The sequence below is a fragment of the Shewanella donghaensis genome (assembly GCF_007567505.1).
GTDB lineage: Bacteria > Pseudomonadota > Gammaproteobacteria > Enterobacterales > Shewanellaceae > Shewanella > Shewanella donghaensis.
The window spans coordinates 4,210,015-4,267,685 of record NZ_CP041783.1 but is presented as its reverse complement, the minus strand read 5'-3'; the positions used below and the strand labels follow the sequence as shown (position 1 = coordinate 4,267,685).

Annotated in this window: 44 protein-coding genes and 1 pseudogene (2 of these 45 only partly in view); 20 read left to right on the top strand and 25 right to left on the bottom strand. The window is 39.4% G+C overall.

What is annotated here, in order from left to right; translation table 11 throughout:
• Positions 1 to 459, bottom strand: the 5' portion of a protein-coding gene (locus FPK91_RS18165) for a carbon starvation CstA family protein (protein WP_144213073.1). 1,011 nt of this gene lie to the left of the window's left edge; the window shows 459 of its 1,470 coding nt (coding positions 1–459); its start codon is at positions 457 to 459; its stop codon lies off the left edge, out of view.
• Positions 460 to 942: 483 nt separating this feature from the next.
• Positions 943 to 1,899, bottom strand: a complete 957-nt coding sequence (locus tag FPK91_RS18160; RefSeq protein ID WP_158638098.1) for a hypothetical protein — start codon at positions 1,897 to 1,899, stop codon at positions 943 to 945.
• Positions 1,900 to 2,321: 422 nt separating this feature from the next.
• Here FPK91_RS18160 and pdxY point away from each other — a divergent pair, with 422 nt between their 5' ends.
• The gene (pdxY, locus tag FPK91_RS18155; RefSeq protein WP_144213069.1) at positions 2,322 to 3,176 is read left to right on the top strand and encodes a pyridoxal kinase PdxY; all 855 of its coding nucleotides are present in this window, start codon (positions 2,322 to 2,324) and stop codon (positions 3,174 to 3,176) included.
• A gap of 126 nt (positions 3,177 to 3,302) precedes the next feature.
• Here the strand turns inward: pdxY and FPK91_RS18150 are convergent, their stop codons facing one another.
• Together FPK91_RS18150 and FPK91_RS18145 are read right to left on the bottom strand one after the other, a co-directional pair.
• Positions 3,303 to 4,493: an alginate export family protein gene (locus FPK91_RS18150; RefSeq protein WP_144214561.1), complete on the bottom strand. Its 1,191-nt coding sequence runs from the start codon at positions 4,491 to 4,493 to the stop codon at positions 3,303 to 3,305.
• Positions 4,494 to 4,684: 191 nt separating this feature from the next.
• Positions 4,685 to 5,218 (bottom strand): NUDIX hydrolase, encoded by a 534-nt coding sequence (locus FPK91_RS18145; protein ID WP_144213067.1) that lies wholly within the window; start codon positions 5,216 to 5,218, stop codon positions 4,685 to 4,687.
• Positions 5,219 to 5,534: 316 nt separating this feature from the next.
• On the opposite strand from FPK91_RS18145, the gene FPK91_RS18140 reads away from it, so the two are divergent.
• Positions 5,535 to 6,530 (top strand): YHYH protein, encoded by a 996-nt coding sequence (locus tag FPK91_RS18140; RefSeq protein ID WP_144213065.1) that lies wholly within the window; start codon positions 5,535 to 5,537, stop codon positions 6,528 to 6,530.
• Positions 6,531 to 6,657: 127 nt separating this feature from the next.
• Positions 6,658 to 7,200, top strand: a complete 543-nt coding sequence (locus tag FPK91_RS18135; RefSeq protein WP_144213063.1) for a hypothetical protein — start codon at positions 6,658 to 6,660, stop codon at positions 7,198 to 7,200.
• Positions 7,201 to 7,295: 95 nt separating this feature from the next.
• Here the strand turns inward: FPK91_RS18135 and FPK91_RS18130 are convergent, their stop codons facing one another.
• Complete coding sequence (locus FPK91_RS18130; RefSeq protein WP_144213062.1) at positions 7,296 to 7,616, bottom strand: hypothetical protein; 321 nt, start codon at positions 7,614 to 7,616, stop codon at positions 7,296 to 7,298.
• 346 nt (positions 7,617 to 7,962) lie between these two features.
• Between FPK91_RS18130 and FPK91_RS18125 the strand changes: the two genes are divergently transcribed.
• Together FPK91_RS18125 and yghU are read left to right on the top strand one after the other, a co-directional pair.
• Positions 7,963 to 9,975 carry a M13 family metallopeptidase gene (locus tag FPK91_RS18125; protein WP_405127372.1) on the top strand — a complete coding sequence of 671 codons (2,013 nt, stop codon included), beginning with the start codon at positions 7,963 to 7,965 and terminating at the stop codon, positions 9,973 to 9,975.
• A 290-nt stretch (positions 9,976 to 10,265) separates the two neighbouring features.
• On the top strand, positions 10,266 to 11,126 hold the full coding sequence (gene yghU / locus FPK91_RS18120) for a glutathione-dependent disulfide-bond oxidoreductase (protein ID WP_144214559.1): 861 nt from the start codon (positions 10,266 to 10,268) through the stop codon (positions 11,124 to 11,126).
• Positions 11,127 to 11,317: 191 nt separating this feature from the next.
• Here the strand turns inward: yghU and FPK91_RS18115 are convergent, their stop codons facing one another.
• The 3 genes from FPK91_RS18115 to aspT all read right to left on the bottom strand — a co-directional run bounded on the left by FPK91_RS18115 (position 11,318) and on the right by aspT (position 15,365).
• Positions 11,318 to 11,674, bottom strand: a complete 357-nt coding sequence (locus FPK91_RS18115) for a YgiW/YdeI family stress tolerance OB fold protein (RefSeq protein ID WP_144213058.1) — start codon at positions 11,672 to 11,674, stop codon at positions 11,318 to 11,320.
• A 268-nt stretch (positions 11,675 to 11,942) separates the two neighbouring features.
• Complete coding sequence (locus FPK91_RS18110) at positions 11,943 to 13,562, bottom strand: bifunctional aspartate transaminase/aspartate 4-decarboxylase (protein WP_144213056.1); 1,620 nt, start codon at positions 13,560 to 13,562, stop codon at positions 11,943 to 11,945.
• Between the two features lie 99 nt (positions 13,563 to 13,661).
• Positions 13,662 to 15,365, bottom strand: a complete 1,704-nt coding sequence (aspT, locus tag FPK91_RS18105; protein ID WP_144213054.1) for an aspartate-alanine antiporter — start codon at positions 15,363 to 15,365, stop codon at positions 13,662 to 13,664.
• 662 nt (positions 15,366 to 16,027) lie between these two features.
• Here aspT and FPK91_RS18100 point away from each other — a divergent pair.
• The gene (locus FPK91_RS18100; RefSeq protein WP_144213052.1) at positions 16,028 to 16,933 is read left to right on the top strand and encodes a LysR family transcriptional regulator; all 906 of its coding nucleotides are present in this window, start codon (positions 16,028 to 16,030) and stop codon (positions 16,931 to 16,933) included.
• A gap of 145 nt (positions 16,934 to 17,078) precedes the next feature.
• Here the strand turns inward: FPK91_RS18100 and FPK91_RS18095 are convergent, their stop codons facing one another.
• Positions 17,079 to 18,032: a radical SAM protein gene (locus FPK91_RS18095; protein WP_227006616.1), complete on the bottom strand. Its 954-nt coding sequence runs from the start codon at positions 18,030 to 18,032 to the stop codon at positions 17,079 to 17,081.
• A gap of 434 nt (positions 18,033 to 18,466) precedes the next feature.
• Positions 18,467 to 19,288 carry an SDR family NAD(P)-dependent oxidoreductase gene (locus tag FPK91_RS18090; RefSeq protein WP_144213050.1) on the bottom strand — a complete coding sequence of 274 codons (822 nt, stop codon included), beginning with the start codon at positions 19,286 to 19,288 and terminating at the stop codon, positions 18,467 to 18,469.
• Positions 19,289 to 19,636: 348 nt separating this feature from the next.
• Between FPK91_RS18090 and FPK91_RS18085 the strand changes: the two genes are divergently transcribed.
• Entirely contained in the window at positions 19,637 to 20,620 is a 984-nt protein-coding gene (locus FPK91_RS18085; protein WP_144213048.1) for a family 16 glycosylhydrolase, read from the top strand.
• A gap of 150 nt (positions 20,621 to 20,770) precedes the next feature.
• Here FPK91_RS18085 and FPK91_RS18080 read toward each other — a convergent pair whose 3' ends face one another.
• Both FPK91_RS18080 and FPK91_RS18075 read right to left on the bottom strand, forming a co-directional pair.
• On the bottom strand, positions 20,771 to 22,240 hold the full coding sequence (locus tag FPK91_RS18080) for a phospholipase D family protein (protein ID WP_227006615.1): 1,470 nt from the start codon (positions 22,238 to 22,240) through the stop codon (positions 20,771 to 20,773).
• A 184-nt stretch (positions 22,241 to 22,424) separates the two neighbouring features.
• Positions 22,425 to 24,530, bottom strand: a complete 2,106-nt coding sequence (locus FPK91_RS18075) for a carboxylesterase family protein (RefSeq protein WP_144213046.1) — start codon at positions 24,528 to 24,530, stop codon at positions 22,425 to 22,427.
• 407 nt (positions 24,531 to 24,937) lie between these two features.
• Here FPK91_RS18075 and FPK91_RS18070 point away from each other — a divergent pair, with 407 nt between their 5' ends.
• Complete coding sequence (locus FPK91_RS18070; protein WP_144213044.1) at positions 24,938 to 26,122, top strand: patatin-like phospholipase family protein; 1,185 nt, start codon at positions 24,938 to 24,940, stop codon at positions 26,120 to 26,122.
• A 253-nt stretch (positions 26,123 to 26,375) separates the two neighbouring features.
• Here the strand turns inward: FPK91_RS18070 and FPK91_RS18065 are convergent, their stop codons facing one another.
• Positions 26,376 to 27,035: a nitroreductase family protein gene (locus FPK91_RS18065; RefSeq protein ID WP_144213042.1), complete on the bottom strand. Its 660-nt coding sequence runs from the start codon at positions 27,033 to 27,035 to the stop codon at positions 26,376 to 26,378.
• Between the two features lie 393 nt (positions 27,036 to 27,428).
• On the opposite strand from FPK91_RS18065, the gene FPK91_RS18060 reads away from it, so the two are divergent.
• Positions 27,429 to 28,082, top strand: a complete 654-nt coding sequence (locus FPK91_RS18060; protein ID WP_144213040.1) for a DUF1707 SHOCT-like domain-containing protein — start codon at positions 27,429 to 27,431, stop codon at positions 28,080 to 28,082.
• Positions 28,083 to 28,189: 107 nt separating this feature from the next.
• Here the strand turns inward: FPK91_RS18060 and FPK91_RS18055 are convergent, their stop codons facing one another.
• Positions 28,190 to 28,939, bottom strand: a complete 750-nt coding sequence (locus FPK91_RS18055; RefSeq protein ID WP_144213038.1) for a sterol desaturase family protein — start codon at positions 28,937 to 28,939, stop codon at positions 28,190 to 28,192.
• Between the two features lie 219 nt (positions 28,940 to 29,158).
• On the opposite strand from FPK91_RS18055, the gene FPK91_RS18050 reads away from it, so the two are divergent.
• Positions 29,159 to 31,087: a winged helix-turn-helix domain-containing protein gene (locus tag FPK91_RS18050; protein WP_144213036.1), complete on the top strand. Its 1,929-nt coding sequence runs from the start codon at positions 29,159 to 29,161 to the stop codon at positions 31,085 to 31,087.
• Between the two features lie 24 nt (positions 31,088 to 31,111).
• On the opposite strand, the gene FPK91_RS18045 is transcribed toward FPK91_RS18050, so the two are convergent.
• Positions 31,112 to 31,858, bottom strand: coding sequence for a phosphatase PAP2 family protein (locus tag FPK91_RS18045; RefSeq protein WP_144213034.1), 747 nt, complete (start codon positions 31,856 to 31,858; stop codon positions 31,112 to 31,114).
• Positions 31,859 to 32,158: 300 nt separating this feature from the next.
• On the opposite strand from FPK91_RS18045, the gene FPK91_RS18040 reads away from it, so the two are divergent.
• Entirely contained in the window at positions 32,159 to 34,747 is a 2,589-nt protein-coding gene (locus FPK91_RS18040; RefSeq protein WP_144214553.1) for a M1 family metallopeptidase, read from the top strand.
• A gap of 88 nt (positions 34,748 to 34,835) precedes the next feature.
• On the opposite strand, the gene FPK91_RS18035 is transcribed toward FPK91_RS18040, so the two are convergent.
• The 3 genes from FPK91_RS18035 to gloA form a co-directional block, all read right to left on the bottom strand.
• Positions 34,836 to 35,699, bottom strand: coding sequence for a DMT family transporter (locus tag FPK91_RS18035; RefSeq protein WP_144213032.1), 864 nt, complete (start codon positions 35,697 to 35,699; stop codon positions 34,836 to 34,838).
• 227 nt (positions 35,700 to 35,926) lie between these two features.
• Positions 35,927 to 37,027 carry an alkene reductase gene (locus FPK91_RS18030; protein WP_144213030.1) on the bottom strand — a complete coding sequence of 367 codons (1,101 nt, stop codon included), beginning with the start codon at positions 37,025 to 37,027 and terminating at the stop codon, positions 35,927 to 35,929.
• 88 nt (positions 37,028 to 37,115) lie between these two features.
• The gene (gene gloA / locus FPK91_RS18025) at positions 37,116 to 37,499 is read right to left on the bottom strand and encodes a lactoylglutathione lyase (protein ID WP_144213028.1); all 384 of its coding nucleotides are present in this window, start codon (positions 37,497 to 37,499) and stop codon (positions 37,116 to 37,118) included.
• An 854-nt stretch (positions 37,500 to 38,353) separates the two neighbouring features.
• Here gloA and FPK91_RS18020 point away from each other — a divergent pair.
• A complete protein-coding gene (locus FPK91_RS18020) occupies positions 38,354 to 40,420 on the top strand; it encodes an HD domain-containing phosphohydrolase (protein WP_144213026.1) in 2,067 nt (688 codons plus the stop codon).
• 86 nt (positions 40,421 to 40,506) lie between these two features.
• Here the strand turns inward: FPK91_RS18020 and FPK91_RS18015 are convergent, their stop codons facing one another.
• Together FPK91_RS18015 and FPK91_RS18010 are read right to left on the bottom strand one after the other, a co-directional pair.
• Positions 40,507 to 41,475, bottom strand: coding sequence for a sodium-dependent bicarbonate transport family permease (locus FPK91_RS18015; RefSeq protein ID WP_144213024.1), 969 nt, complete (start codon positions 41,473 to 41,475; stop codon positions 40,507 to 40,509).
• On the bottom strand, positions 41,466 to 41,711 hold the full coding sequence (locus FPK91_RS18010) for a hypothetical protein (RefSeq protein ID WP_144213022.1): 246 nt from the start codon (positions 41,709 to 41,711) through the stop codon (positions 41,466 to 41,468). The genes FPK91_RS18015 and FPK91_RS18010 overlap by 10 nt, the downstream gene beginning before the upstream one ends.
• 118 nt (positions 41,712 to 41,829) lie before the next feature.
• On the opposite strand from FPK91_RS18010, the gene FPK91_RS18005 reads away from it, so the two are divergent.
• Positions 41,830 to 42,735, top strand: a complete 906-nt coding sequence (locus tag FPK91_RS18005; RefSeq protein ID WP_144213020.1) for a LysR family transcriptional regulator — start codon at positions 41,830 to 41,832, stop codon at positions 42,733 to 42,735.
• Positions 42,736 to 42,846: 111 nt separating this feature from the next.
• On the top strand, positions 42,847 to 43,938 hold the full coding sequence (locus tag FPK91_RS18000; RefSeq protein ID WP_144213018.1) for a GGDEF domain-containing protein: 1,092 nt from the start codon (positions 42,847 to 42,849) through the stop codon (positions 43,936 to 43,938).
• A gap of 69 nt (positions 43,939 to 44,007) precedes the next feature.
• On the opposite strand, the gene FPK91_RS17995 is transcribed toward FPK91_RS18000, so the two are convergent.
• Positions 44,008 to 44,247, bottom strand: coding sequence for a hypothetical protein (locus FPK91_RS17995; RefSeq protein WP_144213016.1), 240 nt, complete (start codon positions 44,245 to 44,247; stop codon positions 44,008 to 44,010).
• A 259-nt stretch (positions 44,248 to 44,506) separates the two neighbouring features.
• Between FPK91_RS17995 and FPK91_RS17990 the strand changes: the two genes are divergently transcribed.
• Together FPK91_RS17990 and FPK91_RS17985 are read left to right on the top strand one after the other, a co-directional pair.
• On the top strand, positions 44,507 to 47,335 hold the full coding sequence (locus FPK91_RS17990) for a xanthine dehydrogenase family protein molybdopterin-binding subunit (protein WP_144213014.1): 2,829 nt from the start codon (positions 44,507 to 44,509) through the stop codon (positions 47,333 to 47,335).
• Positions 47,335 to 47,868 (top strand): (2Fe-2S)-binding protein, encoded by a 534-nt coding sequence (locus tag FPK91_RS17985; RefSeq protein WP_144213012.1) that lies wholly within the window; start codon positions 47,335 to 47,337, stop codon positions 47,866 to 47,868. Before FPK91_RS17990 ends, FPK91_RS17985 begins: the two co-directional genes overlap by 1 nt.
• Before the next feature lie 107 nt (positions 47,869 to 47,975).
• Here FPK91_RS17985 and FPK91_RS17980 read toward each other — a convergent pair whose 3' ends face one another.
• Both FPK91_RS17980 and cspE read right to left on the bottom strand, forming a co-directional pair.
• Positions 47,976 to 48,374: a hypothetical protein gene (locus FPK91_RS17980; RefSeq protein WP_144213010.1), complete on the bottom strand. Its 399-nt coding sequence runs from the start codon at positions 48,372 to 48,374 to the stop codon at positions 47,976 to 47,978.
• Between the two features lie 504 nt (positions 48,375 to 48,878).
• Positions 48,879 to 49,088: a transcription antiterminator/RNA stability regulator CspE gene (cspE, locus tag FPK91_RS17975; RefSeq protein WP_144213007.1), complete on the bottom strand. Its 210-nt coding sequence runs from the start codon at positions 49,086 to 49,088 to the stop codon at positions 48,879 to 48,881.
• Between the two features lie 577 nt (positions 49,089 to 49,665).
• Here cspE and FPK91_RS17970 point away from each other — a divergent pair.
• From FPK91_RS17970 to FPK91_RS17960, 3 genes are read left to right on the top strand one after another with little or no spacing between them, the layout of a single operon-like run.
• A complete protein-coding gene (locus FPK91_RS17970; protein ID WP_144213005.1) occupies positions 49,666 to 51,042 on the top strand; it encodes an efflux RND transporter periplasmic adaptor subunit in 1,377 nt (458 codons plus the stop codon).
• A complete protein-coding gene (locus tag FPK91_RS17965) occupies positions 51,039 to 51,749 on the top strand; it encodes an ABC transporter ATP-binding protein (RefSeq protein ID WP_144213003.1) in 711 nt (236 codons plus the stop codon). Before FPK91_RS17970 ends, FPK91_RS17965 begins: the two co-directional genes overlap by 4 nt.
• Complete coding sequence (locus tag FPK91_RS17960) at positions 51,749 to 52,975, top strand: ABC transporter permease (RefSeq protein ID WP_144213001.1); 1,227 nt, start codon at positions 51,749 to 51,751, stop codon at positions 52,973 to 52,975. Before FPK91_RS17965 ends, FPK91_RS17960 begins: the two co-directional genes overlap by 1 nt.
• 109 nt (positions 52,976 to 53,084) lie before the next feature.
• Here FPK91_RS17960 and FPK91_RS17955 read toward each other — a convergent pair.
• Positions 53,085 to 53,825 (bottom strand): annotated as a pseudogene (locus FPK91_RS17955) (siderophore-interacting protein).
• 100 nt (positions 53,826 to 53,925) lie between these two features.
• Between FPK91_RS17955 and FPK91_RS17950 the strand changes: the two are divergent.
• On the top strand, positions 53,926 to 54,366 hold the full coding sequence (locus tag FPK91_RS17950) for a MarR family winged helix-turn-helix transcriptional regulator (protein WP_144212999.1): 441 nt from the start codon (positions 53,926 to 53,928) through the stop codon (positions 54,364 to 54,366).
• Positions 54,367 to 54,552: 186 nt separating this feature from the next.
• Here the strand turns inward: FPK91_RS17950 and FPK91_RS17945 are convergent, their stop codons facing one another.
• A protein-coding gene (locus FPK91_RS17945; RefSeq protein WP_144212997.1) for an EAL domain-containing protein crosses the window boundary here: on the bottom strand, positions 54,553 to 57,671 show its 3' portion. It continues 136 nt past the right edge of the window; only the last 3,119 of its 3,255 coding nucleotides appear in the window; its start codon lies beyond the right edge, outside the window; the stop codon is at positions 54,553 to 54,555.

Here is a 57,671-nt window from a genome sequence, read left to right as displayed (position 1 = left end):
TAAGTTACTTAATAAACCCGCTGGGCTCATGATGAAGACGACACCAACGAAGAACAATAACATCGCGGTGAAAACCAGCATCACACCTTTAAAGTAAACATTAAAATAGTGGCCAGCGATTTCAGGTAAGCTTTTACCGTCTTCTTTAATGCTCATGACACCTGAGAAGTAATCGTGAACAGCGCCACCAATGATGTTACCCAATACAATCCACACTAATGCGATTGGACCGTATAAAGCACCGAGGATAGGACCAAATATTGGACCGACACCAGCAACGTTTAGAAATTGAATAAGGTACGCTTTAACAGGATGGACTTTGACATAATCAACCCCATCATCAAAACGTGCTTGAGGTGTTTTTGCATTAGGGTCAATGCCCGCTTGACGCTCTACGAAAGGACTGTAGAACTTGTAAGCGAGGATTAACATTGCAATACAAATTAAGAAAATTAGCATTTTTTAGTTATCCATACTTTATAGGGTATTTGGTTAGCATTGAGTGTCATGTAGTTACAGACATTGGTCAAGCCATCCGCCCTTATACCAAAGTAGGGGTTGCTTCTATCAAATCGTTGAAATGTTACTATATTACTAATTCAGCGAAAAAATGATTCTGACAATATATCAAACTCAGTATTCCAAGAACCTAAAATCCTATAAATGGGCAGTTCTTGGTCTTATTGTGATTAGCGCTGAAATTATGCTTCAAAGTTGTAGATTAATTACTAATAGCCAAGCTCGCCGTTAAAACTCATTTTTGTGAACCACATCCAAAATGTTTTCTTCAAAAAGCTCACACATCAAAGAATCTCGACATAAAGACAGTCCAATCTATATCTGTGCCTCAGCTTTATTGTGGCGTAAATAAGATTTTGCCTACAGGACGGTCCTCACTTAGCACTAACTGGTTATCAGCTACATGCCACTCTTATTGATGAGTTAACAAAAAAACAAGGCACCAGAACCTGCAAAAGTTTTAACAGTCAACATGCTTTTGTTATGGATAAATGCACAGAGTTTATTGACACGTTTATCTGTACTTTCTAATAATTTCAATTTAATTTTGTGAATATCAAACTCTTTAAGATTTAAAGATTTTTGAAGTTTTACATTATAGATAATGAACAATCTTCTTGGCGTCAGTTTGCCTTCAGCAACTTTATAAAAGTTTCTAAAATAGTAAGATAAATTGTGACGCTTCCTGCAATCCACAAAAAACCTCTGTGCATTGATGCCGCCCTGACGAAATTCAAGAACTACATTTTTTAGCATGCCCATATCCTGTAAAGCTCTGGCTATTCGGTGACCGACACCTGGAATAACAAATGCTTCAACACATGACAAGAAACGTTGCTTATGACGTCTGTCTGCAAAATGCAGCGGATCGTATATGATTGTTAGCGGGGTTTTACAAACCGTCGCATCCAACGAGATTATTCTGCGGCTTTTGGGCTCACCTTGCTTGAGTTTAGGATCCCATACTGCTATGCCAGAATTATAAGTACTTACAGGCATCAATAACAATGCGCGACTTAATTGCAACCTATCAGCAAATAGCGCTGTAGCAAATCCACCACGACTCACACCATAACCAATAGCTTCAGGGAAAACTTCCAGCTCTTTACTTAATTTTTGGATAAATATGGCCAAAGCTGGTGAATCAAAATAGTTTTCTTCGCCAATATGATTGAAAGCAATAACATTCATTTTTTGCTTTGCAAAAAATTTAAAAGCCCAAGCGGGCTTAGATTCTGTTAGTTGAGCCTTGGATAAGAATTCAGTTCCTGGCGGAAATGTCACCATTACGGGGCTATTTGTATCAAATATTTGATACTGCACCAATACATCATCGATAACGATACGAGTCACTTTATTAGTATTTAACAACATATCCATAGGCACCCAATAATATCTTTTAGCCACGTAAAATCTAAATGGCATACGCTTATGCGAGATTGTCGCTGAAGGGTTCTTATTCACAAAATTTATCTGCTATTAAGTAAACAGCACTATTGAGATGTAAATACCGCCAAAAACAATCGATATAAAATTGTTTAAAAAGTAACATTCTCCTCCAACATGAATATTAATAGTGTGAATTATGAAAATTTTAAATGTTTAGCCTTATCCACTCATCACGACACAAGATCGCAGACTATAATTAACGGTATTGATTTAATATCGATGAGCCTTTATAACCTCTGGTTAATTATCTCATTGCCAATATTGAGTTCGTATCTTAAGTTCATATCTAAAGTGCAAATATTAATGAGATGCCAGTAAAGCACTCACCACAAAAAGAAAAGGTAGGTCTGTAGATGAAAGGGATTATTTCAATCCAATCACATGTTGTTTTTGGTCATGCGGGTAATAGCTCTGCAGTTTTTCCTCTTCAAAGAATGGGCTTAGAAGTTTGGCCGATACATACGGTGCAGTTTTCTAATCATACCCAGTATCAACAAGGCTGGACGGGTCAAGCATTCTCAGCAAATGATATTAATGATCTAGTGAGTGGGATTGAAAACATTGGCAAACTGCAGGACTGTGATGCGGTGTTATCTGGCTATCAAGGCAGTGCAGAACAATGCCAAGCAATTATTGCTACCGTAACGAAAGTTAAAGCACAAAATAGCAAAGCTATCTATGTATGCGACCCTGTTATGGGCGATCCTGAAAAAGGCTGTATTCTGGCTGATGGAATAACCGAGCAACTAATTAATGATGTTATGCCAATTGCAGACGTCATCGTGCCCAACCAGTTTGAATTAAGCCAATTTACACACATGGCGATTAGCAATTTAGAGGAAGCAAAACTCGCTTGCCAAAAAGCGCTCTCTCTTGGGCCTAAAATCGTTTTAGTAAAACATCTACACAGTATCGCCGATGACACGTTTACGATGATGTTAGCCACTCAGTCAGGTTGCTATATCACTCAGCGACCACAACTTGAATTTGATAAGCAACCTGTAGGTGTGGGTGATTTAATCTCTGCGCTATTTACTGGAGGCTTATTAACTGGAATGAATGAAGTAGAAGCATTTGAGCATGCCACTAATGCTTGCTTTGGCGTGTTAATGACGACGAAAGCATGTCAACAATGGGAATTACAAACTATTGCTGCACAGGCTGAATTAATTAACCCAACAAGCAATTATAAAGCAATTAAGGTTTAGCTAGGAAGTGATAAAAATATAGATTCTTAAAGATAAAAAAGCAGGAATAGCGAACTATTCCTGCAAAATTGCTTTGGGAGCATCAAACATTAGCCCGGAAATATGTCTTTGTCGGGCTAAAAGTTTTTAGTATTTAGCTTCGACGGTTAACCAAAGCTTATCGGTATCATTTGAAAAGTCGTAGCCTTCATCTGCACCACTAAAGCTGGCATATTTAACGCCTACACTATAATGCTTAGCAAATGGATAAGTTGCCGCAACACCCCATTCTGTACCCATATCGATATCACCGTAGTCAGACTCAAACTGATGATATTTAGCCAGTAATTTAAGACCGGCTATTTTGCCAGTAAGCACAATATGCGTATCAACTAAACCATTATCCCAGTTACCTTTACCACCAAATAAGAACTTATCAGTCCAACCATTAAACGCATGTAACGTTGCTAATGGGGTAATAAAGCCTGCAGTACCATTATCTGAACCGAGTACTTCATAGCCAATTTTGGCGCCAAAGCCTTCAAAGTTAATCCCTGCACCTAATTTGTAATAATCTGCGCTGTAACTAACTGGATTATCTCCACCTTCAGACTGTTGTGCGTATTCAGCTTCATAGTTAAATTTCAATGCATCTAACTTGATATCACCAGTTGCACGAATACCAAATGTATCAGTAGAGAAAGAAGCCACATCAAGGTTATCAATCAAGTAGCCATAACCGGTTAGATTAACGAAATCTAAGCCTTTATAGTTAATGTTGATTAAGCTTGATTCATTTTCATGCTGCTCTTTACCAGAACCTTCAGGGAAAATACGGTTCACTTCCGCAACATAAGCATAATACGCAGTCAGACCTTCAACTACGGTATTGGATACTGATACAGCATCGTATGTTTGTTCATTTTGTCTAAAGCCAACACCACCAACAAAACGCTGGTTATCTAATAAAATACGTTGGCGACCTAACTTGGCAAGTGTTTCAGCAGGACCTCTATAACCAATAAAACCTTGGTTAATTTGGGTATATTTATAATCGCCAATTAATGCTTCATTATCAGTAGAGCGAACATCATCTATTTCAGCGACACCGAATAAGTTATATATATCACCAGTTTGATAATTTAGGCGAGTGCGCAATGTGGTTTGATTTTGTTGATCCACATTTGTAACATCGACATCTTCATAGCGAAGTCTAAATTGTACTTTTACTGATGAGTCATCAATAAATGCTTTTTTTAATGGGTCTACGGTTTCTGCGTAAACTGCTGTAGAGGCTAAACTTGCGAGTATTGCTATTGTAAGGGCTTGGACTTTCATCAATTGTAATCCTTTTATGTCATCATCTTGTGTGATGTTATAAGTCTGAAATACAATTGAAATATTGATCTAGAACAATGTTACAAAAAGATTGCCATAAGGTATCAATAACTGTGACAAGGATCATTAATGAATACTAAATTAGCATACCTCGAAATAGGTATTTTTAGATAAGGCTTGATTAGCCCATCCTAAATGAGCAGCTCAGATTTAATTAATTTTAAAAGAAATGTCTCTCGTTCTATGGATAAACCCTTTTTAGCACTGTTAGCTATCGTCTCCAGGTTATGTTGTATCGCATCATCAATATCAATCCACACAGGTTTCATACCGTTGTTTATTTCATGTGCTTCAAAATTGGTATCACCTAACTCACTATCAATCTCGCAGCTAAAGCAATAAGAGAGCATATTCATCACATTAAAGCCGTCTCGAGGCCATGGACGGAATTCCTCATAAAGACCAAACTCAATAATATTACCTATACACTTAGCGCCTGTTTCCTCTTGTAACTCACGGATCAGGCCTTGCTCTATATCTTCATGAGCATCAACACCACCGCCAGGCAAAGTATAATCATGGTAACGATCGGTATATAACATCAAGATATTATTACCTTTTAATACAATTGCTCTTGCAGCAACACGCGTGAGCATTTGTTGTTGATTAGCTTCGACAAACTCAATGGGCGTATCTGGATGGTGACTGGTTTTTAAGTGGCGCATAATAATCAATATGATGAAAAAAGCGCATGATACTTGGCAAGCTCAAGGATTTCAATCAAGTGAAATAGTAAACCCTATCAGCATCTTTACGCTCACAATTGTCACAACCAAAACCTCAAGTTAACAAATATTCAACTTATCCACATTTACTGCACACTTACTGCACTTTTGATCGTTAGGATTGACTCATATTAAGTGAGCCTTTGTTAATAAGCCTTTGTTAATAAGCCTTTGTTAATAAGCCTTTGTTAATAAGCCTTTGTTAATAAGCATTGTTCACTTTCCCAAATTATAAAAACGATAGGACATCATCACGATGAAATTACCGACTATGTCGTCAGCACAAATGTCTGCCTTGCTGCTCAGTTTATTATTAGCTGGCTCTCTCACTGCATGTGGTGGAAGTGACTCATCAACGATTGAAGAAACACCCGCTGACGATACAAGTTCGCCCGATGACTCCGATGACACGGTAATTGCTGAAGGCTCAACCGACGGTGTCCTATGTGACTATATAAACAGTACTTACAATGAATCAGCCTCTGTTTATAACACCAGCAACTCAGAATGGTCCTGTGAGGATGGCATTCGAGATTTAGTCGCTAATGGCATTCCAGATCATGCTGTCGGCCAGTTTCCTAACGCCAATAACCCAAACTATATCTATGAACAGGATATCAGTGCCAATTTCACTTTAATGCCAACTCAAACCGATACCGCAACAACATTAGGTGGGCCAAGAGGTACTTTAGGCTACGTGCTTAATGGCGTAAAGATTGATGCCAGTACCGCAGGTACTTGTGATGATTCAGGCGATGATTGCAGCATGATTGGAAATGAAGGGAACTGGAATATTGAAGCCTTAGGCCAAAGTAGTTTTAACTTTGGTACTGACGATAACAACGCTCATGTTCAGCCAACTGGTGAATACCACTACCACGGTATGCCTGAAGGTTTTGTCACTTTAAAAGGCGGTAGCAACTCTTCAATGACGCTTATTGCATGGGCTGCTGATGGGTTCCCTATTTATGCCCGTTACGGATACAGCAGTGCGGATGATTCAAGTTCTGCACTAAAATCGATTGCCGGCAGCTACCAGTTAGTGACCACCGTCAGTAGTTCAAGACCATCAACAGACATTTATCCATTAGGCACCTTTTCCCAAGATTGGGAATACGTAGCAGGTTCAGGTGACTTAGATGAATGTAATGGCCGAGTTGGTGTGACACCAGAATTCCCCGAGGGTATTTACCATTATTACGCCACAGATAGTTACCCTTTCTTTCAACGCTGTGTGAAAGGTGAAATTTAAGCCACTGACGATATAAGTAACAGAAGGCTTACCACCACAGCAACTGGTTTAATTAAAAATGGCTTAGTACAAAAAACAATTAGGCTACTGAAGATTAGGAAGTATTAGGAATTATTAGGAGTTAACAATGATAAAGCTTACCCAAAAGGTGTTTATTGTCACCACGGTATTCATTATAAGTTTGAGCTATAGCCTCAGCAGCTATGCGCATATGATGGTGGCTCAGCATGGCACGATTAACATAGTGGATGATGGCGCTTTTATGGTGCTTTCGCTGCCGGTATCTGCTTTTGGTGATATCGACGATAATAAAGATGGTGGCTTATCTCAAGAGGAATTTAGCCGTCATAAAGCCAACATCATTGAACAAGTCTCAAAAAAAGCAGTATTGACCAGCGAACATGGCAAGCAATTATTAGAAGGGATTATCGTTTCTCGGGTTAAAGAGCATGGCTCCTTGAAGCAACCTTCAACACAATTGATTGTAATGGGAAGGTATCAACTTTCTGCAACCAATGAGCCACTCAGTTTTTCATTACAACTATTCGGTAGCCAATTTATCGAACAACAAATAGAAATCACCGCGACCAAAAAGGGGAAACTAAAACATATTTTTGAGCTAAATCCTCAAACTGTAATACAGCCATTGTTCCTTCAAATGCCCCAATAACAGCCTTAGACTCACTTAAGAGTATTTAACAAGATTGAAAATACGGCCAACAGCGCCGCATTTTTATATTCTATTTCAGTTAAAAGCCTTCAGCATCAATCGTTAACCATCGACTCACACTCAAACCCTTGTCTCATAGAATCAAAACGACATTTAGAACCACACTGCCAAGGCGCACTGTTATAAGTGTCAGACATATCTTGGGAATACACTTTGCAAGAAGCATAGTCATCAAAACCATCTTGTCTAAGGTAACTTGCCGATTCATAGCCATTTTTATACACGAATGAGGTCCACGTTTCTGGCGTATGGCTTTCGTTAGCTTTATTAATATAAGCAACCGCTGAAACCGTTGCTAATACCAGACTTAGAATAATCATAATTGATTGTTTATTATTAGATTGTGCTTTTGACATTGCCAGCCTACATCGCTTGATTAATTAACTGATATTGTGATTTTTAATAGCCCTTGAATCGGCTCTCGTAAGTCGACTTTGTGGGTCAACTTAGCGAAATGAAAGGCTATAAATGAGTTTTCTAACCTATTTATACACAAAATACCCGTTAGTATACATAAAAGTTATTCGCTAAAACTTGCTAACAATTACAGACTTGACATTTTTTCACAGTCTACGAATATGGAGTGGTATTTTGACAAGCAAATAAATCTTAGCAAGGAAGAACATAATAATGAAAAAGTCCTTAATAGCCATTGCCCTCGCCAGCACATTTTTAAGTGCTTGCGGTACATCAGATGTGAAAATGAGCAATGACAAACCCGCAACAGTACAAGCCGAAGCCCAAACCAGTAAAGGCGCAGCCGAACTCGGTAGCTTTGGCGTTGATTTAAGCGCCCGCAATGAAGCAGTTAAACCAGGTGATGACTTCTTTATGTATGCCAGCGGAACTTGGTATGACAACTTTGACATGCCAGCTGATAAGACCCGTTTTGGCGCATTTACCGCATTAGCTGAGCGCAGTGAAGCCCAAGTAAAAGAAATTATTGATGATATCGCCAGTCGTAGTGATTTAAATGCAGATGAGCAACTCATCGCTGATTTTTATACTGCTTATATGGACACGGATACCATTAATAAATTAGGTGTTAGTCCAATTCAAAACACCCTAGATACCATCACAAGTATTAGTAACACCGATGATTTAACCAAAGTCTTCGGCCAAGCATGGTTAACCGATGCTGAGTCACCTATTTCGGGCGGGATGTGGTTTAACCGTTTAAATCCTGACCAATACGAAATGTCTATTGGCGCAGGAGGATTAGGTTTACCTGATCGTTCTTACTATCTTGAAGACAGCGAACGCTTCGTAAAAATCCGCAAAGCCTATGTTGAACACATTACAGCCATGCTCGCTTTTACAGGTGTCACTGATGGCGCAGCTCGTGCTGAAGCCATTCTAGCGTTGGAAACAAAAATTGCAGAGGGCCAATGGCCAAGAGAAAAACGTCGTAATCGCGACCTTACCCTCAACCAAGTTAAACGTGCTGATTTAGCCGCGCAATACCCAGGCTTTAATTGGGATCTGTTTATTGAGCAAACAGGTTACCAAATCCCGCAACTTAATATCTCTCAGCCTGAGCCAGTTAAAGCAATGATTAACCTCGTTAATCAGCAGCCACTTAATGTTTGGCAGGATTACCTTAAGTTCCATACCATTAGTAACAATGCTGAGTTATTGTCTGAAGATATCTACAACACGAGCTTTGCTTTTTACGGCAAAGAATTAAGTGGACAAGAAGAGCCTAAACCACGTTGGAAACGAGCTGTAGCTGAAATGTCAGGTACGCAATCATTAGGTTTTGCGATTGGTAAAGTCTACGTTGCTCGCTACTTCCCTGAGTCATCAAAGCAGCAAATGGCTGAGTTAGTTGAGAACTTACGTACATCTCTCGGTCAACGTATTGATGGCCTAGATTGGATGGGTGCTGAAACTAAAGTCAATGCACACGCTAAACTTGCGGCATTTAAACCAAAAATTGGTTACCCCGATGTATGGCAACAGTTTGATGGTTTATCACTGAATAGCAAAGATTTAGTCAACAACATCCATAATCTACGTCAGTATTTCCACGCAGATAGCGTCGCAAAAGAACTGAAGAAAACCGACCGTAACCGTTGGGGCATGACGCCACAATTTGTGAATGCCTATTACAATAGTTCATTCAACGAGATTGTATTCCCTGCCGCCATTTTACAGCCACCATTCTTTGACCCTAATGCAGATGCAGCCGTTAACTACGGTGGCATTGGCGCCGTTATTGGTCATGAAATGGGTCATGGATTTGATGACCAAGGTTCAAAATCAGACGCCAACGGTATTCAACGCAATTGGTGGACGGACTCTGATAGAGCCGCATTTGATGCCAAAGCCGACCAGCTTGCAGCACAATATAGCGCTTATGAACCCATCCCTGAAAACTTCGTTAATGGCCGTAACAGCCTTGGTGAAAATATCGGCGATGTGGGTGGCTTAGCAATGGCTTACAACGCTTATCAATTAAGCTTAAACGGCAAAGAAGCACCGATTATTGATGGCCTCACTGGTGATCAACGTTTCTTCTTAGCTTGGGCACAAGTTTGGAAAGAAAAACGTACTGAGCAAAGTATGTTAAGTCAGCTTCGAGCGGGTACTCACGCGCCAGGACGTTACCGCGCATTAGCACCACGTAACCATGATGCATGGTACAAAGCCTTTGATGTGAAGCCAGGCGACAAGCTTTACTTACCTGAAGATGAGCGTGTACGTATTTGGTAATGTATACCATGAAGTTTGCCTGAGCCGATGCTCATAATCACTGAATAATTACCAATAAAATGCCAGTTCAGTTTACTGAACTGGCATTTTTTATCAGCGCATAATTCAATGGTTGCGTCATACACTTTCGTTTACACAAGGCTAATATGATATTCGCAGCTTATTAATAACTAGACGTTATGAGGATATATCGGTGCTGGCATTGTTAACCACATAAAAGGCCCCTATATCTATTGTATAAAAGCAGTTCCTTTTTACATGAAATATGATTAAACAAATAAGGAAACATGATGACCAACGAATTTGTACCGCCAAAAGTCTGGACTATGGAGCAAGAAAATGGAGGTCAATGGGCCAGTATTAACCGACCGGATTCAGGTTCGCGACTCGAAAAAGTGTTACCCGTTGGCGCTAATCCAATACAGCTGCATTCCTTAGCAACGCCCAACGGCCAGAAAGTCACCATCATGCTAGAAGAGTTACTAGCCCTCGGCATAACTGAAGCTGAATACGATGCTTATCTGATTAATATTGGCGAGAGTGACCAGTTTTCTTCAGGTTTTGTGGCTATCAACCCAAACTCAAAAATCCCCGCATTGTCAGATAACTCAGGCACGAAAGCTGTGCGAGTTTTTGAATCTGGCGCGATTCTAGTTTATTTGGCTGATAAGTTCGGTCACTTCTTACCAAAAGACTTTGCTGAGCGAACTGAAACCCTCAACTGGCTATTTTGGTTGCAAGGTTCAGCGCCTTATCTGGGTGGTGGATTCGGTCATTTCTATGCTTATGCACCGGAGAAGTTTGAATATCCGATTAATCGTTTTGCGATGGAAACCAAACGTCAACTTGATGTGCTTGATAAGCAATTAGCCAATAACACCTATATTTCTGGAGATGAATACACCATCGCAGATATGGCCATTTGGCCATGGTACGGTAACCTCGTTCTGGGTAACCTTTATGATGCAGCGGAGTTTTTAGATGTGGAAAGCTACCCGAACTTGATGCGCTGGGCAAAGGAACTAGAGCATAGAGTTGGGGTTAAGCGCGGACGCATTGTTAATCGTACTTGGGGCGAAGAATGGGAACAACTGAGAGAACGCCATAGTGCTGCAGATATTGATGCTGTTCTGAGTAAAGAGCCTAAGTAAGAAGTTTAAATAAGAGCAAGCTGTTTTCACTCTCTAATAAAGCTTACTTTAAAAACAATGAAAGTGGGGGCTCCCCCACTTTCATTTATCCATTCGAGATGGTAAGTCGCCGCAGTGATTGTATGACTAAGAGTAAGAGTAATTGCATTAGCAATTACCGCCTATAGGCACCCTCATTTAACAGGCGTTATTTAATCAGCTAATCGAACAGTATCAACATCGAGATTAGTCGTAGACCATTTGCTATCAATCTCGCCAAGCAGAGTTAACTTAGTCTCAGGGGTAGCTTCAATGCCTTTCCAATTTTTATCGTCAATTTCAACAATCATTTCGCCACTATCATCTCGGAAGCGATACTCTTCATCACCCAAGGATTCAACAATATAACCGGTCAGTACCGCTGGCGTATCATCTTTGGCCTCAAGCGCTTTATCAATCGTGTCGACACTGCCACGAGTTGGCCCCAAAAAACCGCCTTGATTGACATTGCTAGCTGCTACAGCGGTTGTTGAAGCAAATAATAAACCACATACTAATAACTTTTTCATATCTCGCCTCATGCTTGAAAGTCAATTTGACACCTTAACGGGATACTAGCTGAAAAATGCGTCTAAACGGTTTAAATGACTAATTGTTAATGTTAATTATTATTTATAAAGCAGCTAAAAGTCAGGCTAAACTATCGCTTTCTCGATCTAAAGATATAAAAAACGCCAATCAAATGATTGGCGTTTTAATGTTTACCTAAAGCGACTAGCTCAACAAATAACTAAGCAGCTAACCAAGCAACAAATAAGCAGCTCACTCAACGACGAGTTAAGCGCTTAGTGTTGCTTGATATTCAACAAAGTACTCATTCAATACGATACGGGTTTCGCGACCAATTAACTCATATTCATGATGCGTTAAGTTCGCAAGTGATACACGTACAGATGAATGCACAACATCAAAACCTTTACCTGGAAGTAAAATCACGCCGGTTTTATGAGCAAGCACAAATAAGAAGTCTTTACCTTTGCCATTAGCTTTAAACCATTCAACAAATTCAGCACCAAATAACTTGCCACCTAACGTATCAAGCTCAAGTAAAGTGTAGTAATCAACACGATCTTCATTCGCTTCAACTTCAATGCCCATATTTTTGTACAAGGTAATATAACGTTCACGAATAATACGTTTACAAGCGGCTTTGTAGTTACCTTCGATGTCCATTAGACAACTTAAAGAGAACAATGCCATTTGCACTTGTTGTGGTAATGATAAGCCTGCAGTGTGATTTAATGCGACTGCACGGCTATCAGCTACGATACGGTCAATAAACTTCACATCGCGAGGTTCTGGCGTCATTGTTTTATAGCGATTATCCAATTGCAGCTGGTGAGCTTCAGGTAATGCACGCATAGCATCATCAAATACATTTTTGTGATGAATACCAATAGTGCCTAAACGCCAGCCTGTTGCGCCAAAGTATTTAGAGAACGAATACACACATAATGTGTTGTATGGCAGTGTTGCAAACAACGACACGAAGTTATCAGCAAAAGTACTATATACATCATCAGTAATAATGAATAAGTCACTGCGTTGTGTATTCACAAAATCAGCAAGCCTTGTCATGGTGTCATCAGAAAACTTAACCGATGCTGGGTTTGCAGGGTTAACAACACATAATAGCTTAATGTCTTTGTCAGCGAGTTTTTCAATTTCTGACTGCGGTAACTGCCAAGTTTCTTCATCTAAACGAATTTCGACAACTTCTAAGTCATACTCAGCAAGCTCTGGTATTTCTAAGTAAGGCGTAAAGATTGGTGTTGTTAACGCAATTTTATCGCCTTTTTTAAGTAAACCATTATGGAACATAGTCGCAAATGTATACGTCATTGACGCTGTGCCACCTTCAGTAGCAAACAAATCAAAGTCTTCATTCATTGGCACAGTGCCATACATTTCTTCGCCAATGTACTGCTTAACAACTTTTTCAATGTTAGTCAGCATACGTGGAGGTACTGGGTAGTTACACGCTAGGTATGCATTAACAAATTCGTTAAGGAATACTTGCTTTTCAATGCCTAAACGATCTTTTGCATAGCTCACTGCTTTTTGTAAAAACTGTACGCCTTCTTTGGCTTTATTCGCTTTAGCAAAAGTATCAAAGCGTTCAACAATCCCAACACCATCAGGAATGCCACCAAAACCTTCGTTTAAGTATGAGTAAGTGCGTTCAGATTCTTCAATAGCGAACTCACCTAAACCAACAAACGCTTTACGAGGTAGTGTCGCCAAGAAATTAGGATTACCACGACCGGCATCAAGTAGAGCGCGATCAGGTACTGACTTAGCGACATCAATCAGTTTGTCTTTAAGTTCGAATGGGCTTAAGTCTGCGAATTTTGTGAAATCAATTGCCGCAATAGCTGGGGTATTTTGAGTAGTCATAATATGTACCTTTATTAACTTAAATTTTATAAATTGAACAAATTTGGGTGACGTCCGATGCTAGAGGGGTTATGACTAACATCGGCCGTCTGGGGTTAACTAGCTAGCTGAGGTAATGCCGACAATGATTGGTCCCCAAAGGGTTAACAACACATTGGCAATGGCGTAAGTGACGGTGAAGGCAAATACAGGGGTCGCATTACCTGCTTTTTCAAGTAAAGCGGCAAAACCTGGGTTAGCACTGCGTCCACCAGCAATACAAGCCAGCGCTTCAATAGGGTTTCGAATCTTAAGTACGTAATAATTGAAAATAAACGAAACAATCTGTGGAATGATGGTCACTGCCATACCTAAGAACAACAGAGTTAAACCATGCTCTTTAAGAGTATCAATTGCTTGAGGGCCGGCTTGTAGACCAATAATGGCAACAAATACAGCTAAGCCAAAGTCACGAAGAAAGTTTGTTGCTCCCAGCGGTAAGGTTGCAGTATTCGGTTTACGGCTTCGTAACCAACCCATAAACAAACCAGAGACTAAACAACCAGCACCAGAACCAATCGTTACTGGGATGCCTGCTATTTCAAAGTTAATCAAGCCAATCAATAAGCCTGCAACCATACCAATACCAAAGAACACGTAGTCAGTAACAAAAGCGGAACTCAAACGTTTACCGATGCTCTTTTCGACACGATTTATATCAATGGCAGAACCTGTTAATTGGATAATGTCATCTTTATGAACCACTAAATCAGGGCTGATAAGTTGTGAATTCCCACCACGGATCAAGTCAGTAATATAAACACCACGACGCGTATCACTATTAGTTGCTGCTTTAATCTGCGCTAAGGTTTTACCGATAAACTTAGCGTTTTTAGCAATTAACTGACGGTTTTCTTCTATCAGCGTTGTTTGCGCTGGCAAGATCACTTCATGACCTTTAGCAGAAGCATTATTCGCAATCGTTTCACGACGTCCAGTAAGTACAATCACGTCACCCACTTGAAGTGCTACAGATTTATCAGCTTCAATGGTTTGACCTTCACGAGTTACCATTTCAATCGCAACATCTAACAAATCACGATTGACCTGTTGAATATTTTTACCAATCAAATGGCTTTGGCTATCGAGTTCATAAGCTCTAGACACTAAATCGGTAATGGCATTGAATTCACCAGGTGCGAGATCAGGTTTACCCGTTGATAATTTATCAGCTAGTTTCAAGGCTTCTTCACGGATATCCCACTTCATAAAAGAAGGAATTAACCATGACACCATTAAGATAGGACCTAGTGAGCCGAAGATATAAGTGACTGCGTAACCGACTGCGACGTTGGTTTGCATTAAGCTTTTAGCTTCTTCAGTAACACCACCAAGTTTGGAAATAGCATCACCTGCTGTACCAATAATGGCTGACTGAGTTAAGCCACCAGCGGCAAGACCTGCTGCAGTACCGCTATCAAGATCAAAGAACTTAGCAGCGACAAGTACACAGACTAAACCAGAGACAGTCATCACCACTGCCGATAGCAGAATGTTGATAGTCTTAAAGTTAAGTGCACTAAAGAATTGTGGGCCGCCTTGATAACCTACTGCGTAGATGAACAATGCGAAGAAGATGGTTTTTACACCTGGGTCGATCTGCACACCAAATTGACCAATTATGACACCCATCAATAAGGTTCCCGCGACACCACCAAGGACAAAACGTCCAATGGTGATTTTGCCAACGGTATAACCTAATGCGAGCGTAATAAACAGCGCGATATATGGCGATACAGCAAATAAATTTTCAATAATATTCATAATTATTATTGCCTAGAGGTTAAGTTTTTAGAATTTGGTTTCATGTTTTACAGCTTGAAAAAGTGACTCATCATTCGCTGCTGGAGACATAATAGGGATGAAACAACTAATCAATTAATACCAATTGATGGACCAAACCCATCAAAATTAAATTGGGAAGTGTTGATAAAGTGAAGGGATGAAGCTAACAAGCTGAAAAGATAGAAGTTAAGATCTGTTATGCCATTTATTCAAGATGGATAATTCACTTAAAATAAACTTAATTTAAATAAAAGCAGAAAAAATTCTTAGAAAGGATGTAAAAGAAAGTTAATTGAAATGAAATGAAATGAAATGACTAAAACCACTTAGGTTTCTATCGATGATGAATCATTGTTTAGAGTTAAGCTTAAGATTAGGGTTAGGCTTAGCCCAATAAAAGTCATTGAATAATATGTAGCGGCTCACTCCTTTAATAATCACTCAAGTTTATCTATGATTAAGGATACTATTTATCAATAGGTTATCGAATTTTTATTGGTATTTACCTACTATCGTTATAACCATACCTATCAACATAGTTAACTAAATAGTAATCTTCATAGCTGTCGACATAGTGACCATTAAACTATTAGATGATAGCCATAATGCGCTATACCATTCCACAATAGGTTTGTTGAACAATGAATATTGAACACTTAAAACTATTTGTACGTCTATCAAACACCTTTAATATTAGCGTTGCAGGGCAAGAGCTTGGCCTTTCGCCTGCTGTGGCAAGTTCACATATCAATAAACTTGAAGATGCACTGGGGGTTCGCTTAGTCCATCGGACCACCCGCAAAGTGTCGTTAACTGAAGAAGGTGTAGCCTTCTTACCCCATGCTGAGGAAGTACTGGCCAGTGTTGAAGCTGCTCGTTCATCTGTCGGCGCTGGCAGTGTAATGCCTACCGGCACATTGCGAGTAAGCGTGCCTGCATCTTTCGGCCGTTTACATCTTATCCCAGCGCTTGAAACGTTTATGGCTGCTTATCCAAGCCTCACTGTGGACTGCCGTTTTTCAGATTCAATCATAGATTTAGTTGAAGGTGGTTTTGATATCGCTATCCGTAACGCCGAGCTTAAAGACTCGACTTTAGTTGCAAGAAAGCTAGCGCCTGATCATCGAATAGTGTGTGCGTCTCCGCAATATTTAGCTAAATTTGGCAAACCCACTAGCCCTGAAGATATTCTCAATCACCAATTTATTTGTTTATCGGGTTTCGATAGCTGGCATTTCAAAACAGAGAAAGGCGAAGTCACCATTAAACCCAAAGGGAATTTCAAAGGTGATAACGGTGAAGCAGTGCGTGACGCCTGCGCTCATGGATTAGGCTTAACGGTGACATCCACTTGGTGCAGCTATGAGCAACTCAAAAATGGTGAATTGATTGAGGTATTAGAGGATTATCCATTAATATCGGATTCCGCAATTTGGGCGGTGTACCCAACGTCTCGGCTTTTAGCGCCTAAAGTGCGTGCCTTTATTGATTACTTTGCCAATTATTACGGCAGCCCTGCTTATTGGGATATCGCGCTAGAGAAATAACATCTCATATTTCTATTGTTAATATAAAAATATGGCTCACTTATAATAAGAATAGATCACTTAATATATTAGGTGATCCATTTTATTTTCAGCACATCACAATCAAGGTTCTGCTACTTTTATCAAAGCCATACAAATAATGACTCTACCAAGCAAACGTCTGAATCACTTTGTCTTCCGCTAACGGGTTACTTTGAATTTTAAGGTTAACCCTGTCTAAGAACTGCTGCTGAAATTGTGGTAATAACCCTCGCTGTGAAACCACATTATTACCATGATCGCCCCAATAGAAAGTATCAAATTTCAAGTTTTCTAAAAGATACTTTTCTTCAGTAAGAATTTGCATCTCAGTTGGCAATATAAACTCACCACGAGCCACTTCTTGTTCCATAACCGTACCTGGTTGCACAGCTAACGCCATGGGCGCTATCTGTTCCGGTTGCATTTGATTTAGCAAATTAGTGGTATTAACGATATGTTCAGTTGAACGTTCGCGGCCACCTAAACCAAATATAAATGATAGCAAGGTTTCAATGCCTGCATCTTTTATCAGCGCCATACCTTCTAATGCTTGCTTCGGCGTCATGTGCTTCTGAATACGCTCAAGTACCACGCCATCACCAGATTCTAAGCCAGAATAAATCATATCCATACCTGCAGACTTAAGCTCTTTTAACTCTGATACTGATTTGCGTCTCACATCATTTAATCCACCATAGAGTGAGATTTTCTGACATTCTGGAAAAGTTGTTTTCACTTTCTCCAATACTTTTAATAAATAATCGGTACGCGCTGCTAGCACATTACCGTCAATTAAAAAAATCGATGGTACATAGGGGTAAGCAAGACGTGTTTGTTCGATATCACGAAACACCTCTTCTATATCTCTCACTTGAAATCGTTTATCGCTGAACATATTACAGAATGTGCAGGTGTTGATACTGCACCCTAACGTCACCTGAATTAATACACTGTTCGCTTCTGTCCAAGGACGGTAAACTTTGCCTTCAAAGTTCATGTTATTTCTCCAAAACCCCAGACCTTCAATGTAATATTTTCCTGTGAAGATATGAGTAAAACTGTCAATAACCTGCTTCATGCAAATTACTTTTCACTCGCTATGAGAGGATCATCAAATCGTTTGTATCTCTGATGCCTTTATTTGAATTCATCATAACAACCTAACTATTAGTTGATAATAAGCACATTTACAGAATCACTTTATAGTTTTTGTTGATAGTTTTAGATCTCGTTATAAATCGAGTAATAAACTCAGTAACGAATACTGATAGTGAGTTTGGGGCAGAGTTGTGATTGATGTAGAGCCTTGTTTGCAGGACTTTTTGCTTAAAGAGCAGAGCTAGATTAATAAGCCAATAAAGATGATAGGTTAAGTGAGTATTTAATAATAAAAAGCTCAATAATAGAAAACTCAATAATAGAAAGCCTAAAAATAAAAAAAACCAACAACATAATGTTTATTGGGCTTATGAGCAGCTAAATTTATCTACAATATTTAAGTGATATTAAAGGTTAATTTATCTTGGCAATAATCCCATCTAAGGTTTGTATCACTTTAGCAACCTTGTCATCTTTCAATGCCTCAGGGTGGGGCGAACTAAACCTGCGAACATCATTATCAAAATATTTCCCTGTCGCATCTGCAAACTCAGCGGATAACGCTGCACGAACAAGGATATCTGCGCCGATAGATAAATCGCCACCAGCAACACCGTAAGCATCTTTAACCATTTTGCTGCCTAACATTGAAGCTGGGTTAACCGCGATAAATATAGGACCTGCGCCTTTTAGTTTAAGCCCTAAATAACGAGACCACATAGTCAGCGCTAACTTGCTTTGAGCATAGGCCATTTGGTCTTTAAGTGTTTTATCACCGACTAAAGCATTAATATCAACACTCGATTGCGCTGCAGAAGATAAGTTAACCACTCTGCCTTCGCTGCCTAGAATATCGACTAACTGCAGACTCAGTAGGTATGGCGCAACAGTATTCACCACAAAGCGTACATCTATTCCGTCAGCAGTACGGTTTTGAGCAGTACTGTAAACGCCAGCATTATTTATCAGTACATCAAGCTGTGAATGCTGCTGCTTGATGCTATTCGCTAACGTGAACACCTCAGAAAGATTCGATAAGTCAGCTACATAGGTTTCAATTTTTACGCTTGAATTAAGGGGGATTAACTGACTTTTAACTTGAGCAAGTTTGTCAGGATTACGACCATGAATAAGCACATGATGACCTTCTAGCACCAACACTTTAGCGGTTTCATAACCAATACCATCGGTTGCGCCCGTAATGAGAATTTTTTTGCTGCTTATACTAGAAGACATAATGTTTCCCCTTAGAACAGTGCTTTTATCAAGCGTGAATGAGTTTGCGTTAAGTGATAACAACAATACACTCTGGTGCTGATATTGATAATAAGCCATCTCAACTAAATAGTTTTTAGATTTTATTGATAATAGATTTGTTGAGATTTGAATTCCTTTCACTAAACCGAAAGTATACATAATATGTTTATAAACATATTAAACTAATTGCTTTTATCATACGATTCATTTTATTATCCCCACCACAAGGAACTGTATATATAACGCACACAAGAAGGCTAAACTCACATGCTCTTTACTAATAGGTATACAAGCTCTTCATTGCTCATTTCCCTCACGGTGGCCACTATGGGTTGTAGTGTTGAGACTGAAAAAAACCAGCCTCAAGCGCTAAGCGCTAATGAATCATCAGCAGATAATAGACAGACGACATTGCCCTATTCAGATCCGATGAACGAGGGTAGCTGGACGCTCAATACCGAAGTCAGCGATGAGTTTGAGGCCGACACATTAGATGAAGATAGATGGTATATCGTTGGTAAGTTTGAAAATGGCAAACCCGTTTATAAACATCCAGACAAGCCCAATAAAAAGGTTTGGAAAGGTCGAGCACCGTCGCAGTTCTCAGGCAAAAACTACCGATTAGAAAATGGCAGATTGATTCTAGAAACCCGCTGGGAGCCAGACTTCCCTTTCTCTGATGAGATTAAAGTGCCTGTTTTTGGCGATGCCCTGCCCTATGAGAACCTCACCACAGCCTGTATTATTTCCCGAAAAGAATTCAAATATGGTTATATAGAAATTAAGAGCAAGGCTGCTGATGCTGAAATTACCAGTGCTTTTTGGGCAATGGGAAATAAGTTAGAAATCGATTTCTTTGAACAGTTTGGTGATCATCGAGATTCTGACAAATTGGAACTGGATAAAGAGCTTTGGTGGTCAATTCGCGACTGGAGTAAAAATACCAGTAAACCGGGTAAGCCTACCTACACAGAGCATAAAGATCTTGGTTTTAGAGTCGCTGACGATTTCCACATCTACGGGATAGAATGGAATGAAAATGGCTTTAAATACTATGTAGATGGAAAATTAATATCAGATGTTAGCGCAGATGACATAAGAAAATGGACCCATAAAAACCGTGAGGTGAGCGAAGATTACGACGGTTATGTCGCCACTAAACCCATCAGTATTTGGTTAGATCAGGAAACCTTTCCCTGGCACGGTATCCCTGACAGTAAAGCCGACTTAGAGCTTAATAGCCCTGAAGATAAAAAAGATGATGGGATTGTAGATTTTGAAATTGAATATGTCAGAGTCTGGCAAAAATAATCTAATGCCAGCTTATTAACACTCACTAATGATTTAGTTTTAAATATAGGTAGGTGTAGAAAGAGCAACTCCTTTAATTGTAAAAGTGAGTTGCTCTATAAAATATAAAGTGATTTAACGGCAAGAGAATAAACGAACTTAGCTATACGATTACAACTCTGACTCTAAATTCAACCCCCTAATAAACCAGTTTGGCACCTTGTTCCAATCACTATAATTGGGAGATGAATGATGTAACTCATCATCAGACTGCCAATGAATTTCGCCGTTTTCATCTTTAGTTACATGCCAATATAACGCTGATGTCTTATCGAGTAAGTAGCTTTCTAGCTGTTTCGCAAATTCACGACTATCAATATAAACACCAAATTCAATGTTGATAAAGTCAGAGCGCGGGTCAAAATTTGAAGAGCCTATATAACTATATCTATCATCAATAATTAAGGTTTTATTATGGTAATAAGTATCAACATGATAATAATAATCTTCGTTAACGGCATCGTCTTTAAATTCATATAAATCAACGCCCATATCAAGTAACAGCGGTCTATATTCTTCAAAGTAAGCAGGCACAAACGCAGAATCATTTGATGCTGATGAATTAGTGATTAAAATAACATTTGCCCCATTAGCCGTTAATCGTTCAAGTGCAGTAAACCTTTTATCTGTTGGTATCACATAGGGTGTTGAAATAACGGCTTTTTTAGCATTTTCTATATCTGCATCCATTAAGTGCTCTAAGCGTGTCCTGAAATACGGTTTACTGTCTTCAAGCTTTGCTAACGAGTCAAATACCGGGCTAATTTTTGCAGGAATATAATCAATTTCATTGAGTCCGCTAACATATTGTTCTATTGCATCTACAACGTCTTGATGTTCATTGGTTTGCTTCACTAATGCCTGATTAAATTCATAATAATGACCTTTGTGTTTTACCTCGACTAACGCTGTTATGGCAGTTAGATGTTCACTATTCCAAAGGCTATCAAAATTGTCTTCAAACGCACTAACAATTTCACCTTTAAAGATGGCATCTAAATCAAAAAAATTAGCTTTTTGGTTGTAACCAAAGTAATCGTCTCCAATATTACGACCACCCAAAATCATTATTTTTCCGTCAACATTAAAGTACTTTTCATGTAATCGATTATCCAATTGCGCTTGATGAAATTGAAAATCAAATGCACGCCCCATCCAGCCTAATTTTCGTGAGTTAAAAGGATTGAATAATCGAATGTCTATATTGTCGTGAAAAGCCAGCTCAGCCATCCATTTATCATTGAAAACAAGCAAATCATCCAGTGAAATACGTACCTTCACGCCGCGATCAGCTGCTTTCTTTAATTCATTAAATAACAACAAGCCTGATGTGTCTTTTTTCCAAGAAAAATGTGTCATCTCAACAGAGTTTTGAGCCTGTCTGATAAATTCAATACGTCTTGCAAGCGCTTCTGGCGCGGAGGCAATAAGTGACACTTCACCTTGATATTCGGTTACTTTCCAGTCAGATTCGAATGAGCTATCAATTTCAGGGTAGGTCATCGAGCAACCACTCATAATTAACGCAGCAAGCGCCATAAACACAGTGGCTGCCCACTTGTTTGAAATATTAATGCACATGGAAAAATCCTAAAGAATAAAGCCTGTCTTAAAGACAAATACTGCAGGTTGCAGTGGCAAGTACTGCTGACTAAATTAAAACGCTACCGTTAACAGCATTAAAAGAAGCAATGTTTATATTTAGCGTTGTTCAATGAACAGTACTTGCCGACATACAAAGTAAAATTGACTATAGAGTGCCTAACTAATCGTTGAAGTAAGAGAAAATAAGTCCTAATTCCGCTAATCCTGATAAACGCCCTTCTTTTAAGTCAGGATCTACACCTTGATTCATTGCCTTATCCCAGCTGCTTATGCTTTTGATATCGGCATCAGCATCAATAACTAACACTGAATCACTGTTACTATCGAATTGGTAATCTTCAAATAACGCGTTACTAAACCAAAGGCGTGACATTTTGTTCATCAACTCAATGTCTTGATCGCTAGGATTAATGGCACTACCCGCAAGGTTAAGTGATTTATTGAATACAAACGGTAACTCAGCACCACTACAAATATTGCCAATACACGCCACAGACTTAACCAGCTCTCCTAAGTCAATATTTTCACCTTCGTTATAGACGGTCCAAACATTAAAACTAGGTTTATAGTCAAACTGATATAGGGTGATGGCTGATAAACCGTCATCTGCCGTTTGCTTTGCTTTTACATGCGCAGGGCCGCTAAATAGCATGTCATTAACCAATTGCTTAAATTGCCCCATATTGCCAGTCGCCCCCGACAGGGTATCTTCTGCTTTTGGATTGTAATCCGTTAGATTAAACACATTACTGATTAACTCACCGTTACCTAAACCAAAGTAAAAATGGGTAATGGCTTCATAAGCTGTGCTCGGTAATATATCGCCTAATTCAACCTGTGCTTGTACATCATCAGCAGAAAGCTGCTGTAACTTTTGCTCAAGCAAGACAAGGTTGTCCTGCGATGCTAACCAATCTTGGATTTCAGCTGCTGTAATAGCAGGGTCTTGCCCAGCAGGTACATCATTCATTTCCTGGATAAGCTGGATAATCGTCGGGATTAACGAGGTCAAGCTCGGCAAGAATGCGGTTGTGCTGGCATCTTGGCTGTTAAAGCCAAAGACTGTTGGTACAGTCAATTCATTTTGTGCAGGCTGTTCAATAAAGTGATAACCCGGCACTTCTGGGGTAAATAGTTTCTTAGCACGATATTCAACGTAAGGTGAAAATGGCATTAAATTCGCTAATGGCGTAGTTTCATCACTTATTTTAGACGTTAAGCACAAACCACTTCCCACCAAATTATCAATGTCGATACAGTTAATACCTGACCAAGCCGCTATTTTTTGAATAGGATTGGTGGCTTTAGCTTGTACTTGCATAATTTGATCTAAGCTTAAATCAGCCAATGAATCAGGGGCTGTTTCACCAAATAATTCTTCGCTGTATTGCTGTAATCGGTCAGAAAAACTTTCAGCTTGAGCATAAGATTTATAATCAAACCCGTATGGATTACTTTGCATAATGGCGCGTTGAAAGTAATCACCAGCAACATTTTCTTCAGTGTTGCTCTGCTGCATAATGCCGACATTCATCGCACCAGCGCCTTGGCCAACAACAATGACGTCATTAGGGTTGCCGCCAAATAAATCGATGTTGTTATTCACCCACTCAAGCGCACGTTTTTGATCGCCAAGACCATAATTACCGCCTTCAGGAGATTTAGTTCCATCAACCCAGTTACTGCCCAACACTCCTAAGCGATAGTTAAGTGTAATGGCTATGAACGGTTCGCCGTCTAATGACCCTTGAGCAACAACATTATCACCGTGTATTAGTGGATCAGAACCCGCACCTTCTTCAAAGTCGCCACCATGAACAAACACATAAACAGGCAAATTAGCAGACGCTTGGGTATTTTCTGGGCGCCAGATATTAAGGTTTAAACACGCTTCCGACTGCTGCTGAGTTGTTACACTGGTTTGTGGGCAAGCATCGCCAAACTCTGTTGCATCAGATAGTTGTGACAATGGAGTAGTAATACTGTGCTCAAAACGCAGAGCATTGGCATATTCGATACCTTTGAAGGCTTCTAACTCCACTCGGGTATCCGCGCCAGCTAAATCACTCACGACCACAGACTCTTTTAATGCTTGAATGACATTGTTACCGATTTCGACGTTAATGTTCTCAACCGGTAATGGCTCAACAGGGGCTGGAATTTCAGGCTCTGGGTTAGGTTTTTCAGCAGAATCATCACTTCCACCGCAAGCAACTAACGTTAGTGAAATCAGCACTGCTAAGGTTGAACGGTAAAAAACTTTCATATGGTTCTCCAAGTAACTCAAGTCTGTTTAATCTGTATTCAGTCAATCTCAGCCTTGAACTATCATCAGTAAAACTGATGTTATTCATTAATGCATTTGCATTGGCTTCGTTAATGGACACATTTTAAACGCTAGAGTTAATTCGCTGTAATCGCATATGTAGGATTCCACCCTCACTAGGTCAATGCGCTTCTCATAAAGTAAGTCATATCAATAGCACGACTCATCTCGCTAGAAATAGCACCAGTAACAAGGCGCATAAATCACAATTCCATTAAAAATGAAGTTTGATGTGTGGGTCTTATCCTTCAAACGCGATTTATCAGCTTTAGTGAATCGCTTTAATATTGACCACATATGCAATCACTAACGCTAGTGAATCTATGCTGGTGAATAAAGGAAACAGAATGAAAATGCTAAAGAGCTTGCCCCGTGTAATGATATTGATGCTGTTCATTACAGCCTGTAGTACTCATCACCCACTAGAGTTGCGTGTTGATGCTAACAATTACAAACAGGCAAAAATTGGCAAAACCACAACTGGGATAAAAAGTGCTGAACCTTATCGCTTTTGGGGCAGTGAAGCGCCTGGTTTTTTATATGATCCAATAACTAATTCAACACCACTAAAGACCAGTGATGAGCAATTAAATATTCTGGTTCTATCTGGTGGTGGCGCCAATGGAGCCTATGGTGCAGGGATTATTAATGGGCTTTATGACAACAATAAGCTGCCAGATTACAGTATTATCACCGGTATCAGCGCAGGATCATTAATCGCACCTTTTACATTTTTAGGCGGCGAACAAATCGCTAATCTTAAAGATACAATGTTGAGCATCAACGATGACATGTTGCTAGGTAAAGAGAACTTTCTCAATACACTCATTAAAGATGCATTCACCGATGGCGAAAGCTTGTATGGCTTAATTGAGAGTACATATACTAAAGAGATAATTGACCAAATCGCCCTAGAACACCAAAAGGGACGCCGATTATTTATTGGTACCACGCAGTTTGATTCTGGCGAGTTAATGGTGTGGAATATTGGCAGGATTGCCGAAAGTGATATAGAAAACAAGTACAGTTTAATCCATCAAATATTAACCGCCAGCGCATCTATTCCTGGGGTTTTTCCACCACAATTCATACGCGTTAATGTTAACGGTGAAATTCTTGAAGAATTACATGTGGATGGAGGAATGAACTCACAAATGTTTTTCGACCCTGGTAATTTCAATTACAGCTTGGTCAATGATGCTTTAGCCAAAAAGCGCCCACCTCAAATTCACATTATTCGAAATGGCATGCTTAAGTCAGCTTATGAAGAACTAGAAGATAAAGGGCTACCGCTATTAACTCGAAGTTTGAATAGTTTGACAGTGCAACAGGCTAGAGGTGACTTATTTAGAATGCTGTATTCTAGTGAGATCAATCATTACAACTTATCTTTTACTTACATTGACGATAAGTTCAACGCACCAAAATCTACCGATCAAATGTTCGACCCAGCTTTTATGCAGGCGCTTTATAACAGCGCTTACGATAAAGCCACATCGGACAAGCTTTGGCAAAAGACCTTGCCTTATTGATATCAACTTACAATCGCTAAACGATCCAAGTAAACATCAGCAAATTAATGCTATTGCAACAGACTTAACCTTAGATAAAGAGTCGGTCACCATGCAGATGGAAGTGGGCCGACAATAGTTACGACAAACCTGCAATTTATCGAACTGGTTAAGCAACTGCAATAAACAAAAAAGCCAGTCAAATGACTGGCTTCTTAATAGGTGCTAATCCTGGGAATTAATCCCGTTATAACAGCAAATAATATGCTAATGATTAAAGTACGGTGATAACATCTTCCATTGCTAAACGCGCTTTAGGAAGGCCATAGTTATAATCTTCACCATCTTTGTGATAACCAATTGCCAGTGCAAATTCACAAACATAACCTCCTAGTTCGTCTTTGAATGACTCGCCAATTAATGAAGAATCAACACCTTCCATCGGTGTAGAGGCAATACCTAAACGTGCAAGTACATGTAATGTATTACCAAGGGCAATGTAAATTTGCGCTTTAGTCCAATGGCCGTTAAAACCTGCTTCGTCAGTGTTTGATTCAGCGAAAGTGAAACCACCGTTTAACATCCCATCGTACATATCAGCAGGTAAATGACCTGAAGATACTTCTGCATCAACCACTTTTCTGTAGTCGTCTTTTGTGAAATGTGGGTTATGTGCAAACAAAATCACATGTGATGCTTCAAGAGCGTGAGGCTGATTAAACTGATGCATATTGGCAAAAGTGTCATGAAAACGCTGTTTTGCAACATCAGTTTCTAAAATAATAAATTTCCACGGCTGTGAGTTAATAGAAGAAGCAGATAAACGAATAGCTTCTTTCAATACATCCATGTCCTCTGATGAAATACGCTTACTTGAGTCGTACTTTTTAGCCGTATAACGTTTGTTCAGATCTGCAATGATTGGGTGAGACATAATGATTTTCCTCATGGGTGATGCCGATGGGAAGCATTCTAGGCGTTTCCTTAAATAAGAAAAAGAGCCAGCAACACCAATCATTACGGACTTTAAACACCACAATAGTTCGCTAGCATTATCGCTTAAAACATGCAGATTTAATCACATTATGATATTCACAGCACACATTTTGCAGTGATAAATAGTGAAGTTGGCTAATATTTTCAGTCAACTTCACTAATCAACGTAGCTAAACTAACTACGCAACATTAATGAAAACCATAAAATACTGATATTAAAGACTATTATTACATGGTGCAAAGCTTGCTTACTATTTAACCACTATATAAGCTGAACCTCAGCCTATTAAGCAAACAAAACTATGTACTATAAAGTCCAAGGAGTGACAGCATGAGCGTAATTTTAGAAGACCGCCCTATTGAGCAAGTTCGAGAGGAAGTCATCGATCAACTAATAGTCAATTATAGCCATGGCATGATATCAGCTGAAGCCTTCGAAAGACGCCTAGATGACGCGATGAATTCAAATGACCATAAAGAGATTATCGCCTTGACCGCAGACTTAACCATGAAGGCTGATACAGATTACACTAATAAAAAAGAACACCAATTTACGCCTAACTATGGCAATAAAACCGCTGATGAAGAGCTAAGTTTAACCAGTATTTTAGGTAATAATGAACGCAGTGGACAATGGATAGTACCTAAAGTCATCAACTTAAATAACGTATTAGGTGAGACAACTTTAGATTTTACTGATGCGATCTTTCAGCATCAACACGTCACCATCAATGTTAACTGCCTTTTAGGCAGTAGCAGTATTTATGTCCCAGAGGGTATCAATGTCGTTTGTAAAACTTACGGCATCATCAGTAGCATTGAAAATAATGCCCCCTCTATTGCTCAACGCCAGTCCCCGATTATAACCATTGAAGGTAAAGTAATTTTGGGTTCACTGGATGTCACAATCAAACGCACTATCAAAGAGAAGTTTATTGAATTTGCCAATAATCTTAAAGCGGCATTTGATATTAAGAAATACTAGTGGTTCACCACAGCCGCGCGATGAGCGAAAATTTACAGAATAATTCGCGCATGCGGCTAGTCTTTTGGCCAATAGCTATTGGCTATCGCCAAACATGTCCCTATTAATCATGGTTTAGAGATATCACGCCATAAGAGTATGTCCTTAACTCGGTATGAAGCCCCTTGATAAAAGCCAATTTTATCTGCAAATCGTGGCGGATTTTTAAAGGTGCCAAACAGAATATCGAAAATGGGCAAGTCAGAATAATTGTATGCATGCACACCTTTTTGGTGGTGCACCGAATGGCTCTCTGGCCGTTGAATCAAATACCCCAGCCACTGTGGAGTACTGATATTAGTATGCTGAAAAACAGCAAGAAACATCGTTATGTACAAAAACCAGCTAATAGCCTGTGGTGACAAGCCAACAAACACATTGAGGCTAATACTACCAACTAGCGTAAAACCAATCATATCTAATGGACTGAAATAAAACGCACCAAATGAGTCTAATCTTTCCGCACTATGATGCATTTGATGGAAAGTCCGCCACAACAACGGTGTTTTATGCATCGTTCGATGCCAAATGTAGATACCAAGTTCAAAAATCAGCACTGCGATAATCGTACTGACTATTGGATTTAGCTGTTGAAGATTTAAAAGTTGAAATGGCAGTAAATACTTATCCCATATCAATGGCAAATATGTTGAAAGGTAAAAGTAGCATACAAAAACCAACAATGACTTTGCATACCAACCTGTTACTTTTTCTTGTTGCTGACCAGGTGCGACAGCTTCGACAAATATTAAGCCTAAATAAATCGACAGTAGGATGATAGAAATGGGGTCTATCAGTATTTCTAGTGGGGAAGGCATAATTGAATTCCTTAATTTATTTTCAATTGATGGATATTTAATTTTGCCCACATCAGCTTAAGAAACATGAAGGTTAGATAACGATTTAGTATTCATTGGTTCACACTTAGTTAATAGAAAGCTAAATGTGAATAAATTGAAGATAAATAATCAAATATTTCGACTAATATTGATTAACCCACCTAGATAGGAAGATACCAATCAAATAAGGGATTATGAATGCTGTTTCGATTTAACAACATCGAGATTGATACTGAACGATATCAAATAAGTAAAGAGGGTCTTGCTTTATCAATAGAGCCAAAGGTCTATGATTTAATTATTTATTTAATTGAGAATAGATCACGTATTATTTCTAGAGACGAGCTACTAACACAGGTATGGGCTGGTCGTGAAGTCTCAGATACGACACTTAGTAACCATATTAAAAGTGCTAGGAAGGCATTAGGCGATAATGGCGAACAGCAGAAAGTCATCAACACGATTAGATCTAGAGGCTACCATTTCATCGCTGATGTTGCGGAGTACAAAGAGCCTTTATCTACTCCAGGAAATGACTCAAACAACTCAACTGACAGCCCTATTAATCAGACTAATTCAAAGCCTGCCGCGACTATAAAGCTCGCGAACACAATCAAAAATAACCGCAGAAAACTCGCTATTATTGGTTTATTTTCATTCATCACAATAATAATATTTAGCGGCGTTAATTTGCAAAAATCACCATCAGCTCAAGCAATAAAAGAGCCTTACTTACTGGTTGTCCCCATGTCTATTTCAAGTAATGATATTGAGCAGTGGCAACCATTTGCAGATCAAATAACTCGAGAATTAATCCAAGATTTACGCAAAGTATCTGGGATTAAAGTGGTCCCTCCGCCATCAGCTTTTACCTTCAAAGCGAATAAAGTACGCACTCATATAAAAGAGCAATTACCTGAAGTCAATTTTGTACTTGATGGCGTGGTTAAAACAGCCATAAATGGTGATTTACGTTTCACTGCAGAGTTAGAAAATATAGATACAGGAATCATAATTTGGGATGGCAGCTTTGATATTCAAGTAGATAAAACCAATTTTTTTACCTCTCAAAATGACATAGCATCCTCAATATCATCCTCCTTACAGGTCATTATTCTTGAGGATGAAAAGGTAAAATTAACACATATTCCTACTCGTAACTTAGCAGCATATGAACGTTATATTGAAGGACAATATCTACTTTCCCAAATGAGTCATGACTCAGTGTTGCAAGCCATAGACTACTATTCTCAAGCTATAACATTAGATAAAAACTTTGAAGCTGCCTACATTGCCAAAGCAAATGCTTATCGTATTTTGATGATTTTATTTGAGAAACCTAAGGATGTGCTACCTAAAGTCATTGCTTCAGCCACTGAACTGCTGGCCATAAACCCTAATTCAGCAAGCGTTCAAGCCTCATTAGGTATGGCTTATATCCATGCCATGTTATGGGAAGATGCTTGGGTAATGCTTAACAGAGCGAAGAAATTAGACCCGAATCTGGCGCTTACAGAGCTGGGTTTTGCCCTATATTACACGGCACTAGGCGAAGCAGATAAAGTACAGCTATCAGTGGCGCGAGCAGACAACTTAGACCCATTAAATCAAGAGATAGCCGAATGGGGTTTATGGGCATTAATGATGGTCGGTGAAGTTGATGCTGCAATCGCTTGGGGAAAACGCAAGATACAACAACACCCTCAAATGCCCTACCCATTACTGAGCTTATCTGTAGCCCACTACATTAATGGCGATATAGAACAAAGTATTACCCTAGCAAGGCAAGGGGTTGCCTTGAGTCATCAAGACCCATTCCCCTTAATTCTATTGGCTCAAGCTTATGCGGCTGGCGGACATACAGATAAGGTGTTGCCATTAATAAAACAGGCGACGCAGCAACAGCTGTATATGTGCCCCTACGAAACGGCGGTGATATTCGCGTTAATGGACCAAACAGAAAAGGTATTTCCGCTGCTAGATCAAGCCGTAGAATACCAATCAAATTGCCTCATTTTCGCCAAACATGACCCTAGATTTGCAGGTATTCGTCACGACCCTCGGTATATGGCAATGTTAGCCAAGCTGGGATTAGATGATGCATCTATAAAGCGCTATTCAAAATAAGTCAGCAAAAAGGTTTTATAACCATCACCTTAACAGCGAAGCAGACTGGTTTGAGTCAATTCGTTGATAAATAAACAGTAATACTTGCAACAAGAAAATAGAGATTAATGAACACAGCAAAGAGGTAAATATATCGAGGTAACTATGCATGCCAAGATAAACTCGGCTCAATGCGACCCCTAAGCCCCAAGTGATCACCATTGTTGCAAGCAACCACTGCTGCTTTTGCAATAATAAACCACCAATAACAAACACAAAAATAGCCACAAATAACGAATGACCTGACGGAAGAGAGTAATTAGTGCCATCTAACCAGTTAGACACTCTCACACTGCCATAAAGCGTTTCAACATGATTAATCGCCTCGGCTTTATCAGCCTTACTGAGTTGATAAAAAGCATCAACTGAGTCAACAACTTGTGCATTAACCAATAAATCCACATAAGGTCTAGGCTCTGCCGTCAACAATTTAAAACCCACTTTGAGCGAAAAGGCGATGGTTAATACAATGCCAAATTGCACTACAAACCTTAACCAACTTTTGTGGTTATCTAAAAACGCATAACCTAGCCCTACTCCAATCAACACTGTTATTAGAAAATATGGCATACCTGCTGATTCTGTCAGTATGCTCAAAAACAGTCCGGTGCTTTCAGATAAAGGCACGGCTAATTGGGGGGCTGGCAGTAATAAAGCGGCCAAAGCTAGTAAGCCAAACAAACTTAATATCGCTAATACACCAAACTTTAGCACCTGAAAATGTTGCTTCATCTTTTCCAATCAACTCTTAAACGACTCTTGGTATAAATTATAAACTCGATAATGTGAAATAAAGGTATTTATCTTCCCTATGATTACCATCAAGTAGCTAAATCTTATGAAAATAATAAATTGTTACAACAAGTGGCAAACACTATTGAATTCACCACCCCCGCTTGTTACTAATTTGTTGTATTATGCTCTCATAGAATCAGCACAGAAATGATTCACTTTCATAAAAATATTCGAATCTCAATTCAAATCAATGCCATTGAACATCATGGAATGATCATTAAAACAACAGGAAACAACATGTATCGAATCGTCACTGCGGGACTGGTTACGCTCTCATTTGTGGGAAGTACCGACGCCTTAGCCAATGAATACGTGCTAAGTAAAGTCGCCAAACCAATATCACAAAGTATTAAGCTCAACTTAGATCCAGTAAAAGATCAGTTTTCAGGCAGCACTGAAATTCAAATTGAAGTACTTGAAGCCACTAAGCAATTACAGCTTAACGGTTTAGAATACACTGCAACAAATATCATATTAGACGCCACTTCAGATAAGAATAAAGACTGCCAACTTGATGTAACCATGCAAGATACCGGGGTGGTGTTATTTAACTGCCCACATACTATCGAACCTGGTGCATATTCTTTCTCAATGGATTTCACAGCCCCTTATAACCGTCAATCTGTCGGCCTGTATAAAACCATTGATGGTGGCCTGCCATACTTATTTACTCAGTTTGAAATGAGTGATGCACGCCGCAGCTTTCCAAGCTTTGATGAACCTGAATACAAAATTCCTTTTCAAGTTACCATTACAGCGCCGAGTATCGAAAAAGTTTACAGCAATACCCCAGAGCTTTCTGTCGACACCCAAGATGGCATGACCACTCACGTATTTGCGCAAACTAAACCGATATCCTCGTACCTAGTTGCCTATGCAGTGGGTCAATTTGAAGAAATTGAAGTCACAGGCATGAAAGTGCCAGGACGTGTGATTACGACCAAAGGCAAAATCGAGCTCGCCAAATACGCAGCCGAACAAATGCCATTAGTGCTAAGCGCATTGGAAGATTATTTTGGTGTCGATTACCCTTATCAAAAACTTGATAGTGTTGCAGTGCCAGAGTTTCCATTTGGCGCAATGGAGAACGCGGGCCTTGTGACCTACCGTGAAGACATTTTGTTAGTCGATGAAAAAAATGCTAGCCAAAATAGTAAAAAAACCACCGTTTCAATTATCGCTCACGAACTTGCCCACCAATGGTATGGCAACTTAGTCACTATGCAGTGGTGGAATGACTTGTGGTTAAACGAAGCTTTTGCAAGCTGGATGGCGGCTAAAATCACCGAACAAATTCATCCTGAGTTTGAATCTAACTTAGCGTTATCTAAAAACTACGTAATGGCATTGGATGCGCGAGTATCAACTAAGCCCATCAGAAAGCCAATTAAAACCGAAGCCGATATTATGGACGGTCTAGGATTGGCATATAGCAAAGGTGAAGCGGTACTGGATATGGTTGAAAACTATATCGGCGAAGCTGAGTTTAACAAAGGTATTCGCCAATATGTAAAAGATCACGCCTTTAAAAATACCGAAGCGGATGACTTATGGAATGCATTATCAAAAGCTTCAGGTAAAGATGTTGGCAGTATTTTAAGTACCTTTATTGAGCAATCATCTTATCCTTTAATCGATGTGTCATTAGCAGGCGACAAGTTAACACTGGCCCAAACCCGCTTTGTAAATGCAGGGACTAAAGCTGATAAGCAATCTTGGACTGTACCTGTATCGGTTAAATACGGTAAAGGTGATAAGGTTGAAACACAGACCATCTTATTAAACAGTCAATCTCAAACCATCAAATTGGCATTCAGTCCTGATTGGATTTACCCAGACTCTGATGCCATGGGTTACTACCGCTGGTTATTAGATGAAACACAAATGGCTAACTTATTAGCCAATGCTAAAACCCAACTTACAGCACGTGAACGTAAAGCCTTAATCTCAGCAGCTGATGCTCTACTTGATGCAGGCTTTATCTCTGGTGGGGAGTTACTGAAAATTTTGGGTGCATTTATTGATGATCAACATCCACAAATTGTCTCAACGGCATTAGGTTACTTACAGTCACAAAAACGTACCTTTATTGATGACTCTAACCAAGACCTGTGGGCTAAATTCATTGCCTCAGGAGCACAAAGTGCCATTAATAAATACGGCGCCACAGCTAAAGCAGACGAAAAAGCGTCAATCAGTAAATTACGCCCGACGTTAATCAGCTTGTTAGCCTTTGAAGCCAAAGATAAGGCCACTATTGCCACCGCTAAAGAACAGGCTAACTTGTACCTTGAAGGTAAAGAAGTTGATCAATATCTTATCGGTACTTACCTTGAAATTGCGGTTTATTACGGTGATGAAGCTGTGTTAAATAAAGTTAAAGCCGAATTTGAAGTCACTAAAAATCCGCAAAAGCGCACCCGTTTAATGTATGCCCTAGGTTATGCTCCTACGGAAAAGCTGCAAAACAGCGTGCTCGCATATAGCTTGACCGATAAAGTAAATGCGCCAGATTTACGCTACATCATATCAGGCCAGAGCTATACTGATGCCCGTAAGCAGCGCTTTAGAGATTGGGTTTATACCAACTACGACGCAATTAAAACTAAACTGCCTCCATTTGCAGTTGCCATGATCCCATCATATACCGGCAGTGGTTGTGACATCGAAGCATTGAATACCACTAACGCATTCTTTAAGCCAAAAGCAGAACAAACACCTGAATTTAGCCGCACCTTAGCCAAACTCGATGAAAGTGTTAACAACTGCGTCAGCCTAAAGCAACGTGAACTTGCCAGCGTTGAAAAGTACTTAAGCCAGTTATAATTTATTAAGTAGCATCAACAAAGCACCATAAAAAAGAGCCAGTCACATGACTGGCTCTTTAATGTTTGAACCAAACTGAATATCGCTATTATGATTCAATAACTTTAGGCGGTTTTGATAGCTTAATATACACAAATAAGGAACTAAAAATTATTGCGCCGCCAGCTAACTTCTGTAGCGATAACGTTTCTCCCAACGCTAAGAAACTGAGCATCATGGTCCAAATAGGTTCTAAAATCATAATCAATGCCGCGGTTTCCATTTTTACTTGATACTGACCTAACGTCTGCAATAAATAACGTGCAGAAGTGGCAATAACAGTGGAAAGAACAAACCAAAATATCACGCTATTGTTCAGTTCAAAACTAAACTCTTGAGTATAGAGGACATAGATAGCGGCAACGGAGCCCACAACAAACAACTGCAAACAAATAGAATCTAACGGCTTGATACTGCCACTTATCTTTTTATTCAATACAAAGTGCACTGACAATAATGCTGACGCACATAAGAAATACCACTGGCTTGGTTCAATGTGCCAGCCGTTAGTTAATGTCAGTAGCATCATACCTGCAATACTCATCGGCAGTGCTAACCAGAAGGCTTTATTAGGTTTAATTTGAAATAACAGCCATGCCGTCATTGGCGCAATAATCATGGCTAAACTCATGATAAATGCCCCTTCAGATAAGGTGTTACTTATTGAAACCGCATACACCCATACCAATAATGCTAAACCTAAGAACACCCCGACCCCGCAAGCTAACAGCACTTGCTTAGCGCGCAACCGCCACAAACTTTTATAACAAAATGGCAGCAAAATCAGGCTAGCACATAAGAAGCGAGTACTGATAAACAGCTCGCCCGGGACGCTAACCACAACTAATTTAGTGGCGATCCAACCAACAGCAGCCAATAAAGTGGCCACAAAAAGATATACGGCTCCGTGCATTATGATGCCTCTAAAGATAGTAAGAGCAAGCGTCTAGTCAGATTGGCTTAATCAAAATTGAGAATGGAAAGTCAGTAACCGCTTATCACATGAATATAGACCAAACCGACAAAAAAATAGCGATATCACAGTCATGAGATATCGCTATTTAATTTTACCGTACTAGTACTAAGTTTAACTAGAAACAATTAGCCAGTAACGACGAATAAGATCCGCTTCGCTAAAGTTTACTGGTCTTGATACTCACTGTAATCCGTTAAGCCTTTCTCGTTGCCACCAAATAAGGTTGCAGGATCATGCGCCGCTAACGGGTATCCATTTTTAATACGGTTAGGTAAATCTGGATTTGCCACAAATGGACGACCAAAGCCAACCATATCAATTAAGCCATCTTGAATGGCTTGTTCTGCTGTGTCTGCGTTGTACTTACCGGCATAAATTAATACACCTTCAAATGCTTCACGTACCGATTTTTTAAAGCCTGCTGGCGTTTCTGGCGCGTCATCCCAGTCGACTTCAGCAATGTGTAAGTACACTATTTTATGGGTATTAAGTAATGCTGCAGCTGCGGTATAGGTTTCTACAGGTGTTGCATCTACGGTTCCATTAAGTGAAGTAAACGGCGCTAAACGCACACCGACTCGGTCAGCACCAATAGCACTCACCATTGCCGCAACCACCTCACTTAAAAAACGTAAACGGTTTTCAATACTGCCGCCATATTCATCTGTGCGAGTATTCGCTTCTGAGTCGATAAACTGATTAATTAAGTAACCATTGGCAGCATGAAGTTCAATACCATCAAAGCCTGCTTCAATCGCATTAAGCGCTGCTTGACGATATTCTTCTATCACTGATTTGATATCGTCTTTTGTCATCGCACGCGGTTCAACAACATCAACAAAACCGGGTTCTTGGGTACCGTTGTCGATAAAGACTTTTACATTTTCAGCTTTAAGCGCTGAAGATGAAATCGGTTGCTCGCCACCGATATTATCAGGATGCGTCACGCGGCCTACATGCCAAAGTTGAGCAAAAATAACCCCGCCTTTTTGATGCACTAAATCAGTCGTTTTCTTCCAACCTGCAATTTGTTCTGCGCTGTAAATACCAGGAGTCCATGCATAACCTTGGCCCATTGCTGAAATCTGTGTGCCTTCGGCAACGATAAGACCCGCATTAGCACGTTGAGCATAATACTCGGCCATCATGTCATTGGCTGAATTGCCAGGCTGTGAAGCACGTGAACGGGTCATTGGTGGCATAACGATACGATTAGTGAGTGTGTGACGGCCTAATTGTATTGTTTGAAATAATGATTGTTTCATATTCTATTCCTCAAAAATGGGTCTGCAGCGGCCTATATAAATAAGCCCAGCTGCTAATTCAGCGTATCAAAATTGTCGCGAGTGTCCGTTAACTCAGCTGAATAAGTTCAATTTGGTAGTTATCAGGGTCAGTAATAAAGGCAATATGGACATCGCCACCTTTTACAGGGCCGGGTTCGCGAGTCACTCTGCCACCTAAATCTTTAATCTTATTGCAAGCAGCATAGATATCTTCAACACCTAATGCTAAATGGCCAAATGCATTACCCATCTCGTATTGGTCAGTATCCCAGTTATAGGTCAATTCAATGCTGGTGCCACCCGGTTGATCTGCATAGCCGACAAAAACCAAGGTATAACGATAATCTGTGTTTTCTGTTCTATCTAACACGCTCATACCCAAAACATCAGTATAAAAAGCAATAGATTTTTCTAGGTCAGCAACTCTGATCATGGTGTGTAAAAATTTCATAAAATGCCCTTAGCGTTACTGATTCATTCGCCATTAGATTCCAATCAGCGTAATGATAAAAATTTGAATAGGATGTACTTGCATCCATTTAATAACGCTATTTTAAGGGATATTGATTTATATTAATAATTATTAAAAATTCTTATATCGATAATTTTTTGTTATGAATGATTTTATTATAAAAAGTATCAATAGCCTTGCTAATGCATATACCAATACTCGCGCGAGTAAATTCTTGCTGAGATTGAGCCCTCTGATGTCGATATAACGCTTTTAATTTCTTCCAATAAATTATTTATTAGATCAACGCACACTTAATATTTAGCAGAAAAAGTCACATAAATGACATTCTTAAATAGCGTAAAACCACTTGTTATCCTAATGGTATTAATCGATGCCGGAGTTTAAGCTCAAAGCTTTGAAGAGGTCATTAATGATAGATTATTAGCAATATTTTGAGACTAAAATAGAAACCTCATTTAAAAATGATTGGAGCAGGTGATATCTGTTCCAATTCTTTATTATGTATGACTAAAATAGGGCTGACGTCACAACATGATTAAAAACTGCATTTTTAATAAGATTTAATTTAGGTAATTTATATAACCAACGAAAAATAAGCTACAGTATCTATAACGGACTGATAAGGGAGAATTAATAATGGGGCAAATAAAATACAGTAAAATTATTCATACTCCTTCCCTAAATAACCAATATTACCCGTTGAAAATCATTCTTAAAATGACAACTTCCACGAGCTTAATCACGACTAAAGCTTTGAATAACCCTTATATCCAATTCTTATCGTTTGCCCTTATTGAAAGTTTCACTTTGGTAAGGAGTCTTTCTCCTAAATGATGACCCTGCCAGTAAAAAAATCACTACTCTTTGGTATTATCGTTTTTTCATTTTGCTTATCTATTTTGTATCTAGATATGCGATCTGAAAATTATGTAATAGAAAAACAGAAAAACCTTATCAATGAAAACCTCATAAAATTAAAAAAAGAGCATATTACTGATATCGTATCATCAGTCCATATCGCTGCAGCTTCAACACTGAATGCTGAATATAAAAGGCACCAACGCCTACTACAAAATAAATCACAGCAATTTCAATTACTGTTAAATAGCGTCCCTGCAGGTGAGCGTTGTCCATTATTGCCCCAAATTAACAGTATTGATAATCAGTTCGATATTGCCATATTTCACAACGAAAAATTGATTTGCGAATCGGCTTCAAGCATTGCCGTCGCTGGTATTGATAATACTAAAAATATTAGCTCTACTGCGGTGTTAACTGATGATATGGAAATGACAGTATCATTGTCACAAACTCAAATAATCAATGCGGCTCAAAAGAAAATTACTTCATTCATTAGAATCATTGAAATGCAAAACCCCGACACTTATGTTTGGGTGAATGAAATACATAACTATGAAGGAGGGGTTGATTATGCCACTAGAAAAATCCACCCCAATCTTCCTCAAACAGAAGGCCTACTTTTATCAACCAAAACGCCTGATATTAAAGGTAACTTCCCCTACCAAGTAGAACTTGAAGGAATTAACAATCAAGGCGAGATATTTTTCGAATATTACTTTAAACGCCAGACCAATAATGAAATTGTGAAGAAGCTAGCTTATGCCAAACTGTTTAAGCCATTTGATTGGGTAATTGCAACCGGCATTTACATCGATGATTTAGAATTAACCGTCGAACAAGAGATTAATGAGCTTGTCGCCGAGCAAGAGTTTTACAATAAACTGGTATCAATCGTTGCCTTTTTTTTATCGGTTCTGCTAGTGATTTGTTTATATGTAATAGAAAAAAACACGATCAAAAACAAAGAACGCGAATTAGCGTTACGGCATAAAAAACAAGATGTAAAAAATTACCGACAAGTTTTGTCATCAATGCTGGATCTAGTTGAGAGGCGTGATAGTTATACTGCAGGACATACTAAACGCGTAGCTCGCTACGCTGTACTTATAGCTGAAGAAATGGGGTTCTCGCATACCGAAGTAGAAATACTATTCGAATCAGCAGTCATGCATGATATTGGTAAAATATCGACACCAGATACTATTTTACTAAAACCTGGCAAGCTCAATTCACAAGAATATAAAATTATTCAACAGCATTTAGACAGCGGTTACCAGTTACTGTCTTCTATCAAAGCCTTTAAAAAGCACGCCGAAATTATAAGATGTCATCACGAGCATTATGATGGGACAGGTTATCCAAGAGGGTTGAAAGGTGATGAAATCTGTCCTCTTTCTCATATTCTCATTTTGGTTGATGCATTTGACGCTATGACCTCAAAACGCATATATAAAACCAGTAAAACAAAAGCAGCAGCAATCGAAGAAATAAAAGCACTCGCAGGTAAACAGTTTTGCCCTGTTACGGTTAAAGCCGCCCTCCCCGTTTTGGAAAAGATAAATCTCAGCCCTGTGGGACAAAATTATTTAAAGGATGAATTTGAAGAAGCGAGACTGGCTTATTACTATAAAGATCCACTCACTAGTCTCTATAATTATCGCTATCTAGAGCATATCATCTCATTGAATGATGACCCCTTTGAGAAGCATTATCGCTGCTGTTACTTTATTAGCTTGCTTAATTTTAGCCAGTACAATAAAAAATATGGTTGGCTAGAGGGTGATGAGCAACTAATCCGCATAGCTAAAAAATTAACTGAATTTTTACCTAAAGCAATGATATTCAGAGTATTTGGTGATGACTTCATTATTATCACTGAGCAGCATACTCACCTTGATCGCGAAACCATTGAAGCCCAACTTGAATTAACAACATTCAATATTGGTCTGGAATTAAATCATCTCGATATTGATGAACAAAACATACACGGTGTAAGCCAATTTTCAGAAACCATAAAAAAATTCATGAGCACTTAAGCCTTTTTATGAAAACCTATTGAAACAATTAGCCTACTGGCACGATTGGCAATCACTCACTAGATGATCCATTTCAAGGACATCAGCTAAAAGCTCAACAACCACTGTGAGACAACTAAATACACAGGAATACCCACCAAGACATTAAAAGGAAATGTAATTCCTAGTGACGCCGTGATTGATAAGCTATGATTTGCATTAGGCAATATAATCCGCATCGCTGCAGGAACCGCAATATAGGATGCACTAGCGCCCAATACCGCAACCAAGGTGACACCACCAACAGATAAGCCCATCATCACACCAAGTAATGAACCTAAAACCCCGCCCACCATCGGCATCGCAAAACCAAAAGCCAACATAAAGCTACCCATATGCTTCAGGTCTTTTAAGCGACTTGCGGCGACCATGCCCATTTCAAGTAAAAAGAGTGCCAGTACCGCATTAAACAACCCGAAGAATAGTGGTGCAACTTTATCAATGCCCTCGCCAGCAAAGTAACCAATCACTAAACCGCCCACCATTAATACCACGCCCTGATTAAAGAACATTTCATGCAATAAGGTTTGACGATCTGCACTAACCTGCTGTTTACTCTTATTCTTTGATCTAGGTGCTGCGCCACTTTTAGCCAATAAAATACCAATTACAATGGCCGGCATTTCAAGTAATACCACAAACAGTGGAATATACGCCTCGTAATGAATCCCTTTCGCTTCCAAAAAAGCCACAGCAACAGCGTAAGTACCTACGCTAACTGAACCATAATGGGCAGCTATGGAAGCAGCATCATCACGTTTCAATGCACCGATATAATATAAGATAGGAAAGGCGATTAATGGCAGAGCAAAGCCAAATAAGATGACATAGATAGATTGCACCACCAACGCCCAAGACGCATGCTCAGCCAGTGCGACGCCACCTTTTAGACCAATGGCAATCATCAAAAATAAAATCAGGGATTGATATAAGCTTCTAGGAAATTGAATATCAGCACGCACCAAAACCGCAAATACCCCCATTAAAAAGAAAGCTATGCTGACATCTATTTGCATTTTACATCACCAAAACTAGCGGCTGTTTCAGGCATCGTTAGCGGCGATAACACGGTATTACCTTTCCTGTTTTTCAACAACATAGACTTAAAAATAGGCGCAATACTTAAACAGGTCAGCATTAAACCAACCGTGAGTAATGCCCCGCCAGCAGCATCAATTTGCAAGATAATCCAACCGAGTCCCGACAACATCAATCCCACGGACACGTTGAAATAAAACTGTCGATTATTCATAAAGCCACCTATGTATTTCGTTGCGAGTCATTAAACTGATTATCGCAAAATACATACATAGATAAAAATTGATTTTATACATACAATATATAGACAAACATCTATACAAGGTAGAAATATGCAATCTCGGCTACATGCTCATATCGGCACAATAAGACAACTGGAAATCTTATTAGCCGTTCATGATAAAGGCAGTATCAACCAAGCCGCCAAGTCACTATTTCTTACCCAACCTACGGTATCTATCCAAATGAAAAAGCTCGCCGATGCTATTGGTGAGCCGATTTATCATTTGTCTAATCGAAAGCTTATGTTCACTGATATTGGACTTGAGCTGGTCAAAACTGCCGTAGAAGTATTAGATAGTTTTGCTCGTCTTGATATGCGCTTAAATAATATGAGAAAGCTCAAATCTGGGACGTTACGTTTATCAGTCGTCACCACCTCAAAATACTTAATTCCGCACTTATTAGGGCCGTTTTGTGAACAATTTCCCGATATTGAAGTGCAGCTTAATATCGGTAACCGTGAACAAACGATTGAAAGACTCAAGCAAAGTGTCGATGATGTCTATGTTTTCAGCCACCTTCCAAATGATATTGACTGCCATACATTAGCATTTATGGAGAACCCATTAGTTGCCATTGCACACCCTGAAAACCCATTAGTTAAACGTAAAAACTTAACCTTAGAGGATATTCGCAATGAACCTTTTTTAATGCGCGAGAAAGGTTCGGGCACCCGACATGCTATTGAAGAGTTTTTGCAAAACCAGCAAGCCAACATTAATATTAAAATGACCATAGAAAGCAATGAAGCGATTAAACATTGCGTGATGTCCAAATTGGGCATTTCAATACTGTCAGCGCATACCTTGTCTTACGGCGAACAAAATGGGTTAATCTGTTTACCGATAAAGGAACTACCGATTAAAACCAATTGGTCTTTTGTATGGCCTAAAAACAAACGCCAAACGATAGTCGCACAGCAATTCCTCGAACATATTAAGGCTTCAAAACAGTAAGGAGATTATTTAATATAAAAGTGATAAGAAAATTAGCAATAAAATCTAACAATACTATAATGTTAGGTTATAGAACGATAAAATTCTCACTTTAAAAGACGGTGAAGTTAGATGATAAAATGGTTGCCTGCTAAATTTGTTTTAGACACTAAAGCAGAACTCTCATTTCAAAAATCTCTAAACGAACGTTCACGTTTAAACACTATCGTTATGGGATTTTTAATCATTGCGGTACTACTCGCGTTCAGCTTGTCTTCATTACTCACCGCCAATGCTAGCTCCTTAGCTGTCAACGTAGTTCGCAGTATCACTATTATCCTTGCCATCATAATGATCCTCAGCATTAAGCAATCTACAGCGGCTTATCTTGATACGGTTTTACTCTTTTTTGGTTCCCTATTCACACTCATTAACGGCTTTTTCTTTTATACCTACGCCATAAGCCACCAAGAACTGCATGAAGGTGGGCCTATGCTGTCTGCCATTTTTATTACCGCTATTCCCATGCTGCACTTGGGGCAAAAATTCATGATTTGGCTCATACTGGGTATTGCCCTGATAATCATTCAACTAACAACTAATGTCGATATTATATGGAGTATCAATTTCTATATCATGACCGTTATGGTCATGACAGCAATGCAATATCAAACTGATGTATTGTTAAGGAAGCAATATAAATATGAATTAATACAAACTCAAAAAGCCGAAACAGATAAGCTCACTGGCGTGCATAATCGCTATGTTTTTGATAAAGAGTTTTCAGCTATTTTATGTAACTTAAAAAAAGGGCAATTCTTGTCACTGGCAATGATCGATATTGACCACTTTAAAAAATATAATGACCGTTACGGTCACCTTATGGGTGACAAAGCATTAGTGAATTTTGCAGAACTTCTTTCTAATCAAGGTGCTGATATGGTGGTGCGCTTTGGTGGCGAAGAGTTTATTTTAGTTTCAGTTTATTCGGCTGAAAATACATCATGGCTTCAAGACCTTCCATCACAAATAGAGAAGCTTCACATCGTGCATATGGATTCTGAAACAGGGTTTCTTTCAGCCTCTGCTGGAGTTGTGACAATTAGCGCTGAACAACGACATTTTGTCGATAAAACTAAATTACTAACCTTAGCTGATAGTTATTTATATCAGGCTAAAAACGCCGGTAGAAATCAGGTTTTACGTCAAGAAGTCTCAACTTAACGATCCAATTTATATGTCATTCATCAGGGATAATTTCAGGATTAGCAGGTTTAATGGATGATTAACGGCTTAGTTCAAATCTTCATTTTTCTCAGACTCTCTAACAACCAAAAGAAAGGTTAAATACATTTTTGTAGGTAACGACAGCACCATCCCGAAAGCAACACACATTGAACTGATAATAATGCCGTCCACTCCCATTGAAGCAACGGCGTCATTGAAGTTATGTAGATACACACCTAATAATATTAAACAAAGACCAATAGTAATAGAAAGCCTAATTAATATTATCAAAAGCCTATCAGTCATCCTCCCTCCAAAGCCCTATCAACAATGCAAAAATAAATAAATAAATAAATAAACAAAAAAATAACTTAATCAGTTAAAAATTAAAACGGCAATCAAAAAACAAATAATAATGTACCGTTATTGAAACTAATCTAAATCATAGCAACAAATTCCTTCAATGTTTTACTCAAAATTATGTACTTCTACTATAATTTTTATGCGAGTTGTTACTACGAGTCATAATGCATTAAACATAGAATATTTAAAATTGGAATTTAATATGAGCACAGGTCAAACGGATTTATCACGCCGAGGTTTCATTAAAAAATGTGTTATCGGCGGTGTTGCAGTCTACAGCGCACCGATGATTTTCGATAAGAAAAAAGCCTTCGCGGCATCTGTATCTGAAAAACTTAAAGCCAAATGGAATGCAGGGGCTAAGCCATCTTATCGATATGATGCTATTGAAAAGGTTACTGGACAGAAAATTTATGGTCGAGATTATCGAGCTCAAGATATTCCCGGCTGGCCCCAAAAACAACATTATGGTTATGTCATTAGGGTTAACCAGGCAGATAAAATTCTTGTAGATTTAGACTTATCAAGTATCCCAGAAGACGCCAAACCTTACTTTACAATTACTGCACAAACACTTAAAGATAACCAACTTAAGTTGCCCGATTTCTATGGCGAAAATATGCTACTAGAGTTAGGAAAAACACCTGATTACCAAGGCCATGAAGTTGCTATTCTATTATTTGACTCATTCATTAAATTCAAAAAAGCCAAAGCCCAAATAGAGTTTAGTAGCGCAATATTTAAATGGGGTGAAACGACGCCACTGGTCACTTTAAACCAAGATCCTTATGCCTGTTGGCGTATCATTCGCCAAGAGGGAGATGCTGGCAGCGCCTCAGAGGATCGTTATAGTACTTTGCATGATGGGTTAATTTTCCCTGACTATAAAGATCACAAACCCGTTTGGAATGCGAGCATAAACCAAACTGGAAATGCCACAGAAAAAGCCATGTTTTACGCTAGTGAATTACGTAAAGATTTAGCTAACCCTGATTGGTTAGTTATCGATAAAAAATTTACTACCCAATCAATTGAGCCAATGATGTTAGAGCCAGAAGCATTCAATGGTTGGTTAGATAAGAAAAATGATCGCTTACACGTGGTAATATGTTCTCAATCCCCGCAAGATTTCTACGCTCAAGCGGGTGAAGTGATCGCCAAAAGCCCATTAGGTGTTTCCATCAAAGAACTCATCGTTCATACCCCTTACATTGGTGGAGGATTCGGAGCAAAAGACCATACGATATTTCCTTACTACGGCATCATAGCTTCACTCTATAGTACTAACCCTATTCGGATTGCTAACGATCGTTTCCAGCAATTTCAATCAGGACTTAAACGCCATACTTTCAATATGAACCACAAATTGGCTTTTGATAAAAAAACCAAAAAAATCACCGGGCTAGTTGCCGATATGGTGTTAGCTGGAGGAGGCAGGAAAAACTATTCTGACTCTGTGACCATGGTTGGAGCCAGTGCAATTCAAAGTATTTATTACTTACCTAGAAATGATATTCAAGCTTGGTGCCACCCCTCTGCAACCCCACATGCAGGCTCAATGAGGGGCTATGGTACTTTACAATCTATGGGGGCGATGGAAATGATGATCAATGAAGCTGCAGAAGCTTTAGATATCGACACTTTCGAACTCAGACGAATTAATGCCTTCCAAACAGGACAGAAAAACACTCAAGGCGCGATACCAAACGGAAGTGCCCGTTATATTGAAATGCTCAACCTTGCAGAGAAACATGAGATTTGGACTAAGCGGAAACAGAATAAACTGGATTATGAGAAAGCTCACCCGACAAAAAAATATGGTGTAGGTTTTGGTATAGCGACTAAGGATTATGGCACTGGTGCAGAAGCGCCATCAGCATCAGTAGCCATTACACCTGAAGGTAAAATTATTGTGCAAGTTTGCTCAATTGAAATGGGCACAGGAACCGAGACCTCACAAGGTACATTAATTACAAAATACCTTGGTAATATGGCTGATGAAGTGCATATGGCAAAAATTAAAGAGTTTGAAGCCATGGAGTTAATCGAAAGCGACAGCCCCTATACTATGTCTCAAGCCCATCAGGATGAAATGTCTAATAAACCAACGTGGACACCGACTATCGGAATGGCCTCATCCGCGAGCCAATCAGCATTTTTTCAAAGCCATGCAACAGCACACGCAGCAAAACTCATCCTTCAACATAGCTTATTACCCGCGGCTCAAGCCATTATTAATAAGAACGATTCAGTAGTTAAGATGAACCCTGCAATAAAATACAAATGGGAGCTAGGTGCGTTAGTGATTGAAGGTCAACAACCTATCGCCTTTGAACTACTTGCGAAAAAAGCCCATGCTATGGGGTTAGTGACTTCTGTCATGGCCCATGCGTTTAACCGCTGGGAATGGGCAACTGCAGATTTTGACTTTAATGGCGAAAAACAAAATTACCCACTCGATGCTATCGCTGTTCAATATGGTATAGGCGCCACAGCTGAACAGAAGCAACAATATAATGCAGCTGGTTACCAAGTCATTAAACGCTTATCCGTGGACTACCCTAAAACCAGTATGAACAATGCCATGGTCACCTATTACACCCCTTGCGCAACTTTAGTTGAGATAGCTGTTGATACTAAGCTTGGAAATGTAGAAATACTCGGTACACATACATGGATAGAACCAGGAAACGTACATGTTAAAGAACTAGTAGAAGGCCAATTAGAAGGTGGCTTAACCATGGGAGTAGGCCATGCCCTTTATGAGCATTTACCGGATGATGAAACAGGTGCAGGTACAGGCACATGGAACTTAGATAGATATCAAGTCCCTTTTGCAAAACATAATGGTGTATGGAATATGAAACATACCATTATGCCGCCACTATCAGATTCTGATGACTCTAAAGGCGTTGCTGAGGTCGTCATGATACCTGTGGTGCCAGCCCTTATTGAGGCTATCTATCAAGCAACCAATAAGCGTTTCTATCATTTACCTGTTACCCCACAAGATATTATGAAGGCGATTTAATTATGAGTGATATTAGTTTAACGATTAACAATAAATTAGTCGGTCCTATTGATGTCGATACCAATGTCATGATGATTGAGTTTCTTCATGAGTATTTAAACATGACAGGAACCAAATTTGGCTGTGGTGAAGGTATATGTCATGCGTGCGTTGTCATTGTTGATAACGATGATGGAACAAGTAGTACCGTTAGAACATGCATATCTGGCGCCCATGCTTTTAATAATTTTAAAATTAGAACCATTGAAGGACATGCCAAAACCAATGATGTAGGGGAAATAATACAACTTAGTCCCGTGCAAGAGGTGTTTATCAAAAACTTTGCCTTTCAATGTGGTTGGTGTACCTCAGGCTTCACCAACGAAACGACGGCATTAATCGAAAAAATCAAGAAGTCACCGATAAAAAAAGCAGATGTAGAAGCCGTTATTTCAGAGGCGCTTGGGGAACATGTTTGTCGCTGTACCGGATATGTAAAATATTACCAAGCAGTCAAAGAGCTCATTCTATCAACCGATGGCTTAACTACATAAACCAATATCAATGAATCCACTGTTATGACTTTCTTGCTTCAAAAAGGCTACCCTATGGGGTAGCCTTCTGTTAAGAAACTAATATGTAATCAATAAATAATGCTAATTCAAATTTTACTTTTTCGTTGTTCATACCAATAACCTAAGGTGTATAAACACATAGTGACATCAGTTATTACAAAAGGAATAAACTTGGCATTCAAATAAGCCGTTTCTGGATTAAAAAAGTTACTAAAAAAGAGGTAAACCATAAATAGCTTCTCTAGAAATGAGAACAAAATAATTGGTTCTCTCCAAGCCACTTTGTAAGCAGATGCCACAATAAATAGCCCTGTTAAGCCGACCATGATGCCCCAATGTCTAAACAAAAATACATATTGAGCATCAAACTCTAATCCATTCATTTGTTTAAGAGCAAATGCTGGGTTGAACGCATAAATAGCGGCAATCATGGTGATTAAGCCACCAACGATTAGAAATACTCTCAAATTCTTTGTAAAAAACATCAGTAATTCTTTTATTAATCAGAAATTAAGGATCAGCTTAAAGGCTGTTGATATGAATGTAAAAGGTAGCTTTAGAATTTGTTAATACTTCACCACTAAAGCGCTAACTATATTTCCTAACGTTTATTACCGAGAAGGCGATAGAGAAACATCAATGTCGGATCAATACTAGAGATCATTTAGCCTAGATTGATCGTCAAAGTCAGTTTTGGGGTTATCTTGAGCATTTATTGAAAGGATTTCATTGAGTAGTCATTAAGAAAACTCAATATTCAGCTTACTAAATGATATAGATGTAGATGTAGATGTAGATGTAGATGTAGATGTAGATGTAGATGTAGATGTAGATGTAGATGTAGAAAATCATAAAAAAAAGACACAAAAAAGCGAACCTAAGTTCGCTTTTTTAATAATTGTTGACAAATTAGTGTAAATCTAAGATTTACTTTGACATCAATTATTTGAAGTAACGTAAATGGCTAGCCATTTACGTAGACTTTCAAATTAGATAGCAACTACGTTAGCTGCTTGTGGGCCTTTTTGACCTTGCTCTAAATCGAAAGAAACTTTTTGGCCTTCAGCTAAAGTTTTGAAACCTTCAGAAGTGATTGCACGGAAATGTACGAATACATCAGCGCCGCCATTGTCTTGAGTAATAAATCCGAAACCTTTGTCTTCGTTAAACCATTTTACGATACCAGTAGTGCTAGACATAATGTGTCCCTTATATAAGTAAGAATTAAAAAATTTATCGCAAATATGCGATGCGCTGAGTGCTGAATTATTTAATGTGACGATGAAGCTAAGGGAAACACAGAGGAACTACGATAACGAAGAATTCTGAGGCTTTACTTTTACTTGATGTTTCATTAATAACTCTGTAATCCAGAGCAAGGCGTATATTACGTTAGTTTGAAAAATTGTAAAGCTTTTATTTTTCCATAGTGTCATTTATGTAGGTAATAAAATAATAAACACTGTAATCAATAATACAAAACGCTATATTTCAATGCCTTATCCTTAAAGTGTCGGAACAGAGCCTACTGATAAACCTGTTTAAATAAAATCATTCAACCGCTAGTGTCTCGCACCAGCCGTTGCCAACAAAAAAATACCGATTTACAGGAATAAACGTATTAGCATTAATTCTCAATTTCAAACTCGATTTAATCAGCGTAAAACCCTTATGTAAACGAATGAACCTATGGGGTAAAGATATGTAAAACACATAGAGTTAGGTTGGCGTGGATTGTTAATCTACAGTTCAAATTGATTTCTATTTTGAGCAGTTATGAAACGTCTAATCTTATTATTCTCAGCAATCATTATTGCAAGCCTAGGGTGGTTTATCACCACTCAAGATTCTACAGCCTCCGCACCACCGGAAAATTACAGAACCGAAGTTATCAGCAAAGGTAATATCCTTAATTCCGTCAGCGCAACAGGTACACTCGCGGCAGTTGATGATGTCATTGTAGGGTCGCAGCTTTCAGGTCAAATAACGCAGGTATATGTCGATTTTAACGACACCGTTGTAGCAGGCCAATTACTGGCTCAAATAGACCCAAGCACTTTTGCAGCAAAAGTATCTGAAACTCAAGCACAAGTTGATAAGACTCAAGCCGATATAAATTTACAAAAAATTGCCATTGCACGTGCCAAGGTGACATTCAATAAAGCACAACGAGATTTACAGCGTGCTGAAAAATTGTCTGCAGCTAAAAACATTTCAGAAGATGAACTCGACGATTACCAAACACTCGTCAAGCAAAACCAACTCGATGTTCAACAAGCACAAGCACAACTTGATGTACTGCACGCGACTCTGGCCTCAAACAAAGCTAGCTTACAACAAGATCAAATTAACTTATCACGTACGGAAGTTCGCGCCCCCATTGATGGCTTTGTCATTTCACGCACTATTGAAGCAGGCCAAACTGTAGCGTCGAGCTTAAATACACCTGAACTGTTTATGCTTGCTAAAGATCTTTCCATTATGGAAATTGAAGCTTATATCGATGAGTCTGATATTGGCCAATTACAAGAACAGCAAAGGGTTAATTTCACTGTGGATGCTTTCCCAGATCGTAAGTTTAACGGCGAGATCCAACAAATACGCCGTTCACCTGAATCAACGTCTGGGGTAGTGAGTTATACCGTCATTGTTTCTGCAGACAATCGTTCAGATGTTTTATTACCAGGGATGACCGCGAACTTAGATATTTCAATTGATAACGTAAGAGATATCCAGCGTGTATCCAATGCCGCACTTCGCCTAGCTACGCGCCTCAATGAAAGCTCTGATCAGCCACAGCGCCGCGGACCAATGGCATCCCTTGAAGCATTAAACCTAAGTGAGGAACAACAGCAACAGCTCAAACAACAAATGCCAAAGCGTTCAGAAGGATTCGGACCTGGCGTGGCAGAACAACGTCAAAGACAAATGCAGAAGCTCTTAGCTGATGTACTCACTGACGAACAAAAAGCGCTTCATAAAGCCATACAAAAAGGCACGGTGAGAACAGGCAACGTGCTAATACTACGTGATGGTGAGCAAATATCCGTGCCTGTGCAATTGGGCATTACTGACGGTCAATATACTGAACTATTGAAACCTGATTTAAATAATCAAATGGTCATTACTCAAATCAAAGCAGGTTCATTATGACTCCAGCGCTTGAGTGTCTTAATTTAAGTCATAGCTTTCCCATGGCCGGAGAACGCTTTCATGTACTTAAACAGATTAACCTGACCATAAAACAAGGTGAAATGGTTGCCATTATGGGGCCATCAGGATCCGGAAAATCGACCTTAATGAATCTTATTGGCTGTTTGATGACGCCTGAGCAAGGTGAAGTACGGATCCTTAACCAATCAACGCTCGGTATGGGTAAAGATGAGCTAGCAACATTGCGTCGCGATCATATCGGATTTGTGTTTCAACAATTCAATCTACTTGCACGAACCACTGCTCTTGATAATGTAAAAATGCCATTAATGTATGCCGATAACCTAATTATGGATGCTGATCAACGCGCTAAAGCATGTTTAGAGTCAGTAGGTTTAGGTGACCGCTTAGAAAATCACCCTAGCCAGCTTTCTGGTGGTCAACAACAACGTGTAGCAATCGCGCGGGCGCTAATTTATCAGCCGAATATCATACTGGCAGATGAACCCACTGGTGCACTAGATAGCCGAACCAGTAAAGACATCATGGCGTTGTTTAGAGATTTGAACAAACAAGGTAAAACCGTTGTTTTGGTCACCCATGAGGATGAAGTCGCGGCCTATGCCGACCGAATTGTCATGGTGCGAGATGGTGAGCTTCAGGTATCACCTAAAAAGCATCAGGATACAGTTCTGGAGGCAATGTAATGACTTTAGTCTATACCGCCCTACTCTCTTTAAGACGCAATCTAATGCGCTCTATTCTAACCACACTCGGCATCATCATTGGCATTAGTGCCGTTATCGTAATGTTTGCATTAGGTGAAGGTGCCCAGCGCCAAGTAGAAGCACAAATAAAAAGCTTAGGGACAAATGTTCTCATGGTGCGAGCGGCGCCAAGAAAGTCTGGCGGTGCTAAGCAAGCGGTTGGAGGGGTTAATAAACTGGAAATCTCTGATGCAAATGCCATTAAAAACGAAATTGCTGAAGTCGCTTATGTTGGTGCATCTAATGACGGCCAAGCACAAATTATATGGGGTAATCAAAATTGGTCTACGAGTATTCAAGGTACCAATACTGACTATATCGCTGCCAGTAATTGGGTGGTAGCACAAGGTCGAGAGTTTGAAGAAAGCGAAGTTCGCAGCGGTGCTAAAGTGGCCTTAATCGGTCACACTGTCGCTACTGAGCTATTTGGTGATGCTGAGTTTGCTATTGGTGAAATTATCCGCGTGAACAAGGTGCCTTTAACCATTATTGGTTTGCTACAAACCAAGGGACAGGATATGCGTGGCTTTGATCAAGACGATACCCTCATCATTCCTATTACAACCTCTAATCGCCGAGTGTTGGGTCGTGCAGATACCAATATTAACCGAGTGAATCGCCTCACCGTTGCCGTCGATAAAGCCAGTAATATGGATTATGTTAACGAAGAAATGGAGCGACTGTTGAATCAACGTCATCGAATACCCGTGAGCCAAACTAGCCCATTTGAAATTATGAACTTGTCAGCGATGCTTTCAACCCGTGCTGAAGCCAATCGAGTATTTTCAATGTTATTAGCAGGCGTGGCTGGGGTGTCGTTATTAGTAGGCGGTATTGGCGTGATGAATATTATGCTAGTGAGTGTGACTGAACGTACCCGTGAAATTGGTCTACGTATGGCAGTGGGCGCAAAACCAAAGCATATTTTGATTCAATTTCTTATTGAGAGTGTCACCTTATGTATCATTGGTGCATTAATGGGCGTGCTACTATCATTAATCGTCGTAGTCATTATGCAATATGGTGTAGGTTGGGAAATGGCACTATCCCCTACTATTATCGGGATCAGCGTGATTGGCACTGCGATCATAGGAGTGGGATTTGGATTCTACCCTGCCTATAAAGCAGCAAATCTCGATCCTATTGAGGCGCTAAGGTACGAATAATATCAATCAGGGAATAGCCGTTATTGCTATTCCCTTTTTGTATCGATAGTTTATGAATAGTTTTTCAAGAGTTCATAAAGAAGCTATATACGGAGTAACATCTAGATTGTTACAGCGGATTTATTTTCTTCTGATCGCTAAAGCGATCTGCATCAACACCTTCTTTCCAGTAACCCACAGCAAAAGTGTTTAATCTTTCAAAACCGATATCATCTTGAAGTATCGGCTTTAACGAACGAATACTGCGTGCTTCAAGCCCCATAAATACATGGGTATCTTTAGGTAAGCCTTTCGCGACTTACAATACCTTTTCCTCAAGAGAGATTGCCGCTTCATCTTCGATAAACCAGCAAGTATTGCGGGAGTCGTCATAATCCATCTCAATAATATCAGCTCGAGTCGGAATACAAATTATTGCTCTTACCTCTGCAGCTTTGTTAAATCTCGGCACAAAACCGTTTATGGCATTTACTGAGGTTAAATCCCCCACGAGCAGGTAACTATGATGACTAAAGTTAGTGATTTTCATTAATCCAGGCCCTGCAATACCAATACAGTCACCGAGCTGCGCTGCTTTCGCCCAACAAGTTGCAGGACCAATATGGCGGTTGACCACAAAATCTAATGCTAAACGGTTTGAATCTGGGTTAAAGAAACGAATGGTATATGAGCGCATAGCTGACTTTTCGTCGTTTACTGAGGGCAAGAAAACCTTTACATGAGTCCCTTCCATATCGATAGGAAACCCTTCTAAGCTTTCTCCAGTAAATATAATTCTGCGTAAATGAGGAGATAATTCGATGATATCGACAACTTGTACCGAGCGTAAATTTGGCTTTTTAGGCTTCATCTATAAATCCTCTTTAACTTGAAAAGTAACAACTGAGTTGATAAGGTCAACTATATTAAACAAGGTTGACATAGTCAACTAATTTGCAGAGGCAAATATTTTGGATAACGATACACTTTCTGACACCGTCTTCAGTATTGTACATTCTTATCGATTAGCGATGCGTTCATCACTTAAAGCCAACGAAATTGGTCTAAATGGTATGCATGTCAAATGCCTGACATTCATCAATAAAAGTCATATTTGCACCGCAAACGATATCGTGAGCTTTTTTGCCCGAGATAAAGCACAAATAGCACGCTTAATAAAAGATATGATCGATAATAAATGGTTAACGAAAGAGGCAAATCCTGAAGATAGACGCAGCCAGATTTTATCGTTAACTGATGAGGGCAGAAAATTAGCAGAGCTTATTGCAAGGACTCAGGAACAAGTGCTTAAACAAATGCAGCAAAATTTATCAACAGCAGAAGTGGCAGCCTTTACCAAAACAGCAGCAATAATCGCGGCTAATCTTAAGACATTTGAAGCAAAGGTTTAAACAATATAAAACCCAGCCGCTCGATGTTTTGATTAAGCATGAATATAAACCATTCGCCGATAGAATTTATAAAGTCATAAGCGGGCAATAATCACTCACGATATGATATTGATTCACTAGGATTAAACAAGAGCGATTAAGCCGAAGTGATTGAATCAGAGTCAGATAAACTTACTAAGACTATTTTTAGCTATTTATCCAACTCGGATCTGGCTGCCACTGTTCAATCCAGGCTGGTATTTTATCAGCAGCCATTGGTCTAGCAATACCATAGCCTTGGGCTAGCTCACAGCCCATAGATAACAACTGAGCGCCATGCTGGATACTTTCCACACCTTCGGCAATAACTTGTCGGTGGAAGGCTGAAGCCATGCTAATAACCCCCATCACAATCGCGCGGTCATCAATATCTACCAGCATGTCCCTAACAAAACTTTGATCAATTTTAAGTAAATATGCCGGTAGCCTTTTAAGGTAGGTTAATGATGAAAACCCGGTACCAAAATCATCGATAGCAAAACCTACCCCTAAATTAATGCATTGTTCCATTGTCGCTAACACTTGAACCATGTCACCTAAAGCGCTTGTTTCAAGGATCTCTAGTTCAAATGAATTTGGGCTCAAGGTGGGTCGTTGCGCTAATGCCGAAGATAATTTGGCTACAAAGTCGGTTTGTTGTAATTGAAAAGCGTCGATATTGACACTGACACACATGTCTAAACCTGCTGATTTCCATTCAGCCATTTGGGAAAGCGCTGTATTAATCACCCAGTCTCCCAATACCAAACTAATAGGATGGTTATCGATAACAGGCAGAAAATCACCCGGCAGCAGTAAACCGCGTTCAGGATGCTGCCAACGGATTAACGCCTCACACCCAATCACTTTGCCCAGCTTCATGTTTACTTTAGGTTGGTAATATAAAACAAATTCATTTTTATCGATGCCGCGCTGAATATTGTCAATATTCTCAAGTGTTGTTTGTATTGATTTATCCTGATTAACATCAAAAACATGGAAACGATTCTTACCCGTTTGCTTGGCAATATACATGGCTTGATCTGCATGACGTATCAATTGATCAGCACTAACACCATCTTGTGGATATAAAGTCACACCAATACTGGTTGAAACCCGCAATGTGATATCTCCAGACTTAATCGGACTCGTCGCAGCTTGCAACATACGCTCTAACACACGCTCGCAGTCTTCCATATTATCTAAATCAACCAACAAGGCTATAAACTCATCACCACCAATTCTGGCCAGAGTGTCGCTTTCTCGTAAAGTCTTACTCATCAATGCTGAAAGTTGAATTAACAACTCATCACCCACATCATGACCGTAAGTGTCATTGACCGCTTTAAAACCATCCAGATCAAGATAAGCGACCGCTAAGAATTGACCTCGCCTAATGGTTTGATGCATACCACTGCGGATCCGATCTGCCAACAGCACTCTATTAGGTAAATTGGTTAAAGGGTCATAATGGGCAATATGTTCGAGTTGTTGCTGGTGGCGCTTCATTGAAGTGATATCAGAAAATAGCGCCACATAGCTTTGCGTTTTCCCATTAGCATCAGAGACTGCACTAATGGTAATCAGCTCAGCAAATACATCACCATTTTTACGCTTATTCCACAGTTCTCCAGACCATTGCTTTTTCTCTAATAAAGATTTCCACATGGCACTGTAAAACGCTTTATTGTGTCGACCAGAGTTAAGAAATCGTGGGTTTTTTCCTAGTACTTCATCGCGATCGTAACCCGTAATCGTGCTAAAAGTATCATTAACATCAATAATAACCCCATTGATATCGGTAATCATGATGCCCTCACGAGCATGGGTAAACACACTGGCAGCGAGCTTCAACTTTTTTTCTATTTGTTTATTTTTAGTAATATCAATAAATTCGATAACCCGAGCCTTACGCCCTTTGTAGTCGATATTTTTACCCTTAATGGCAAGCGAATACTGTGAACCATCCTTGCGTAACCCATCAACTTCATAGCTGTGAGTATAACCTTGCTTAATTTTTTCTAACACAGTATCCAAGTACTCTGGCGCAACGAGATCAAGACCATTCATCCCTATTAGTTCTGAATAGGTGAAGCCTGTAATATCTGATAAGCCATTGTTACATTCTAGGATTTTACCTTGTTCATGAATAATAATACCACCATACGTTGCATTGCTTAACGCTTTGAAACGCTCTTCACTCTGCTGCAATGTCTTTTTAGTATCACTCAATCTTTTATTGAAACGATGTAAATATAGGATTACTGAACTAGTAATTATCAGCAGAAAAAGTGATATAAAAAATAAAGGAAATACCCACTTTGGCAGGGTATCTGGATTGGTATCATAAACAAAGCCATCTAGGTGACTAACATCCTTAACCAATTTTGCTCTGGCAAAGGTATTTGACATGTGCAGCCAGCGTTCAGGATTCATATGGCCAATTTGAATCAGATCGGGCACGATAAGTTTTCTTATTGCTGACGCTTCATACAATAAATGCTCACGGGTTTTACTTACCTCATATTGAGCCATCATTAAGTCTATGATTTCTTCAGGATTATCCATCGCATATTGCCAACCTTTGAGTGTGGCTCGTCGCATGGCCTCCACACGAAGCGGGTAATTCTCTACTTCCGCTTCAGAAGTAAATAAAATATCACTGTAAAAATCGACGCGATAAGTTACAGGATCAATAATGTTATAAGGGATGTTGAGCTGTTCTAGAACGAAGGGTTCATTGGTAATATATGAATTAAATGCATCAGCCTTACCTGAAATTAAGTCTTCAAGCTGGAAACTACTAGGCAAAATATCCAACTGCGACAACTCAATACCTTCATTAACTAACATCGTCAGAAAATCCGCATCTTTATCTTTGTTAGCCAACATAACTTTTTTACCAATTAAATCATGGGCAGAACGAATACCTGACTGTTTTAGCGTAAGTAATATAGATGGGGAATGTTGAAAAATAGCAGCAAGAGCAACCAGAGGTTTCCCTTGTAAACGCTCATAAAGCACCTCACTGTTTCCGACACCGTATAAGGCATGCCCAGATAAGACTTCTGCTACAGGAATATGCTGTGGATCTCCTGACCTTAGCCGTACATCAAGGCCTTCATCTTTATAAAAGCCTTTCTCTATGGCGGCGTAGTAACCTGCAAACTGAAATTGATGATGCCAACGTAATTGCAGATAGATGATGTTGTCTTCGACAGAGCGGTTTTCAGCAGGATTGTTTTTAACAGAGATACTTGTTACTGGATTTTTTGTAGAAAAGTCGT

Excerpts from the sequence above, each read along its gene's own strand:
- FPK91_RS18160 (WP_158638098.1), bottom strand. The coding sequence starts at position 1,899 with ATGGATATGTTGTTAAATACTAATAAAGTGACTCGTATCGTTATCGAT.
- pdxY (WP_144213069.1), top strand. The coding sequence starts at position 2,322 with ATGAAAGGGATTATTTCAATCCAATCACATGTTGTTTTTGGTCATGCG.
- FPK91_RS18150 (WP_144214561.1), bottom strand. The coding sequence starts at position 4,493 with ATGAAAGTCCAAGCCCTTACAATAGCAATACTCGCAAGTTTAGCCTCT.
- FPK91_RS18145 (WP_144213067.1), bottom strand. The coding sequence starts at position 5,218 with ATGCGCCACTTAAAAACCAGTCACCATCCAGATACGCCCATTGAGTTT.
- FPK91_RS18140 (WP_144213065.1), top strand. The coding sequence starts at position 5,535 with ATGAAATTACCGACTATGTCGTCAGCACAAATGTCTGCCTTGCTGCTC.
- FPK91_RS18135 (WP_144213063.1), top strand. The coding sequence starts at position 6,658 with ATGATAAAGCTTACCCAAAAGGTGTTTATTGTCACCACGGTATTCATT.
- FPK91_RS18130 (WP_144213062.1), bottom strand. The coding sequence starts at position 7,616 with ATGTCAAAAGCACAATCTAATAATAAACAATCAATTATGATTATTCTA.
- FPK91_RS18125 (WP_405127372.1), top strand. The coding sequence starts at position 7,963 with ATGAGCAATGACAAACCCGCAACAGTACAAGCCGAAGCCCAAACCAGT.
- yghU (WP_144214559.1), top strand. The coding sequence starts at position 10,266 with ATGACCAACGAATTTGTACCGCCAAAAGTCTGGACTATGGAGCAAGAA.
- FPK91_RS18115 (WP_144213058.1), bottom strand. The coding sequence starts at position 11,674 with ATGAAAAAGTTATTAGTATGTGGTTTATTATTTGCTTCAACAACCGCT.
- FPK91_RS18110 (WP_144213056.1), bottom strand. The coding sequence starts at position 13,562 with ATGACTACTCAAAATACCCCAGCTATTGCGGCAATTGATTTCACAAAA.
- aspT (WP_144213054.1), bottom strand. The coding sequence starts at position 15,365 with ATGAATATTATTGAAAATTTATTTGCTGTATCGCCATATATCGCGCTG.
- FPK91_RS18100 (WP_144213052.1), top strand. The coding sequence starts at position 16,028 with ATGAATATTGAACACTTAAAACTATTTGTACGTCTATCAAACACCTTT.
- FPK91_RS18095 (WP_227006616.1), bottom strand. The coding sequence starts at position 18,032 with ATGAAGCAGGTTATTGACAGTTTTACTCATATCTTCACAGGAAAATAT.
- FPK91_RS18090 (WP_144213050.1), bottom strand. The coding sequence starts at position 19,288 with ATGTCTTCTAGTATAAGCAGCAAAAAAATTCTCATTACGGGCGCAACC.
- FPK91_RS18085 (WP_144213048.1), top strand. The coding sequence starts at position 19,637 with ATGGGTTGTAGTGTTGAGACTGAAAAAAACCAGCCTCAAGCGCTAAGC.
- FPK91_RS18080 (WP_227006615.1), bottom strand. The coding sequence starts at position 22,240 with ATGTGCATTAATATTTCAAACAAGTGGGCAGCCACTGTGTTTATGGCG.
- FPK91_RS18075 (WP_144213046.1), bottom strand. The coding sequence starts at position 24,530 with ATGAAAGTTTTTTACCGTTCAACCTTAGCAGTGCTGATTTCACTAACG.
- FPK91_RS18070 (WP_144213044.1), top strand. The coding sequence starts at position 24,938 with ATGAAAATGCTAAAGAGCTTGCCCCGTGTAATGATATTGATGCTGTTC.
- FPK91_RS18065 (WP_144213042.1), bottom strand. The coding sequence starts at position 27,035 with ATGTCTCACCCAATCATTGCAGATCTGAACAAACGTTATACGGCTAAA.
- FPK91_RS18060 (WP_144213040.1), top strand. The coding sequence starts at position 27,429 with ATGAGCGTAATTTTAGAAGACCGCCCTATTGAGCAAGTTCGAGAGGAA.
- FPK91_RS18055 (WP_144213038.1), bottom strand. The coding sequence starts at position 28,939 with ATGCCTTCCCCACTAGAAATACTGATAGACCCCATTTCTATCATCCTA.
- FPK91_RS18050 (WP_144213036.1), top strand. The coding sequence starts at position 29,159 with ATGCTGTTTCGATTTAACAACATCGAGATTGATACTGAACGATATCAA.
- FPK91_RS18045 (WP_144213034.1), bottom strand. The coding sequence starts at position 31,858 with ATGAAGCAACATTTTCAGGTGCTAAAGTTTGGTGTATTAGCGATATTA.
- FPK91_RS18040 (WP_144214553.1), top strand. The coding sequence starts at position 32,159 with ATGTATCGAATCGTCACTGCGGGACTGGTTACGCTCTCATTTGTGGGA.
- FPK91_RS18035 (WP_144213032.1), bottom strand. The coding sequence starts at position 35,699 with ATGCACGGAGCCGTATATCTTTTTGTGGCCACTTTATTGGCTGCTGTT.
- FPK91_RS18030 (WP_144213030.1), bottom strand. The coding sequence starts at position 37,027 with ATGAAACAATCATTATTTCAAACAATACAATTAGGCCGTCACACACTC.
- gloA (WP_144213028.1), bottom strand. The coding sequence starts at position 37,499 with ATGAAATTTTTACACACCATGATCAGAGTTGCTGACCTAGAAAAATCT.
- FPK91_RS18020 (WP_144213026.1), top strand. The coding sequence starts at position 38,354 with ATGATGACCCTGCCAGTAAAAAAATCACTACTCTTTGGTATTATCGTT.
- FPK91_RS18015 (WP_144213024.1), bottom strand. The coding sequence starts at position 41,475 with ATGCAAATAGATGTCAGCATAGCTTTCTTTTTAATGGGGGTATTTGCG.
- FPK91_RS18010 (WP_144213022.1), bottom strand. The coding sequence starts at position 41,711 with ATGAATAATCGACAGTTTTATTTCAACGTGTCCGTGGGATTGATGTTG.
- FPK91_RS18005 (WP_144213020.1), top strand. The coding sequence starts at position 41,830 with ATGCAATCTCGGCTACATGCTCATATCGGCACAATAAGACAACTGGAA.
- FPK91_RS18000 (WP_144213018.1), top strand. The coding sequence starts at position 42,847 with ATGATAAAATGGTTGCCTGCTAAATTTGTTTTAGACACTAAAGCAGAA.
- FPK91_RS17995 (WP_144213016.1), bottom strand. The coding sequence starts at position 44,247 with ATGACTGATAGGCTTTTGATAATATTAATTAGGCTTTCTATTACTATT.
- FPK91_RS17990 (WP_144213014.1), top strand. The coding sequence starts at position 44,507 with ATGAGCACAGGTCAAACGGATTTATCACGCCGAGGTTTCATTAAAAAA.
- FPK91_RS17980 (WP_144213010.1), bottom strand. The coding sequence starts at position 48,374 with ATGTTTTTTACAAAGAATTTGAGAGTATTTCTAATCGTTGGTGGCTTA.
- cspE (WP_144213007.1), bottom strand. The coding sequence starts at position 49,088 with ATGTCTAGCACTACTGGTATCGTAAAATGGTTTAACGAAGACAAAGGT.
- FPK91_RS17970 (WP_144213005.1), top strand. The coding sequence starts at position 49,666 with ATGAAACGTCTAATCTTATTATTCTCAGCAATCATTATTGCAAGCCTA.
- FPK91_RS17965 (WP_144213003.1), top strand. The coding sequence starts at position 51,039 with ATGACTCCAGCGCTTGAGTGTCTTAATTTAAGTCATAGCTTTCCCATG.
- FPK91_RS17960 (WP_144213001.1), top strand. The coding sequence starts at position 51,749 with ATGACTTTAGTCTATACCGCCCTACTCTCTTTAAGACGCAATCTAATG.